The organism is Pseudomonas sp. LRF_L74 (genome assembly GCF_965644255.1).
Lineage (GTDB): Bacteria > Pseudomonadota > Gammaproteobacteria > Pseudomonadales > Pseudomonadaceae > Aquipseudomonas.
Genome location: NZ_CBFFRH010000005.1, coordinates 115,344 through 171,715, shown reverse-complemented (window position 1 = coordinate 171,715; position 56,372 = coordinate 115,344). Strand labels below are relative to the sequence as shown.

At 58.1% G+C, this 56,372-nt stretch carries 57 protein-coding genes (2 of these 57 cut by a window edge); 29 read left to right on the top strand and 28 right to left on the bottom strand.

Features of this window, described 5'->3' with window-relative positions; translation table 11 throughout:
• The 3 genes from ACSZPK_RS14390 to ACSZPK_RS14380 all read left to right on the top strand — a co-directional run.
• Positions 1–755: the 3' portion of a hypothetical protein gene (locus tag ACSZPK_RS14390; protein WP_437882155.1), read on the top strand. The gene continues 88 nt to the left of window position 1, outside the view; the window shows 755 of its 843 coding nt (coding positions 89–843); its start codon lies beyond the left edge, outside the window; the stop codon is at positions 753–755.
• Between the two features lie 31 nt (positions 756–786).
• Positions 787–1,065 (top strand): PqqD family protein, encoded by a 279-nt coding sequence (locus ACSZPK_RS14385; protein ID WP_437882154.1) that lies wholly within the window; start codon positions 787–789, stop codon positions 1,063–1,065.
• A 70-nt stretch (positions 1,066–1,135) separates the two neighbouring features.
• Positions 1,136–1,297 carry a hypothetical protein gene (locus tag ACSZPK_RS14380; protein ID WP_437882153.1) on the top strand — a complete coding sequence of 54 codons (162 nt, stop codon included), beginning with the start codon at positions 1,136–1,138 and terminating at the stop codon, positions 1,295–1,297.
• A 306-nt stretch (positions 1,298–1,603) separates the two neighbouring features.
• On the opposite strand, the gene ACSZPK_RS14375 is transcribed toward ACSZPK_RS14380, so the two are convergent.
• On the bottom strand, positions 1,604–2,032 hold the full coding sequence (locus ACSZPK_RS14375; RefSeq protein ID WP_437882152.1) for a lasso peptide biosynthesis B2 protein: 429 nt from the start codon (positions 2,030–2,032) through the stop codon (positions 1,604–1,606).
• A 300-nt stretch (positions 2,033–2,332) separates the two neighbouring features.
• On the opposite strand from ACSZPK_RS14375, the gene ACSZPK_RS14370 reads away from it, so the two are divergent.
• A complete protein-coding gene (locus tag ACSZPK_RS14370; protein ID WP_437882151.1) occupies positions 2,333–3,694 on the top strand; it encodes a UDP-glucose dehydrogenase family protein in 1,362 nt (453 codons plus the stop codon).
• Positions 3,695–3,782: 88 nt separating this feature from the next.
• Here ACSZPK_RS14370 and ACSZPK_RS14365 read toward each other — a convergent pair whose 3' ends face one another.
• The gene (locus ACSZPK_RS14365; RefSeq protein WP_437882150.1) at positions 3,783–4,544 is read right to left on the bottom strand and encodes a hypothetical protein; all 762 of its coding nucleotides are present in this window, start codon (positions 4,542–4,544) and stop codon (positions 3,783–3,785) included.
• A 499-nt stretch (positions 4,545–5,043) separates the two neighbouring features.
• Here ACSZPK_RS14365 and ACSZPK_RS14360 point away from each other — a divergent pair, with 499 nt between their 5' ends.
• The 18 genes from ACSZPK_RS14360 to ACSZPK_RS14275 all read left to right on the top strand — a co-directional run bounded on the left by ACSZPK_RS14360 (position 5,044) and on the right by ACSZPK_RS14275 (position 19,724).
• The gene (locus ACSZPK_RS14360) at positions 5,044–5,301 is read left to right on the top strand and encodes a hypothetical protein (protein WP_437882148.1); all 258 of its coding nucleotides are present in this window, start codon (positions 5,044–5,046) and stop codon (positions 5,299–5,301) included.
• Positions 5,294–5,422 (top strand): hypothetical protein, encoded by a 129-nt coding sequence (locus ACSZPK_RS14355; RefSeq protein WP_437882147.1) that lies wholly within the window; start codon positions 5,294–5,296, stop codon positions 5,420–5,422. The genes ACSZPK_RS14360 and ACSZPK_RS14355 overlap by 8 nt, the downstream gene beginning before the upstream one ends.
• 894 nt (positions 5,423–6,316) lie before the next feature.
• Positions 6,317–7,612 carry a phage/plasmid replication protein, II/X family gene (locus tag ACSZPK_RS14350; RefSeq protein ID WP_437882146.1) on the top strand — a complete coding sequence of 432 codons (1,296 nt, stop codon included), beginning with the start codon at positions 6,317–6,319 and terminating at the stop codon, positions 7,610–7,612.
• On the top strand, positions 7,612–7,932 hold the full coding sequence (locus ACSZPK_RS14345; protein WP_437882145.1) for a hypothetical protein: 321 nt from the start codon (positions 7,612–7,614) through the stop codon (positions 7,930–7,932). Before ACSZPK_RS14350 ends, ACSZPK_RS14345 begins: the two co-directional genes overlap by 1 nt.
• Before the next feature lie 75 nt (positions 7,933–8,007).
• Positions 8,008–8,346 (top strand): DNA-binding protein, encoded by a 339-nt coding sequence (locus tag ACSZPK_RS14340; RefSeq protein ID WP_437882144.1) that lies wholly within the window; start codon positions 8,008–8,010, stop codon positions 8,344–8,346.
• Between the two features lie 443 nt (positions 8,347–8,789).
• Positions 8,790–9,011, top strand: a complete 222-nt coding sequence (locus ACSZPK_RS14335; protein ID WP_437882143.1) for a hypothetical protein — start codon at positions 8,790–8,792, stop codon at positions 9,009–9,011.
• 130 nt (positions 9,012–9,141) lie between these two features.
• Entirely contained in the window at positions 9,142–10,518 is a 1,377-nt protein-coding gene (locus tag ACSZPK_RS14330; RefSeq protein WP_437882142.1) for a hypothetical protein, read from the top strand.
• A gap of 1 nt (position 10,519) precedes the next feature.
• Positions 10,520–10,882 carry a DUF2523 family protein gene (locus ACSZPK_RS14325; protein ID WP_437882141.1) on the top strand — a complete coding sequence of 121 codons (363 nt, stop codon included), beginning with the start codon at positions 10,520–10,522 and terminating at the stop codon, positions 10,880–10,882.
• Positions 10,883–10,884: 2 nt separating this feature from the next.
• Complete coding sequence (locus ACSZPK_RS14320; protein WP_437882149.1) at positions 10,885–12,132, top strand: zonular occludens toxin domain-containing protein; 1,248 nt, start codon at positions 10,885–10,887, stop codon at positions 12,130–12,132.
• A 503-nt stretch (positions 12,133–12,635) separates the two neighbouring features.
• Positions 12,636–12,893, top strand: coding sequence for a hypothetical protein (locus tag ACSZPK_RS14315; protein WP_437882148.1), 258 nt, complete (start codon positions 12,636–12,638; stop codon positions 12,891–12,893).
• Positions 12,886–13,014, top strand: coding sequence for a hypothetical protein (locus ACSZPK_RS14310; RefSeq protein ID WP_437882147.1), 129 nt, complete (start codon positions 12,886–12,888; stop codon positions 13,012–13,014). Before ACSZPK_RS14315 ends, ACSZPK_RS14310 begins: the two co-directional genes overlap by 8 nt.
• A gap of 894 nt (positions 13,015–13,908) precedes the next feature.
• Positions 13,909–15,204: a phage/plasmid replication protein, II/X family gene (locus ACSZPK_RS14305; RefSeq protein WP_437882146.1), complete on the top strand. Its 1,296-nt coding sequence runs from the start codon at positions 13,909–13,911 to the stop codon at positions 15,202–15,204.
• Entirely contained in the window at positions 15,204–15,524 is a 321-nt protein-coding gene (locus ACSZPK_RS14300; protein WP_437882145.1) for a hypothetical protein, read from the top strand. Before ACSZPK_RS14305 ends, ACSZPK_RS14300 begins: the two co-directional genes overlap by 1 nt.
• 75 nt (positions 15,525–15,599) lie before the next feature.
• Entirely contained in the window at positions 15,600–15,938 is a 339-nt protein-coding gene (locus ACSZPK_RS14295; protein WP_437882144.1) for a DNA-binding protein, read from the top strand.
• Between the two features lie 443 nt (positions 15,939–16,381).
• Positions 16,382–16,603, top strand: a complete 222-nt coding sequence (locus ACSZPK_RS14290) for a hypothetical protein (RefSeq protein WP_437882143.1) — start codon at positions 16,382–16,384, stop codon at positions 16,601–16,603.
• A 130-nt stretch (positions 16,604–16,733) separates the two neighbouring features.
• Positions 16,734–18,110, top strand: a complete 1,377-nt coding sequence (locus ACSZPK_RS14285; RefSeq protein ID WP_437882142.1) for a hypothetical protein — start codon at positions 16,734–16,736, stop codon at positions 18,108–18,110.
• A 1-nt stretch (position 18,111) separates the two neighbouring features.
• Positions 18,112–18,474 (top strand): DUF2523 family protein, encoded by a 363-nt coding sequence (locus ACSZPK_RS14280; RefSeq protein WP_437882141.1) that lies wholly within the window; start codon positions 18,112–18,114, stop codon positions 18,472–18,474.
• Positions 18,475–18,476: 2 nt separating this feature from the next.
• Positions 18,477–19,724: a zonular occludens toxin domain-containing protein gene (locus ACSZPK_RS14275; RefSeq protein ID WP_437882140.1), complete on the top strand. Its 1,248-nt coding sequence runs from the start codon at positions 18,477–18,479 to the stop codon at positions 19,722–19,724.
• Positions 19,725–20,041: 317 nt separating this feature from the next.
• On the opposite strand, the gene ACSZPK_RS14270 is transcribed toward ACSZPK_RS14275, so the two are convergent.
• From ACSZPK_RS14270 to ppsA, 13 genes are all read right to left on the bottom strand, one after another.
• Positions 20,042–20,653: a paraquat-inducible protein A gene (locus ACSZPK_RS14270; RefSeq protein WP_437882139.1), complete on the bottom strand. Its 612-nt coding sequence runs from the start codon at positions 20,651–20,653 to the stop codon at positions 20,042–20,044.
• A complete protein-coding gene (locus ACSZPK_RS14265; protein WP_437882138.1) occupies positions 20,640–21,290 on the bottom strand; it encodes a paraquat-inducible protein A in 651 nt (216 codons plus the stop codon). Before ACSZPK_RS14265 ends, ACSZPK_RS14270 begins: the two co-directional genes overlap by 14 nt.
• A complete protein-coding gene (locus ACSZPK_RS14260) occupies positions 21,287–21,919 on the bottom strand; it encodes a trimeric intracellular cation channel family protein (RefSeq protein WP_437882137.1) in 633 nt (210 codons plus the stop codon). Before ACSZPK_RS14260 ends, ACSZPK_RS14265 begins: the two co-directional genes overlap by 4 nt.
• 4 nt (positions 21,920–21,923) lie before the next feature.
• On the bottom strand, positions 21,924–23,282 hold the full coding sequence (gene gorA / locus ACSZPK_RS14255) for a glutathione-disulfide reductase (RefSeq protein ID WP_437882136.1): 1,359 nt from the start codon (positions 23,280–23,282) through the stop codon (positions 21,924–21,926).
• 78 nt (positions 23,283–23,360) lie between these two features.
• A complete protein-coding gene (galU, locus tag ACSZPK_RS14250) occupies positions 23,361–24,200 on the bottom strand; it encodes a UTP--glucose-1-phosphate uridylyltransferase GalU (RefSeq protein WP_437882135.1) in 840 nt (279 codons plus the stop codon).
• Between the two features lie 199 nt (positions 24,201–24,399).
• Positions 24,400–25,452, bottom strand: a complete 1,053-nt coding sequence (locus tag ACSZPK_RS14245) for an OmpA family protein (protein WP_437882134.1) — start codon at positions 25,450–25,452, stop codon at positions 24,400–24,402.
• Positions 25,453–25,567: 115 nt separating this feature from the next.
• Positions 25,568–26,158, bottom strand: a complete 591-nt coding sequence (gene sigX, locus ACSZPK_RS14240) for an RNA polymerase sigma factor SigX (protein WP_437882133.1) — start codon at positions 26,156–26,158, stop codon at positions 25,568–25,570.
• Between the two features lie 84 nt (positions 26,159–26,242).
• Entirely contained in the window at positions 26,243–27,067 is an 825-nt protein-coding gene (locus tag ACSZPK_RS14235; protein ID WP_437882411.1) for a mechanosensitive ion channel family protein, read from the bottom strand.
• A complete protein-coding gene (locus ACSZPK_RS14230) occupies positions 27,067–27,309 on the bottom strand; it encodes a CrfX protein (protein WP_437882132.1) in 243 nt (80 codons plus the stop codon). Before ACSZPK_RS14230 ends, ACSZPK_RS14235 begins: the two co-directional genes overlap by 1 nt.
• A gap of 55 nt (positions 27,310–27,364) precedes the next feature.
• Complete coding sequence (locus tag ACSZPK_RS14225; RefSeq protein WP_437882131.1) at positions 27,365–28,354, bottom strand: zinc transporter ZntB; 990 nt, start codon at positions 28,352–28,354, stop codon at positions 27,365–27,367.
• Between the two features lie 3 nt (positions 28,355–28,357).
• A complete protein-coding gene (gene rraA, locus ACSZPK_RS14220; protein ID WP_437882130.1) occupies positions 28,358–28,846 on the bottom strand; it encodes a ribonuclease E activity regulator RraA in 489 nt (162 codons plus the stop codon).
• A gap of 47 nt (positions 28,847–28,893) precedes the next feature.
• Positions 28,894–29,844, bottom strand: coding sequence for an alpha/beta fold hydrolase (locus ACSZPK_RS14215; protein ID WP_437882129.1), 951 nt, complete (start codon positions 29,842–29,844; stop codon positions 28,894–28,896).
• A gap of 61 nt (positions 29,845–29,905) precedes the next feature.
• Entirely contained in the window at positions 29,906–32,278 is a 2,373-nt protein-coding gene (ppsA, locus tag ACSZPK_RS14210) for a phosphoenolpyruvate synthase (RefSeq protein ID WP_437882128.1), read from the bottom strand.
• Between the two features lie 152 nt (positions 32,279–32,430).
• Between ppsA and ppsR the strand changes: the two genes are divergently transcribed.
• From ppsR to pabB, 5 genes are all read left to right on the top strand, one after another.
• The gene (gene ppsR / locus ACSZPK_RS14205) at positions 32,431–33,249 is read left to right on the top strand and encodes a posphoenolpyruvate synthetase regulatory kinase/phosphorylase PpsR (protein WP_437882127.1); all 819 of its coding nucleotides are present in this window, start codon (positions 32,431–32,433) and stop codon (positions 33,247–33,249) included.
• A gap of 203 nt (positions 33,250–33,452) precedes the next feature.
• Entirely contained in the window at positions 33,453–33,989 is a 537-nt protein-coding gene (locus ACSZPK_RS14200; RefSeq protein ID WP_437882410.1) for an ATP-dependent zinc protease family protein, read from the top strand.
• A gap of 5 nt (positions 33,990–33,994) precedes the next feature.
• A complete protein-coding gene (locus tag ACSZPK_RS14195; RefSeq protein ID WP_437882126.1) occupies positions 33,995–35,521 on the top strand; it encodes an inactive transglutaminase family protein in 1,527 nt (508 codons plus the stop codon).
• Positions 35,522–35,525: 4 nt separating this feature from the next.
• On the top strand, positions 35,526–36,512 hold the full coding sequence (locus tag ACSZPK_RS14190; protein ID WP_437882125.1) for an alpha-L-glutamate ligase-like protein: 987 nt from the start codon (positions 35,526–35,528) through the stop codon (positions 36,510–36,512).
• 69 nt (positions 36,513–36,581) lie between these two features.
• Positions 36,582–37,925, top strand: coding sequence for an aminodeoxychorismate synthase component I (pabB, locus tag ACSZPK_RS14185; protein WP_437882124.1), 1,344 nt, complete (start codon positions 36,582–36,584; stop codon positions 37,923–37,925).
• Positions 37,926–37,984: 59 nt separating this feature from the next.
• Here the strand turns inward: pabB and thrH are convergent, their stop codons facing one another.
• Complete coding sequence (gene thrH / locus ACSZPK_RS14180) at positions 37,985–38,602, bottom strand: bifunctional phosphoserine phosphatase/homoserine phosphotransferase ThrH (protein WP_437882123.1); 618 nt, start codon at positions 38,600–38,602, stop codon at positions 37,985–37,987.
• A 121-nt stretch (positions 38,603–38,723) separates the two neighbouring features.
• Here thrH and ACSZPK_RS14175 point away from each other — a divergent pair, with 121 nt between their 5' ends.
• Entirely contained in the window at positions 38,724–39,344 is a 621-nt protein-coding gene (locus ACSZPK_RS14175; protein WP_437882122.1) for a phosphoadenosine phosphosulfate reductase domain-containing protein, read from the top strand.
• A 57-nt stretch (positions 39,345–39,401) separates the two neighbouring features.
• Here ACSZPK_RS14175 and cysB read toward each other — a convergent pair whose 3' ends face one another.
• Both cysB and ACSZPK_RS14165 read right to left on the bottom strand, forming a co-directional pair.
• Entirely contained in the window at positions 39,402–40,376 is a 975-nt protein-coding gene (gene cysB, locus ACSZPK_RS14170) for an HTH-type transcriptional regulator CysB (RefSeq protein ID WP_437882121.1), read from the bottom strand.
• A 97-nt stretch (positions 40,377–40,473) separates the two neighbouring features.
• A complete protein-coding gene (locus tag ACSZPK_RS14165; protein ID WP_437882120.1) occupies positions 40,474–40,965 on the bottom strand; it encodes a universal stress protein in 492 nt (163 codons plus the stop codon).
• A gap of 133 nt (positions 40,966–41,098) precedes the next feature.
• Between ACSZPK_RS14165 and tam the strand changes: the two genes are divergently transcribed.
• The gene (gene tam, locus ACSZPK_RS14160; RefSeq protein WP_437882119.1) at positions 41,099–41,869 is read left to right on the top strand and encodes a trans-aconitate 2-methyltransferase; all 771 of its coding nucleotides are present in this window, start codon (positions 41,099–41,101) and stop codon (positions 41,867–41,869) included.
• A gap of 45 nt (positions 41,870–41,914) precedes the next feature.
• Here tam and tagQ read toward each other — a convergent pair whose 3' ends face one another.
• The 10 genes from tagQ to tssK form a co-directional block, all read right to left on the bottom strand.
• Entirely contained in the window at positions 41,915–42,838 is a 924-nt protein-coding gene (gene tagQ / locus ACSZPK_RS14155) for a type VI secretion system-associated lipoprotein TagQ (RefSeq protein WP_437882118.1), read from the bottom strand.
• Between the two features lie 105 nt (positions 42,839–42,943).
• Positions 42,944–44,638 carry a formylglycine-generating enzyme family protein gene (locus ACSZPK_RS14150; RefSeq protein ID WP_437882117.1) on the bottom strand — a complete coding sequence of 565 codons (1,695 nt, stop codon included), beginning with the start codon at positions 44,636–44,638 and terminating at the stop codon, positions 42,944–42,946.
• Complete coding sequence (locus ACSZPK_RS14145) at positions 44,631–45,794, bottom strand: ABC transporter permease (RefSeq protein ID WP_437882116.1); 1,164 nt, start codon at positions 45,792–45,794, stop codon at positions 44,631–44,633. Before ACSZPK_RS14145 ends, ACSZPK_RS14150 begins: the two co-directional genes overlap by 8 nt.
• Entirely contained in the window at positions 45,791–46,507 is a 717-nt protein-coding gene (locus ACSZPK_RS14140) for an ABC transporter ATP-binding protein (RefSeq protein WP_437882115.1), read from the bottom strand. The genes ACSZPK_RS14145 and ACSZPK_RS14140 overlap by 4 nt, the downstream gene beginning before the upstream one ends.
• The gene (locus ACSZPK_RS14135; RefSeq protein ID WP_437882114.1) at positions 46,507–49,494 is read right to left on the bottom strand and encodes a serine/threonine-protein kinase; all 2,988 of its coding nucleotides are present in this window, start codon (positions 49,492–49,494) and stop codon (positions 46,507–46,509) included. Before ACSZPK_RS14135 ends, ACSZPK_RS14140 begins: the two co-directional genes overlap by 1 nt.
• Before the next feature lie 14 nt (positions 49,495–49,508).
• Entirely contained in the window at positions 49,509–50,237 is a 729-nt protein-coding gene (locus tag ACSZPK_RS14130) for a PP2C family protein-serine/threonine phosphatase (RefSeq protein WP_437882113.1), read from the bottom strand.
• Entirely contained in the window at positions 50,234–50,902 is a 669-nt protein-coding gene (tagF, locus tag ACSZPK_RS14125) for a type VI secretion system-associated protein TagF (protein ID WP_437882112.1), read from the bottom strand. The genes ACSZPK_RS14130 and tagF overlap by 4 nt, the downstream gene beginning before the upstream one ends.
• Entirely contained in the window at positions 50,899–54,411 is a 3,513-nt protein-coding gene (gene tssM, locus ACSZPK_RS14120) for a type VI secretion system membrane subunit TssM (RefSeq protein ID WP_437882111.1), read from the bottom strand. Before tssM ends, tagF begins: the two co-directional genes overlap by 4 nt.
• Positions 54,408–55,763, bottom strand: coding sequence for a DotU family type VI secretion system protein (locus ACSZPK_RS14115; protein WP_437882110.1), 1,356 nt, complete (start codon positions 55,761–55,763; stop codon positions 54,408–54,410). The genes tssM and ACSZPK_RS14115 overlap by 4 nt, the downstream gene beginning before the upstream one ends.
• 6 nt (positions 55,764–55,769) lie before the next feature.
• Positions 55,770–56,372: the 3' portion of a type VI secretion system baseplate subunit TssK gene (gene tssK / locus ACSZPK_RS14110; protein WP_437882109.1), read on the bottom strand. It continues 732 nt past the right edge of the window; the window shows 603 of its 1,335 coding nt (coding positions 733–1,335); its start codon lies beyond the right edge, outside the window; the stop codon is at positions 55,770–55,772.

The following is a 56,372-nucleotide window of genomic DNA, read 5'->3' as shown; positions in this document are numbered from 1 at the left end:
CCCTGGACGGAGCCGTGCCGGTGGGGCCCCATTCCCAGGCTCGCCCCGGCGCCTTGCTGCGGATCGTTCCCGGGGTTGGGCGATTCCTGGCCAGCGATGGCATGCGGATCGAAGTGGCGCCGCAAGAGGGCGCTGATCCTGCCGAGGTGGAGACCTATCTGCATGGCGGTGTACGTGGTGCCCTGATTCATCAGCGTGGCGAATTGCCCCTGCATGCATCGACCGTTATCGCCCCCAATGGGCTGGCGGTCGCCATCGCCGGGGAAAGCGGCGCCGGCAAATCCACTCTTGCGACCGAGTTGGCCCTACAGGGCTGGTCGCTGCTGGCCGACGATCTGACGCGTGTCACCTGGAATGGCAAATACGCCATGGCCTGGCCCGGCCAAGCCAGCCCCAAGTTGATGTCCGACGCGTGCCACCGGCTGGGCATCAGCCTTGACGGGGTGCGGAGGGTAGGGGGGGACCCGGAAAAGTTCCAGGTGGAATTCCCGGCCTGCGCCGCGCCGGTTCCTTTGGGGATGATCGTCCTGTTGCGCCGTCACGGCGGACAACCCAGAACCATCTTGCAAGGCATTCCCGCTTTTGCCGCCGCCGCCGAACAGATATTTCGTCCCAATTACCTCAAGGCACTTGGGCAAAGCGGCAACACGTTCAAGGTGTTGACGAACGCATTGTCGAGGTGTCGCGTCCTCCTTGCTGGTCGTGGGGAAAGCGCCATGTCTCTTGCCGCCGATTGCCCGGATATTTTATCGTGAACCCTCGTGCTTATTATTCGGCAGGCCATGCATGATTACCCCTTCTACGCTTTTCCAGGCATCGCCCGACGTGATCGGTGCCGAGGTCAATGCAGGTCTGGTTCTGTTGAATGTAAAAGACTGGGTTTACCTCGATCTCAATGAAACCGGAAATTTTCTATGGGATAGGTTGCAATCGCCCCAGACGCTGATCGCGCTGACACAGGCCGTCACCGAGGCGTTCGAGGTCGATGCTGAAACCTGTGGCGTGCAAATTCAGACCTTTCTCAACGACTTGAACGCCCGAGGCTTCGTTACCCTGCAGGGTTGACAGGCTCACCGATTTTACTTGTCCTTGGCTTTATCCCCAACTAATGCGACTCGCACCACGGAGTATTAGCGTGCCTGATCAAGACAGTGTGAATGCCGAACCTACCCCAGAGATGGACACCGAACCACGCCGCGCCTGGCAGCCGCCGGAGGCCAAGGCGGTCGAAGTGGCGGTCGCCACCCGGAGCAGTGTCACTGGCTACGGTTATGATGGCGCCTATTGCAATAGTTGATTGGCTGAACGGAATGGGGCAGGGTGCCAAACGACTCGATACTTCCCACAGGTGGCGATATGCACAATAAAGTGGATTTGAATAAGCGTTCCCTCCATGACACTGAGCAGGACAAGCGCCGCGACTGGCAGCCGCCTCAGGCCAAGGTTGTCGATGTAGCGGCAGTCTCCCGGAACACCACCATCTCAGTTTACTCAGATGGGGCTACCACGTGCTCCAGTTGATGGGCTATCGATAACGCTCTTTATCTTGGCCGCCCGTTCGGATACCGCTTCCCAGATGTTCGCCACTGCACGGTGAAGGTAATCATGCCTTGGAGTCAGGGCTCAGGGAGGCAATGGGCACGAAGTGCGGAGCTTGAGCCGCGCCACAAACCACGCCGCCATCAGGGCCATCCACGGTCAGCCAGGCATGGGCATCCAGGGCACCATTTTCCAGCCGCACTCCCAGGCACAGATGCGATGGGATCGAGCGCAGGCGCAACATGAAGGAGGCGGCTAGGGCCTGGGGCAGGCACACCGGGTGCCAGGGCAGTCGTCGGGCCGCCGCCGTGACCGCGCGGCCTACCGGGGCCGCTCTGTGATCGCGGGTTGCCGGGCCACTCGGGCGTCCGCTCTTCACGCCACCCACCATGCGGGCGATGATCCGGAAGGGCAATACCCGCAACGCGACCCCTACGATGGCCAGGAAAACCGCGGCCTCGATGACCCGCAGGCGGTGTGCTGAACGTTTCATCCGAGCATTCCCGTCAAGTTATGAGCATGCAGTTTCTTGTTGTCACCGCGAACGGTGGTAGCAGGGCAGGTGATCATGGCTGATCGATCTCTCTTGCAGGAACATATCCTGCCGCACCATACACCGTGGTTCGGCGGATATGCCATGGCTATCGGGTCTTGGGATGATCTCCCGCTTGGCCTTGCTGCCAAGGCATCGGCAGAATCCCCATTAAAGAGCCAGCGGGCAGGGCTGTCATCGTTCTTCGCCTGCCAGCGCTTTTCGTTGTAATAATCGCAGAACTGCCAAGAGGATGCTGCGATGCAGATATGCGTGATAGGGGCTGGATACGTGGGCCTGGTAACGGCCACTTGCTTTGCCGAGATGGGCAATCGGGTCGTTTGTGTCGAGCAGGATGCGAAACGGGTCGCCATGCTATCCCAGGGCGAGCTCCCACTCTATGAGCCCGGCTTGGAAGGTATGCTCAAGACACAGCTGGCGAGCGCTCAACTCAGCTTCAGTACCCAGCTCAAGGCTGGTATCCGTCGCGCCGAGGTCATCTTCATCGCCGTGGGAACGCTTTGCGGCGAGGACGGTTCGGCCGATCTGACACATGTACTGGCAGTTGCCGATGCGCTGGGCGAACAGCTCGATCACAGTTGCTTGGTGGTGGGCAAATCCACCGTACCGGTCGGCACTGCAGAGCAAGTCGCGCAGCGGATCAACACCGCCTTGGCGCGTCGTCAGCGGCGTGCAAAGGTCATCGTGGCGAGCAACCCGGAGTTTCTCAAGGAGGGATCGGCCGTCGAGGATTTCATGCGCCCTGATCGGGTCATTGTGGGCTGCGACGATGAGCGCGGGCGGGAGCAATTGCGCCGGTTATATGCACCGTTCTTGCGTAATCACGATAGCTTGCTGTACATGGGCGTGCGTGCTGCGGAGTTCAGCAAGTACGCGGCCAACGCTTTTCTGGCCACCAAGATTTCGTTCATCAACGAGATGGCAGGAATCTGTGCGAGCCTTGGCGTCGATATCGAAGAGGTGCGCCTAGGCATCGGTAGCGACAGGCGTATCGGCACGCATTTCATTTACGCCGGTTGTGGCTACGGCGGCTCGTGCTTCCCCAAGGACGTGAAGGCCCTGATCCGCACAGCCGAACACGAGGGCATCGAACCCGGCATTCTGCGCGCGGTCGAGGCTCGCAACGCGTTGCAGAAAAACCTGTTGTTCCAGGCCTTGTGCGAACACTTCAACGGCTACTGGCAGGGACGAGTCATTGCACTCTGGGGACTGGCCTTCAAGCCCGGCACCGACGATATTCGCGAAGCGCCCAGCCTGGTGCTGCTGGAGGCCTTGCTCAATGCTGGAGTGCGGGTGCAAGCCTGTGATCCGGTCGCCAATGCGGGGGTCGCCGCGCTCTATGCTTCGGCGATCGAGAGCGGGCAATTGATGCTGAGCGAATCGCCCTATGCTGCCGCCCAGGGCGCCGACGCCTTGGTGTTGGTCACAGAGTGGAATCTGTTCCGTCAACCCGACTTTCCACGGATTCGGAACGCCATGCGCATGCCAGTCTTATTCGACGGACGCAACATCTACGATGCCGAGCAACTGGCCGAGTTGGGCTTTCTCTACAGGGGGATCGGTCGCCCTGCAACCGGCCGTTGTAAGGCCCGTGTAGCTTGATGGACTGATCGCGCAATACGGCTTCAGAGGAGATATCCATCGTCATGGGCCGCTAAGCAGGCTCTGTCGGCCAGGGGCGTCGCTAGCGTCATTGTTTCGCTGTTTGCGCGTCTTGTTGCTTGGCGGTGTCTTCGGCCTCTTTGGCCTTGAGCGCGGCATAGGCCCGATCTACTGCCGCCTGTTTCTCGGCACCCTCCTCGGCCGCGAGCTTATCGGCGGCAAGTTCTTCCGGCGTCTTCAGGCGCTCATTGAGCAGCTTATCGATGGCTGCAACTTTTTCTTCCAGCCTCGCCGATTCATCCGTCGGCAGTTCTTGAGAGTGAGTGGCGCAGCGGCCACTGACGGATATCGATGCCAGGACCACCTTTGCTCTTTGTGTTTCGGAGATGCTGCTGGAGGACAGCGCATCAGCGATTTCCGCGTGGAATTTTTCCAGCAGGCCGCTGATGACCCGAGCCCGATTGGATCGCACCAGGGCCTCGTCACCCAGGTCGGTCTGGATACCGTTCGTTGCGCCGGAAAGCGACGACCAAGCCTTGGCTGCGGTACCTCCCGCAGTGATCCCGAACACGCTGCCAGCGAAAACGCCGAGCACCTTCACTCCTAGCTTGGTTCTGGAGTTGATGTTGCTGCTGCCTTCGTAGAAGTTGCTGACTTGCCTGCAGAATGTGGTGGCGGCGATTACCGACTCATACATCTCGGCGGTGCTGCAGCTTGACTGGCAGCCTTTGAGGTTCTTGAGATTCGAATCTCCCCATGGCCATTGAGTGGGTCCAGCATCCCTTGCCGTGGTGCAGCCGCCCAGCAAGGTCGTTATGAGGAGGGTAGCGTTAATCGTCCTGATATTCATGCTGCATCCTGATTGAAGGTGATATCAGAATGATGTTAGTAAATCTTTGGTTTTACGCAATGCGCCAGGCGACTGGCCGATGCCAAGGGCATCAGCATTTCTATAAAAAAGCCAGCCTTTGCGGCTGGCATAAATGTCGGCGCGCGATTCTGTTCCAATGACCCGCGTGGCACTGGGGCTCTAGCTGATCACCAGTTGGAGATTCCAGTTTTAAAAAATGCGTGCATGGATCTCCGCGGTCGAATCCAAGGATTCGCATAATGAGGCCCGCGGTTATGTTGAGCCGGTGCCGTGGGACTATCCGCAGGCCACGGCATGCCCATCGGGCAAGGCGTAACATCACCACGGATTATGCGATGCCGATTGGTACCAATACTCTCGTCCTGGAAGATCTGCAGAAGACAAAAATGGTACCTAAACCATTGAGTTCCTGCAGGTGATTTGGTACCATTTTCTCGATCGAGGAACGAACCTAGCTAAACGAAAAGGTACCAGAACCATGCTTATCAAATTCCAGGCCGACGAAGGGTTGGCCTCTCGTATGCAAATCCAGTACGGCCAGCGCGTGGCATCAAAAGCGTTCGCCATGGCGGCTCAAGACGCGCTAGGTCTGGCGTCTCGCAATCTCGAACTTGAAGACATTGTGACTGCTCAGAAACTCGAAATTCGCCGCCTCAAGGCTGTCATCGAGCAGGCGCGTTCTGCTGCTGCTCAGTTGCTTGAGAAGACCGGCCAAGGGGATTTGATCGATGGATAAGCGTGACTTGATTGAAGAGTGGAAGAGTCGGCCGGCTTCGCCGTCTTGGGTGCCTGTTGTTGGTTGCGTGGTCACCACGTTTGTCTTTCTCGGTCTCGCAGCCTTCGCCTATTTTTCCTGATCTTGCGGACCAATCCCACCTCCTGACTGATCACCCCCGCGCGTAGCGCGCTGTGTAGCGAATGGCGGAACATCGAACGAAGTTCGACGGGTAGCCGGAAGGCGCAGGGCGGCAGCCCTGTTTGGTAGCAGCCGACGAATGTCGGCGTCGCGGACAAGCTTGTAAGGCCGGCAGTGCGGAATGGGGGTAGCCGAAGGCGCAGGGGTTCACCCCTGTTCGAAGCTAGCCGACGAATGTCGGCTCTGCGGAGAGGGTTGTAGGGGCTTGCCCCTACGACTTTGACTGTGGTTCTGGCTTGAGCTGGAAGCATCCTGTCTCCGGTTTCGCTTTTCCTAACCCCTTTGCTTTGGCTTCGACCAGCGCCTCTGTCAGCCTGCAATTGGCCTCGTTTTCGTATAGGCCTACTAGCTTTGCATCTCCCCCGATCATGATCGCTATCAGCGCCCAAGTTTGCATGTCGATCCCTCGGAGTTGCCTGGACGCGTAGCGGCCAGGGTCCACCATCTCTAATGGTGGACTCTTGTCTCATGGTGAGACTTTTGGTTATTTCTTGGCCGCTCTCGGGAGCTCGATTGACAGCATCCCGTTCTCCCCAAGTTCGACGTAAGTTATTGATTCGCTTAGCAAAAAATGTGCTAGCTCGCTATCCCTTATTGGTTGGCGACCCTGCTTAACAAGTAACTTGTTGATTTCTATGCATTTTTTTCTGAGCAACTCTTGTTCGTCGTTCGTCAATCGCAAAGTCGCTGGCATTGAGCCACTACCTATCATCGGGAAACCTCCAAAAGTGTACGTGCATGCATGTGACTTGTGTTGACGCACGCTTGTTCACACGTATACATTCCGCACCATTGTGATTTGCATGCATGCATGCAACGGAAGCGGAATCTGTAAATGCTCGACAAAATTCACATGTTCATACCGTTCAAGACTGACGCGATCACCCTTCATGGTGATGCTTCGGGTCATCACTACTTGTCGGTTGATCTTGAGAGTTTGGGCATTCCGCTACGTGCTACCAGCGTTCTCGCTGACGGGCAGGGCGGTTACATCGTTGAGGACTTGTCGCACGCATGGGAGTCGCTGCCGACGTCGTTTACTCCGATGGCCGTCAAGGTCTTTCACCAGTCCCTTGGCAAGCGCATGAATCCCGGTGTTGAACTGAAAGCCAGCCCTGCAAAGCTTCTCCAGGGGCATAACGTGTTTGGCCCTACCTCGATCCGTCTCGGCGCGGAGATCATGCTCAAGTGGCTTGCCGGTTCTTACCCCGAGTTGTTCGCTCAACTCGATTGGCAGTCGACTCAGGTCTACAGCATCGACTGCACCTTCTCGGCCCGCCTACCTGACGAGCGCACCTCGCTCCAGCTGATCCAGGCGCTTCGAGGCGTCAGTAACGGCCAGACCCGAAACCGTGGTGACGACTACCAGACCACCGCTTACTGGGGCAGCAAAGAAACCCGCTTGCGCAAGCTCAAGGCGTACCTGAAAGGGCCTGAGTTTCGCGGCGAGATTGACAAGGCAGTCAAAGCGGCGAGGGGAGGGAACCTCTCGGCTCGTCGGACTCTTGCCGTTCTACAAAACCCCGATCTCGTCGCCTGGGCTGACAACCTCATTCGCCTGGAAGCCACGGTTATGCACCGCTGGCTCGACCGAAAGAACATCCCGTCCAAGTTGTGGGCGCTTTGTGACTATCAAGAGCATCTAGCCACCCAGGGCATTTGCTTTATCCAGTGGTGCTGGGAGCAAGTAACGAAAGAACTGTTTGCGGCCTTTGAAGGTATCTCCATGAGAGTAATTAACGATGACAAAGTGCTGGCCGCACTTAAAGAGAAGTTCACTAAGCCGGGTGGTCGGTGGACTAAGGCCAAAACTGACAAGTCAACTGGCGTGATTCTTCCGCCTGTTTTTGTTGCTAGCCCGCCTAACGAAACTGTGGCGCTCAACCTCTTTCGTACTTATCGCAGCCTCAAGGATTACGGGTGGGAAGAAACTATGGCCTCTATGTCTCGTGCCACTTTCTACCGTCACGTTGACCAGATTTGCGAATGCGGCTTGAGCAAGGCTGCGTTGCAGAAGCTCAAGACCGACGACCACAAAAACAACGTCGTACCGATCCTGCGATTCTTGCAGGTCGATTTCAGCGCGCAGCGCCCTGATTGGTACGTCGAACCCTCGGTGGAGGCTGCCTGATGGTGCGCATGGTTTGGATCAAACCGGGCAATGGCATGAAGTTGCTGACCAGTTTTAGCCGCCTGCTGGGGGCTCAGGTCTGCAAGGTTAAGGGCTGTCGCTACCACTTCCCGAACGGCTGCTTTGATAGTTGGAAAACCTACGGGTGCATTCGCTGCCATGAATGGAGCAGGTCTTTCGATGACACGCCAGAGCGTGGTCCGGACGACTTCGACCCTTGGGATGAATACCAATCTTTGCATGACGTGGAAGAGGGCGAACGCCTCTACCAGATCGACTCCCGTTGGTTCTCCTGCCTGCCATTTCCGAGGTGGATTTGATGACGCACGGCGCTCTTGATCTTGATTTCCCAACCGGGCCAGCCGGCCCAATTTCTACCCTGTGAGGCGTAAATCATGCTGCTACTGACCGGCCTGTGCCATGGCTTCAAAGCCAACACCCGCACCGTAGGTGCTAACAGTTTCACTGACAACCTGGTGCTTGTTGAGGTCCAGGACAAAAACCAATTCGGCATCGACGAGACCAAGACCATCGGTATCAAGATGGCCAAGGCCGATCTCGAAGCTGGCTTGAATCATCTTTACGACCAGTACAAGGGTAAGCCCGTTACCGTGCCCGTACGGGTCGGGCCGTGGGCATCCAAGGCCGGTAACGCCGGTTTCGACTTCTGGCTGTCTGGTGACCGTAAGCCTGTCCAGATGCAGTTGAAAGCGCCTGTTGCTGCGGCTAGCTGAGGGTAGGGCAGTGATCATTCATGACCGCGTCTTCTGCGACCTCTGCGAGTGCTGTATGGGCCAGCTTTGGAACCAGCCCGCGGCCGCGCCTGATCTTCTGCCAGCCCCTGATTTTCGTGTCTGCGATGACTGTCATTGGGCATGCATCGACGACGACGCAGTCGTTATTGAGGCTGCATAAACATGGCTACTCAGTTCGTCAACGTGTGCACCGAATTCGGCACTGATGCCGAGACCAATATAACTTCGTGTTTGCACAGTGAGTGGATTGAGGCCTATGTAATTCCAACTGACCTCGCCAGTGAGTTGGAGTTGTTGTTATCTGGCGGGTTTGATTCTGAAACTTTCCTACAGTTCTTTGGTGCAACCATTGTCCTGTTTTGTGTGGGTTTCGGTGTCGGCATTTGTCTTTCCAACATCCGAAAAATCAAGAGTTTCTAACTATGAAAATGAAAAATTTTGTTCGCAAGTTCGGCCCCGTTGTTGCGGGCGCTTCTGCTCTCGTTGCTACTGCCGCTGCAAATGCGGGCGCTGTTGCTGATGCTGCTGCTGAACCGATTAACGAGGCCAAGACGGATGGTCAGAGTACCGGTGCCCTGGTTGTTGCTGCCGTGGCCGGTATCGCTGTTGTCGGCATTATCATTGCACTTGTTCGCAAGTTGTAATGGCGGGTCTCCTGTCTGCTCTGCTGGGCGTTCTTATGGCATGCGCCCTTGTCCAGGGCATTCGATGTTCTGAATATCTATGACGCCCATCGGGGATCAGGAGGAGGGGGCTTAGGCCCCCTTATTTTTTATGCGTCGTTTACTGTTTTGTTTATTGGGTTCGTTATTCTTTGCTCAGGTCGCTAGTGCGACGGATTACTATTGGGTCTCTTCAAATTCAAATATAAGCAGTAATTCTTATTCATCTGCTGTTGCTGCTTGTGATGCGCTATGGGTATATCGCTCTAGTGATTACCCTGCTTATACTAAATCCGGAGTTACATTATTTAATAGTGGCTCACAGGCTTATTGCAATATGTGTAGCAGCACGGGGTCTTGCACTGCGAACTATGGCAATGTCACTCGCAAAGGGAGTGCTTGTGCAGAAGGTACTACTTATAACTCCGAAACTGGAGCCTGCGACGCGGCTGAGGCTGACCCGTGTGAATCAACAAAGGATCAGCAAGTTACGCATGAATACAATGCGGGCTCTTATGATCAGTCTGTTCCATCTGCGCCTAACGATTCCATTTGTGATAATTCCTGCGGTTTTTCTAGGGATACAACAGCCGGTCTTTCTAATACCGGCGTTAAAGAGTGCAATCGTATCTTTAAGGATGGTTACGATAAAGACTCGCTCTATTGTGTTGTTTACTATCGCGGCACTGGTGAAAGCTGCACTTCTGGTGGCTCTTCTACCGATTCAACACGTAAAGAGCCGATAACTATTGATCCGACTCCGACTAGTTTTAAAGAAGAAAAGTGCGATAGTTGGGTAACTGCTTCTGATGGTAGTCAAACTCGGTCTTGTACATCTCAATCCAAGTATGAAACTCCTGGCAAGTTAAATTGCACTAATGCGGGGACCATCGTTTGTAGCCCTGGTACGCCATCGCCTAACTACAACGAAACAAATAAGGCGACGACGGAAACGCAAACAACAAATACTGACGGTTCTAAGAGCAACAGTACAACGACAACGACTGATACAACGTCTTGTAAGGGTGTGACCCCTTGTACAAGCACGTCTAAAACCGAGGGTTCCAGCGAAGGTACGAATGCCGATGGCACGACCGGCGACACGTCTAGCACCTGTACGGGTGATGGGTGTGATGATGGCGATTCAGATGAGGAGGGCGATGAGGGGGATGGAGACTCTCCGGTTGTCACGCCGATAGTAAAGCCGACTGAGCAAGGTGATTTCACTGATGCAATAGCGGAGTGGGATGAAAAGATTGAAGAGGCAAAGACTGAAATAGCTCAAGGCTCCAAGAAACTTGGAGATTCTTTTTCTGTAAGCCTTTCTCTTTCAGGCGGATCATCGCTTTCCTGTGGTGATTCTGTGACCATTCTTGGTGAATCAATAAGTTTTTGCATGTCTAAGTTTTCTAGCGAGCTTTCTATCATAGGGCTTGCTCTCTTGTTTATTGCCGCACTCATTTCCCTCTTCATTATATTTAAGGACTGATATGGACCTTGGCTTTGTTGGTGATTTTTTTAATGGCATCAATGATGCCGTTGGGGATTTCTTGGAGTTTACCAAGAATGGTATTTATCAGTTCTTTAAGGAGGTCTTTGTCGTCTTTACCAAGGTCATGATCTATTCGTATCTTAAGACTATGGTCTTTGCGCTTGATGTTGCATATACAGTGGTGCAGGACATTATGGAAGACATTGGCGTTGCTGATCAGGTTTCGCAGTTTTACGGTGCGATACCGGATGAATATCGTTCTATGCTTGGTTTTTTTAAAGTGCCCCAGGCTATTACGATGATTTTTTCTGCAATTCCTACGCGCTGGGCTCTCAAGTTTGTTCCATTTATCGGTAGGTAGTTATGGCTATTAAGATTCATCATGGCGCCAATGGTGCTTATAAAACCTCCGGGGCGGTATGGGATGATGCTGTTCCTGCGGCAAAGGCTGGACGCCTAATTATCACTAATATTCGCGGTATGTCTGCCGAACGATTCGAGCGACTCTTTAGTGATCTGCCCGACTCTTTTGATTTGATGTATATAAATCATGAGACCCAGGAGGGCATGGATAAAATCAGAACTTGGTTTCAATGGGCTCCGCGTGATGCATTCCTTATATTCGATGAGGCGCAATCTCTTTTCCCTAAGAGCTGGACTGACAAGTTCTTAGAGCGATTTGATTACCCTGGCGGGCTTGATGCTGCAAATACAGCTGATCGCCCGTTTAACTTTCTTGATGCGTGGACACGCCATAGGCATTGGAATTGGGATGTTATTCTTACAACACCCAATATCAAATATGTCCATGAGCAGATTCGTCAAACTTCCGAGGCTGCATATGAACATCGGAATTTGGCTCTTTTGGGCAATGCACTCAAGTTTATTGTTCAGAAAGATTACAAAGAAGCCATGCATAGCGCGCAAGAGAATAGGGCGCCTAATGACGGCTCTACTATTGTCGCCCTCCGCAAAATAGATAAGCGAGTGTTTAAACTCTCTGACTCAACAGCGACAGTACAACATCTTGACACAATGACGTGCAAGAGTGCTTTCGCGTCTCCGCGCTTATTACTTCTCTTCGGAATCGGTGCATGTGCTATTTATTTTGCTTTCAAAGATGGCGTCCGTATTCCGTTATCTTCTTCGTCCACTAATAAAGATTCTGTTGCGCAGGCTCCTGCCGTTCGCGATACGCCTAAGCCTGTGGCTGCTGATCATGACGGCGATGCTAAGAGGGTGCAGAGCGTTCCTGTAGAGCCATCCCTTATCGACCCGTTTGGCGAATTCAAGATCACTATTAAAGCTGGTGCGTTCACGTCGAAAGGCACTCTCTACATTTTCGAGTTGCGTCGTGACGACGATGTTTTTCAGCAGTCTGCACGCGACCTGGCCATGGCTGGTTATTCGATCCGAGGTCGTAGCCTATGCGCTGCGGATCTCATCTTCGAAGGTCAAACGAGGACTGTGGCTTGCTCTGGTGCTGCTCAAGTTGCTGGCGACCGAGCTGCGAAGCGGCTCGGTTCAGAGCGACAAAGCTCGGTCGCCAGCAACGAATCATCAGTTGTCGTAGTGCCCGACAGCGAGTATCCGGCACGGCCGTGGAGGTAGCAGCGTATGGTCGTTATGATTTTGTCGAAGCTTTCTTGGTGCGCCTGGGTTGCATGGATGACTGCGTATGTATGGGCCTATGTTTGCCGTCCTGCTTGGCGACGCCAGTTAGAACGTGAAGCCCGCGAAACGCGTGTTGCGGCTCAACTGATGATTGATCGAGGCCCTGGCGATGACTGAAGGCGAGATAGCGGTTTATGTGGTTTTTGCCGGTGCGATATCTGGCGCTCTGGTTGCCTGCCTTCGCTATGTAGGCTTCGCATAATGAGGCCCGCGGTTATGTTGAGCCGGTGCCGTGGGACTATCCGCAGGCCACGGCATGCCCATCGGGCAAGGCGTAACATCACCACGGATTATGCGATGCCGATTGGTACCAATACTCTCGTCCTGGAAGATCTGCAGAAGACAAAAATGGTACCTAAACCATTGAGTTCCTGCAGGTGATTTGGTACCATTTTCTCGATCGAGGAACGAACCTAGCTAAACGAAAAGGTACCAGAACCATGCTTATCAAATTCCAGGCCGACGAAGGGTTGGCCTCTCGTATGCAAATCCAGTACGGCCAGCGCGTGGCATCAAAAGCGTTCGCCATGGCGGCTCAAGACGCGCTAGGTCTGGCGTCTCGCAATCTCGAACTTGAAGACATTGTGACTGCTCAGAAACTCGAAATTCGCCGCCTCAAGGCTGTCATCGAGCAGGCGCGTTCTGCTGCTGCTCAGTTGCTTGAGAAGACCGGCCAAGGGGATTTGATCGATGGATAAGCGTGACTTGATTGAAGAGTGGAAGAGTCGGCCGGCTTCGCCGTCTTGGGTGCCTGTTGTTGGTTGCGTGGTCACCACGTTTGTCTTTCTCGGTCTCGCAGCCTTCGCCTATTTTTCCTGATCTTGCGGACCAATCCCACCTCCTGACTGATCACCCCCGCGCGTAGCGCGCTGTGTAGCGAATGGCGGAACATCGAACGAAGTTCGACGGGTAGCCGGAAGGCGCAGGGCGGCAGCCCTGTTTGGTAGCAGCCGACGAATGTCGGCGTCGCGGACAAGCTTGTAAGGCCGGCAGTGCGGAATGGGGGTAGCCGAAGGCGCAGGGGTTCACCCCTGTTCGAAGCTAGCCGACGAATGTCGGCTCTGCGGAGAGGGTTGTAGGGGCTTGCCCCTACGACTTTGACTGTGGTTCTGGCTTGAGCTGGAAGCATCCTGTCTCCGGTTTCGCTTTTCCTAACCCCTTTGCTTTGGCTTCGACCAGCGCCTCTGTCAGCCTGCAATTGGCCTCGTTTTCGTATAGGCCTACTAGCTTTGCATCTCCCCCGATCATGATCGCTATCAGCGCCCAAGTTTGCATGTCGATCCCTCGGAGTTGCCTGGACGCGTAGCGGCCAGGGTCCACCATCTCTAATGGTGGACTCTTGTCTCATGGTGAGACTTTTGGTTATTTCTTGGCCGCTCTCGGGAGCTCGATTGACAGCATCCCGTTCTCCCCAAGTTCGACGTAAGTTATTGATTCGCTTAGCAAAAAATGTGCTAGCTCGCTATCCCTTATTGGTTGGCGACCCTGCTTAACAAGTAACTTGTTGATTTCTATGCATTTTTTTCTGAGCAACTCTTGTTCGTCGTTCGTCAATCGCAAAGTCGCTGGCATTGAGCCACTACCTATCATCGGGAAACCTCCAAAAGTGTACGTGCATGCATGTGACTTGTGTTGACGCACGCTTGTTCACACGTATACATTCCGCACCATTGTGATTTGCATGCATGCATGCAACGGAAGCGGAATCTGTAAATGCTCGACAAAATTCACATGTTCATACCGTTCAAGACTGACGCGATCACCCTTCATGGTGATGCTTCGGGTCATCACTACTTGTCGGTTGATCTTGAGAGTTTGGGCATTCCGCTACGTGCTACCAGCGTTCTCGCTGACGGGCAGGGCGGTTACATCGTTGAGGACTTGTCGCACGCATGGGAGTCGCTGCCGACGTCGTTTACTCCGATGGCCGTCAAGGTCTTTCACCAGTCCCTTGGCAAGCGCATGAATCCCGGTGTTGAACTGAAAGCCAGCCCTGCAAAGCTTCTCCAGGGGCATAACGTGTTTGGCCCTACCTCGATCCGTCTCGGCGCGGAGATCATGCTCAAGTGGCTTGCCGGTTCTTACCCCGAGTTGTTCGCTCAACTCGATTGGCAGTCGACTCAGGTCTACAGCATCGACTGCACCTTCTCGGCCCGCCTACCTGACGAGCGCACCTCGCTCCAGCTGATCCAGGCGCTTCGAGGCGTCAGTAACGGCCAGACCCGAAACCGTGGTGACGACTACCAGACCACCGCTTACTGGGGCAGCAAAGAAACCCGCTTGCGCAAGCTCAAGGCGTACCTGAAAGGGCCTGAGTTTCGCGGCGAGATTGACAAGGCAGTCAAAGCGGCGAGGGGAGGGAACCTCTCGGCTCGTCGGACTCTTGCCGTTCTACAAAACCCCGATCTCGTCGCCTGGGCTGACAACCTCATTCGCCTGGAAGCCACGGTTATGCACCGCTGGCTCGACCGAAAGAACATCCCGTCCAAGTTGTGGGCGCTTTGTGACTATCAAGAGCATCTAGCCACCCAGGGCATTTGCTTTATCCAGTGGTGCTGGGAGCAAGTAACGAAAGAACTGTTTGCGGCCTTTGAAGGTATCTCCATGAGAGTAATTAACGATGACAAAGTGCTGGCCGCACTTAAAGAGAAGTTCACTAAGCCGGGTGGTCGGTGGACTAAGGCCAAAACTGACAAGTCAACTGGCGTGATTCTTCCGCCTGTTTTTGTTGCTAGCCCGCCTAACGAAACTGTGGCGCTCAACCTCTTTCGTACTTATCGCAGCCTCAAGGATTACGGGTGGGAAGAAACTATGGCCTCTATGTCTCGTGCCACTTTCTACCGTCACGTTGACCAGATTTGCGAATGCGGCTTGAGCAAGGCTGCGTTGCAGAAGCTCAAGACCGACGACCACAAAAACAACGTCGTACCGATCCTGCGATTCTTGCAGGTCGATTTCAGCGCGCAGCGCCCTGATTGGTACGTCGAACCCTCGGTGGAGGCTGCCTGATGGTGCGCATGGTTTGGATCAAACCGGGCAATGGCATGAAGTTGCTGACCAGTTTTAGCCGCCTGCTGGGGGCTCAGGTCTGCAAGGTTAAGGGCTGTCGCTACCACTTCCCGAACGGCTGCTTTGATAGTTGGAAAACCTACGGGTGCATTCGCTGCCATGAATGGAGCAGGTCTTTCGATGACACGCCAGAGCGTGGTCCGGACGACTTCGACCCTTGGGATGAATACCAATCTTTGCATGACGTGGAAGAGGGCGAACGCCTCTACCAGATCGACTCCCGTTGGTTCTCCTGCCTGCCATTTCCGAGGTGGATTTGATGACGCACGGCGCTCTTGATCTTGATTTCCCAACCGGGCCAGCCGGCCCAATTTCTACCCTGTGAGGCGTAAATCATGCTGCTACTGACCGGCCTGTGCCATGGCTTCAAAGCCAACACCCGCACCGTAGGTGCTAACAGTTTCACTGACAACCTGGTGCTTGTTGAGGTCCAGGACAAAAACCAATTCGGCATCGACGAGACCAAGACCATCGGTATCAAGATGGCCAAGGCCGATCTCGAAGCTGGCTTGAATCATCTTTACGACCAGTACAAGGGTAAGCCCGTTACCGTGCCCGTACGGGTCGGGCCGTGGGCATCCAAGGCCGGTAACGCCGGTTTCGACTTCTGGCTGTCTGGTGACCGTAAGCCTGTCCAGATGCAGTTGAAAGCGCCTGTTGCTGCGGCTAGCTGAGGGTAGGGCAGTGATCATTCATGACCGCGTCTTCTGCGACCTCTGCGAGTGCTGTATGGGCCAGCTTTGGAACCAGCCCGCGGCCGCGCCTGATCTTCTGCCAGCCCCTGATTTTCGTGTCTGCGATGACTGTCATTGGGCATGCATCGACGACGACGCAGTCGTTATTGAGGCTGCATAAACATGGCTACTCAGTTCGTCAACGTGTGCACCGAATTCGGCACTGATGCCGAGACCAATATAACTTCGTGTTTGCACAGTGAGTGGATTGAGGCCTATGTAATTCCAACTGACCTCGCCAGTGAGTTGGAGTTGTTGTTATCTGGCGGGTTTGATTCTGAAACTTTCCTACAGTTCTTTGGTGCAACCATTGTCCTGTTTTGTGTGGGTTTCGGTGTCGGCATTTGTCTTTCCAACATCCGAAAAATCAAGAGTTTCTAACTATGAAAATGAAAAATTTTGTTCGCAAGTTCGGCCCCGTTGTTGCGGGCGCTTCTGCTCTCGTTGCTACTGCCGCTGCAAATGCGGGCGCTGTTGCTGATGCTGCTGCTGAACCGATTAACGAGGCCAAGACGGATGGTCAGAGTACCGGTGCCCTGGTTGTTGCTGCCGTGGCCGGTATCGCTGTTGTCGGCATTATCATTGCACTTGTTCGCAAGTTGTAATGGCGGGTCTCCTGTCTGCTCTGCTGGGCGTTCTTATGGCATGCGCCCTTGTCCAGGGCATTCGATGTTCTGAATATCTATGACGCCCATCGGGGATCAGGAGGAGGGGGCTTAGGCCCCCTTATTTTTTATGCGTCGTTTACTGTTTTGTTTATTGGGTTCGTTATTCTTTGCTCAGGTCGCTAGTGCGACGGATTACTATTGGGTCTCTTCAAATTCAAATATAAGCAGTAATTCTTATTCATCTGCTGTTGCTGCTTGTGATGCGCTATGGGTATATCGCTCTAGTGATTACCCTGCTTATACTAAATCCGGAGTTACATTATTTAATAGTGGCTCACAGGCTTATTGCAATATGTGTAGCAGCACGGGGTCTTGCACTGCGAACTATGGCAATGTCACTCGCAAAGGGAGTGCTTGTGCAGAAGGTACTACTTATAACTCCGAAACTGGAGCCTGCGACGCGGCTGAGGCTGACCCGTGTGAATCAACAAAGGATCAGCAAGTTACGCATGAATACAATGCGGGCTCTTATGATCAGTCTGTTCCATCTGCGCCTAACGATTCCATTTGTGATAATTCCTGCGGTTTTTCTAGGGATACAACAGCCGGTCTTTCTAATACCGGCGTTAAAGAGTGCAATCGTATCTTTAAGGATGGTTACGATAAAGACTCGCTCTATTGTGTTGTTTACTATCGCGGCACTGGTGAAAGCTGCACTTCTGGTGGCTCTTCTACCGATTCAACACGTAAAGAGCCGATAACTATTGATCCGACTCCGACTAGTTTTAAAGAAGAAAAGTGCGATAGTTGGGTAACTGCTTCTGATGGTAGTCAAACTCGGTCTTGTACATCTCAATCCAAGTATGAAACTCCTGGCAAGTTAAATTGCACTAATGCGGGGACCATCGTTTGTAGCCCTGGTACGCCATCGCCTAACTACAACGAAACAAATAAGGCGACGACGGAAACGCAAACAACAAATACTGACGGTTCTAAGAGCAACAGTACAACGACAACGACTGATACAACGTCTTGTAAGGGTGTGACCCCTTGTACAAGCACGTCTAAAACCGAGGGTTCCAGCGAAGGTACGAATGCCGATGGCACGACCGGCGACACGTCTAGCACCTGTACGGGTGATGGGTGTGATGATGGCGATTCAGATGAGGAGGGCGATGAGGGGGATGGAGACTCTCCGGTTGTCACGCCGATAGTAAAGCCGACTGAGCAAGGTGATTTCACTGATGCAATAGCGGAGTGGGATGAAAAGATTGAAGAGGCAAAGACTGAAATAGCTCAAGGCTCCAAGAAACTTGGAGATTCTTTTTCTGTAAGCCTTTCTCTTTCAGGCGGATCATCGCTTTCCTGTGGTGATTCTGTGACCATTCTTGGTGAATCAATAAGTTTTTGCATGTCTAAGTTTTCTAGCGAGCTTTCTATCATAGGGCTTGCTCTCTTGTTTATTGCCGCACTCATTTCCCTCTTCATTATATTTAAGGACTGATATGGACCTTGGCTTTGTTGGTGATTTTTTTAATGGCATCAATGATGCCGTTGGGGATTTCTTGGAGTTTACCAAGAATGGTATTTATCAGTTCTTTAAGGAGGTCTTTGTCGTCTTTACCAAGGTCATGATCTATTCGTATCTTAAGACTATGGTCTTTGCGCTTGATGTTGCATATACAGTGGTGCAGGACATTATGGAAGACATTGGCGTTGCTGATCAGGTTTCGCAGTTTTACGGTGCGATACCGGATGAATATCGTTCTATGCTTGGTTTTTTTAAAGTGCCCCAGGCTATTACGATGATTTTTTCTGCAATTCCTACGCGCTGGGCTCTCAAGTTTGTTCCATTTATCGGTAGGTAGTTATGGCTATTAAGATTCATCATGGCGCCAATGGTGCTTATAAAACCTCCGGGGCGGTATGGGATGATGCTGTTCCTGCGGCAAAGGCTGGACGCCTAATTATCACTAATATTCGCGGTATGTCTGCCGAACGATTCGAGCGACTCTTTAGTGATCTGCCCGACTCTTTTGATTTGATGTATATAAATCATGAGACCCAGGAGGGCATGGATAAAATCAGAACTTGGTTTCAATGGGCTCCGCGTGATGCATTCCTTATATTCGATGAGGCGCAATCTCTTTTCCCTAAGAGCTGGACTGACAAGTTCTTAGAGCGATTTGATTACCCTGGCGGGCTTGATGCTGCAAATACAGCTGATCGCCCGTTTAACTTTCTTGATGCGTGGACACGCCATAGGCATTGGAATTGGGATGTTATTCTTACAACACCCAATATCAAATATGTCCATGAGCAGATTCGTCAAACTTCCGAGGCTGCATATGAACATCGGAATTTGGCTCTTTTGGGCAATGCACTCAAGTTTATTGTTCAGAAAGATTACAAAGAAGCCATGCATAGCGCGCAAGAGAATAGGGCGCCTAATGACGGCTCTACTATTGTCGCCCTCCGCAAAATAGATAAGCGAGTGTTTAAACTCTATGACTCAACAGCGACCGGACAACATCGTGACACAATGGCGGGCAAGAGTGCTTTCGCGTCTCCGCGCTTATTACTTGTCTTCGGAATCGTTGCAGGTGCTATTTATTTTGCTTTCAAAGATGGCGTCCGTATTCCGTTATCTTCTTCGTCCACTAATAAAGATTCTGTTGCGCAGGCTCCTGCCGTTCGCGATACGCCTAAGCCTGTGGCTGCTGATCATGACGGCGATGCTAAGAGGGTGCAGAGCGTTCCTGTAGAGCCATCCCTTATCGACCCGTTTGGCGAATTCAAGATCACTATTAAAGCTGGTGCGTTCACGTCGAAAGGCACTCTCTACATTTTCGAGTTGCGTCGTGACGACGATGTTTTTCAGCAGTCTGCACGCGACCTGGCCATGGCTGGTTATTCGATCCGAGGTCGTAGCCTATGCGCTGCGGATCTCATCTTCGAAGGTCAAACGAGGACTGTGGCTTGCTCTGGTGCTGCTCAAGTTGCTGGCGACCGAGCTGCGAAGCGGCTCGGTTCAGAGCGACAAAGCTCGGTCGCCAGCAACGAATCATCAGTTGTCGTAGTGCCCGACAGCGAGTATCCGGCACGGCCGTGGAGGTAGCAGCGTATGGTCGTTATGATTTTGTCGAAGCTTTCTTGGTGCGCCTGGGTTGCATGGATGACTGCGTATGTATGGGCCTATGTTTGCCGTCCTGCTTGGCGACGCCAGTTAGAACGTGAAGCCCGCGAAACGCGTGTTGCGGCTCAACTGATGATTGATCGAGGCCCTGGCGATGACTGAAGGCGAGATAGCGGTTTATGTGGTTTTTGCCGGTGCGATATCTGGCGCTCTGGTTGCCTGCCTTCGCTATGTAGGCTTCGCATAATGTATATTATGTTAAATACAGTATCCAATAGACCAACAATGCCTGAGCACTCCTATTCATCTTCTGCGTGACTATCCCATATCAGTCTGGGGTCGAAGGTCAGTGCTGCCAGCATGGTCAGGATCACGACGCTGGCGAATGCTGCGGCGCCAAGATTGGCTTGTATGCTGGCCAGGTTACCGAAGTTGACCACGGCAACGAGGATGGCAATGACGAAGATGTCGAGCATGGACCAGCGCCCGATCCATTCGATGAAACGGAACATCAATATGCGCTGCTGCGCGGACATTGGCTGGCGGCGTTGAACGGAATACAACAACGTTGCCACGCCTATCAGTTTGAAGGTCGGTACCAGGATGCTCGCCACGAACACCACCAGCGCAATCGGCAGCATGTCGGCATGAATGAGCTCGAGAACACCGCTCATGATCGTTGAGGGTGATCCATTGCCAAGGAAGTTGACTGTCATGATCGGCAGCATATTGGCAGGAATGTAGAGAATCGCAGCCGTGATCAGCAACGCCCACGTCCGCAAGATACTGTTCGGCCGCCGTGAGTGCAGCTTCGCGCCGCACCGCGAACAGTGCTGGACTTGGTTTTCATCCAGATATTCCAGCTTGTGGCATTCCTGGCAAATGACGATGCCTGCATCAATCGCGCGCATGGGCTGCCTCCACGTCGTTATCGCTCAAAGCGTCCCACACCTGATGAGGCGACATGCTCACTTCCAACCAGATTTGCGTGAGCATCAGGGCAATGAAGCAGCCTATACCAATGCCCAGGTGCACTTCTGCCATATCCGCCAGCTTGACGATCGAAACCATGATGCCAAACAGGTACACCTCCAGCATGCCCCATTCACGCAGATGGTGATAAATACGGTAGAGGCGAATGCCCAGCGGTCTCCAGAACCTGAATGGCATGCACAACAGGACTAACAGTTGGCAAAGCAGCTTGAGCAGTGGCACCAGCATGCTACAGAGGAGCACCACCACAGCAACGCCCTCCATACCGGAATGATACAGCCCCACTACCCCGCTCCACACGGTATCGACCGAGCTCTGGCCGAGCAGATTGAGGCTCATGATCGGCAGAAAGTTGGCCGGCACGAACAGAATCAGCGCTGTAATGACCAAGGCCAACGAACGGCTGCGCATATGGGTACGATGAACGACCAGTTCGTAGCCGCAGCGTGGACAACACGCTTTCTCACCAGGACCAGGCTTGGGGTGATGCAGCAATAGATCGCATTCGTGACAGGCGATCAGTTCACTCAATGGAGGCAAAGACTGCGTGCTCATCGTTCGCTCCGGTCAAGCAGATGCAACTGGGGAAGTCGCAGATGCCAACGAATCGCGGCCAGACGCACTAGCAGCACGACCGTCATCGCCGTTCCCGCATTGAGCCAATGAGCGGCGCTCGCGAATTCAGTCATGCCAATGAAAACCAGCGCCCCTAGAATACTGGCGGTGGCGTAGATTTCCTTTTGGAAAATCAGTGGAATCTCATTGCAGATCACATCGCGCATCACACCACCAGCAACTCCAGTCATTACCCCCATGATCACAGCCGCGCTATGAGGCGCCTGATGCTGCAGCGCCACTTCGGTGCCGATCACCGTGAACACGGCGAGACCAAAAGCATCAGCGATCAGCAGCCCCCGCTCATGGATCGGCTGGGTCAGGCGTACCCAGAGTACCGTCCCCACGGCAGCCAGAGAGGCTACGCCTATGTAGGTATCGTCACGAATCCAGCTGACGGGATAATTGCCCAGGATCACATCCCTCAGCGTGCCTCCTCCCAGCGCAGTAATAATGGCAATGACAAGTACACCGAACATATCCATGGACTTGCGCCCGGCCATCAACGCACCGGTGATGGCGAACACTACGACCCCGAATAAATCCGCAAGATAGAAAAGCTGGCCCATGGACTCAGTCGTTCACCGGTGTTCTCATGGTGACGAACTCTTCCGCCGAGGTGGGATGGATACCTAGGGTTTCATCGAAAATACGCTTGGTTGCACCAGCTTTGAGGGCAACAGCGAGTCCCTGGATTATCTCCCCCGCCTCTGCCCCGATCATGTGACAACCGAGTACCTTGTCAGTCCGGGCATCAACGACCAGCTTCATCAGCGTACGTTCCTGATTTTCGGTCAGGGTCAGTTTCAAGGGCCGGAATTTGCTTTCGAAGACCTTCACCTGGAAGCCTTCCGCCCTGGCCTGCTCTTCAGTCAGCCCGACCGTTGCGATGTTCGGCAAGCTGAAAACCGCAGTGGGGATCAATCGGTAGTCGACGGGCCTGGCTTCCTCTGGTCGGAACAGATAGCGGGCCACGGCCATCCCTTCTGCCAGCGCCACGGGTGTGAGCTGAACGCGCCCGATCACATCGCCGAGCGCGCGGATCGTTGGCTCAGCGGTAGCGTAGCGCTCATCCACTTCGATGAAACCACGCGTGTCGAGCGACACCTTGGTATTTTCCAAACCTAGGCCATCCAGCATCGGGCGTCGTCCGGTGGCGTAGAATACGCAGTCTGCCGGCAATACGCGCCCATCCTTGAGGGTTGCCTGCAGGGAGCCATCTTGCTGTTTGTCGATACGGGCAATTTCGGTATTGAACTGCAGGTCCAGTTTCTTGCGGGTCAGTTCATCACGCAAATGGGTGCGGATATTCTGGTCGAAGCCACGCAGAAACAGCTCCTTGCGATACAGCAGGGACACATCGGCGCCAAGTCCATGGAATATCGAGGCGAACTCTACAGCGATGTAGCCACCACCGACGACAAGGATGCGCTTGGGTAACGCCTTGAGATGAAAAGCCTCATTCGAAGTAATCCCCAGTTCTTTACCCGGAATGTCGGGGATTTCCGGCCAGCCGCCCGTAGCAATGAGGATGTTTGCTGCACTGTAGACAGTATCGCCGACGCGCACGCTGGTCGGGCTTTCGATGCGGGCATGACCATCGATCACAGTGACCCCGCTGCCTGTGAGCAGGTTGCGGTAGATACCGTTGAGACGCTGTATTTCACGATCCTTGTTGGCGATCAGTGTCGACCAGTCGAAGCTCGCCTCCTCCACACGCCAACCAAAACCGGATGACTGCTGGAAATCTTCCGGGTAATGAGCACTTTGCACCAACAGCTTCTTCGGCACGCAACCGACGTTCACGCAGGTGCCGCCCAGGTAGCGGCTTTCGGCTACGGCCACGCGGGCTCCGAAGTTGGCGGCGAAACGTGCTGCGCGAACACCACCGGAACCGGCACCAATCACGAAAAGATCGAAGTCGTTGGACATTGAGTTCCCCTTTCTTGAGCCACGAAGCATAAATGAAAAGGCCACCCGAAGGTGGCCTCATCCAGCATCGAAACGTGATCAGTACGCCTTGCCAGTCTTGTACAGATTCTCGAAGCAGTAGTTGGTCGCGTCGATGTAGCCTTCTGCACCACCGCAGTCGAAACGCTTGCCCTTGAACTTGTATGCGATGACACAGCCGTCCTGGGCTTGCTTCATCAGCGCGTCGGTGATCTGGATCTCCCCTCCTTTGCCTGGCTCGGTGCGTTCGATCAAGTCGAAGATGTCAGGCGTGAGGATGTAGCGGCCGATGATCGCCAGGTTGGATGGCGCATCTTCCGGCTTGGGTTTCTCGACCATATTGTTCACCCGGAAGATGTCGTCGCGGATCATCTCGCCAGCGATAACACCATATTTGGAGGTTTCTTCTGGCGGAACTTCCTGGATGGCTACGATGGAGCAGCGGAACTGGTTGTAAAGCTTGACCATCTGCTGAAGAACGCCGTCACCCTGCAGGTTAAGACACAAGTCATCTGCCAGAACCACAGCGAAAGGCTCGTCGCCAATCAGAGGACGGCCGCTGAGAATCGCATGGCCGAGACCTTTCATTTCCACCTGACGGGTGTAGGAAAAGCTGCAGGTATTGATCAGGTGACGAATACCGACCAGGTACTTTTCCTTATCGGTGCCCTGGATCTGGTGCTCCAGTTCATAACTGATGTCGAAGTGATCCTCGAGGGCACGCTTGCCGCGACCTGTGACCATGGCGATCTGATTCAGGCCGGCTTCAACGGCCTCTTCGACACCGTATTGAATAAGTGGTTTGTTGACGACCGGCAGCATTTCCTTGGGCATGGCCTTGGTAGCCGGAAGGAAGCGAGTGCCATAGCCGGCAGCCGGGAACAAACATTTCTTGATCATAAAAATCCTTGGCATTGCAGCGGTAGGATGAAGTTGGCGCAGTCTAATCAGGCATCGTAATCCTTACAATGGGCGCCACGCGTCGTACGACCTATTCATAGATAAAGCGGGCACCAGCAAGTTCAACCTTGGCTTCATCAATGCCCAGAAACAGAAAGGCCCGGCAATTGCCGGGCCTTTCCGCTACGCAAGAAGCTAATTACTTGGCTTGAGCCTCGACCTGAGCTTCTACACGACGGTTAACAGCACGACCAGCTTCGGTAGCGTTGTCAGCAACCGGGCGGGATTCGCCGTAACCTACGGAGTTGACACGCTCCGAACCTACACCGTACTGGTTGACCAGTACTTCACGAACAGCGCTTGCGCGACGCTCGGACAGCTTCTGGTTGTAAGCATCGGTACCGACGGAGTCAGTGTGACCTTCGACGGTGGTAGTGGTTTGCGGGTACTGGTTCATGAAGTCAGCCAGGTTTTTGATGTCACCGTAGCTTTCTTCTTTGACCTTGGACTTGTCGAAGTCGAACTTCACGTCCAGCTCGACACGCACAACTTCAGCGACGGCTGGGCAGCCATCAGCATCAACGGTGGTGTTGGCAGGAGTGTTCGGGCACTTGTCGACATTGTCGCAGACGCCGTCGTTGTCGCTGTCGGAGCAGACATCGGCAACCGGCTCAGGAGCAGGCTCGATAGGAGCAGCCTTGTTCGACGAACCGCCGAAGTTCAGACCCACACCCACGCCAGCAGACCATTCGGAGTCGCCACGGTCGATGTTGTAGATACCGTCGAGGCCGGCTTTGGCGTAGAAGTTCTCGCTGAAGTAGTACTTCAGGCCGGTGCCGATGTTGGCGAAGGTGCTGTGGTCACGACCAGTGCGAGCCGGTACGTTGCCGATGCTCTGGTGAGCGAAGCCAGCGGAGACGTAAGGACGCAGACCGACACCTGGAGTGCCGAAGTTGTAGATTGCATCAAGGCTGGTCAGGCTGCCCTTGATGTTCTTGTTGCCGGTGTCATTCTCGGAGCGAATGTCGTGGTATTCGCCATAAGACAGCGCGACTTCGACATCGTCGGTCAGGTAGTAGCCTACCGAGGCACCGAACAGGTTGCCATTGGACAGGTCGTGTGCGCTGTCGGTGAAGTAACGCTTACCAAAGCCTTCGACTTCAACAGCGCCTTGGCCTTGTGCTACAGCATTGAGGGCAGTTGCAGCGACCAGAGAGCCGATGACAATGCCCAAGGTGTTTTTCAGTTTCATCCGTAAAAATCCCCATCTTATGATGACTTTGGTTGCCCCTACGGTCATGCGGAACAACTTGGCGGTAATACTACCAGAAGTAGTGACCGTCATGCCTCAGATAATTGACCCTAAATTAAGTTTCAGTTTTTTCTGAAAAATTTTCCCGCAGCCGATCCAGGGCTCGTTTGTAGCGCATCTTCGTGGCGCTCAGGCCCATATGCATGATGTCGGCTATCTCCTGGAACTCAAGTTCGGCGACAAAGCGCAGGACGAGAATCTCCCGGTCGATAGGGTTGACATGGATAAGCCAGCGATCAAGTCCGCCACGTTCTTCGACCTTGGGCGCCTTTTCCTCCGAAGCCTCTTCGAGCGGATCCAGATTCAAGGCATCGAGAAGGCGCCGCTTGCGCCGCTCTTTACGGTACTGAGTGATGCACTCATTGTAAGTAATGCTATACAACCAAGTCTTGAATTTGGACTTGCCTTCGAAGTTCTTCAGGCCATAAAGAACTTTGAGCATGACTTCCTGACACACGTCATCGGCATCACGTTCATTTCCCAGATATCGTGCGCATACATTGAACAGAGTACGCTGATATCGGCGCATGAGTTCTTCATAGGCCCGGGTGACGTGAAACAATTCGACATGGGCACGCTGCACCAGCTCCTCGTCGGAGAGCTCGCGCGGATTATATCGCGTGGGTAGCGGTTGGCCTTTGTTCAAAACGGATCGTGCCGGCAGTCAGAGTCACGGTTAGCAGCCTCGCCCTCGTGGGCGGCGGCCGCATACTTTAACAGGAATGACGACTCAGCGGCTGCTGACGTGATGCTCGAGCAGAACCCGGTTGGCCAGGGATAGCAGCTCACCTTCGTCCGTCAACAGAACGGTCTTCACCGTGCCTATGGCCTCGATCTGCCCCTCGACTTCGCCAACGCGGACCTGCTGGCCTACTTCATACAGCTCCCGTACGTAAATGCCTGCCAGTATCTGACTGACGATCTCACGACTTCCCAGGCCCACCGCCAGCGCAACAGCCAGCCCTACCGAAATCAGGACGATGGCGATCACATGGTTGAGCAGATCGGTCTTCACCTCCAATTGCCCGATGGCCACCGAAATGCTGATTATGATCATCAGGCCCTGGGCAATACGCCCAACGCCGTTGGCGTACTCCAGGCCAACGCCTTCCGCCGCTCCTCTGACCAGGCCGCTGACCAACTGGGCAAGCAGGACGCCTGCCAGCAAAATCAGGGCGGCACCGAACACCTTCGGCAAATACAAAGCAAGCACATCCAGGGTTGCCGAAACGCGTGCGAGGCCAAGGTTCTCCGCGGCCGAAACCAGGAAGATCAGCAGTACGAACCAGTAGACAATCTTGCCGATCAGAGCCGAAACCGAGGAATGGACACCTGCACGCGCAAGGATCTTGGGCATTCCAGTGCCCGCCATCAAACGGTCGAGACCGATCTTGGCCAGCAGTTTGGACAACAGGGTATCGAGCAGCTTGGCCACGACGAAGCCCAGCAGCACCAGGATCACAGCGAAGAACAGGTTCGGTATGAAAACCGCCACTTTGGTCCAAAGTGCCGTCATGGCAGCGACCAGGCTTTGAGTCCAGGGATCGAGCTCCATCATTGATCAACCTTATCTGCTGGGTTGCGAGAGATGCGTGAAACAGGCTTCAGATGCGGCGAACCGTTGTTGAGGGCAATCATCAGAGCGCTGAAGCAATTGCCCATCAACTCGAACAGGTCGCCCATGCCAACTCGCCTGTTGGCAGTCTTGAGGACCCGGTCGAGTACCGCGTCATCGTCATGGGCCGACTCCCGTGACCTGAGCATGTCGCGCAAGGATTCTTCGAATGGATCGTGCATGCGAACCTCACAAAGCTGTGAAAGGCTAGACGCACGACCTGCCCAAAGGGTCACATCAGAGCCATTTCAAGCGCCTGAACAGCCACCATTGAAAGAACGCGACGGCTGCGATGAGGCCGCAGGCAATCATGAATCCATCACTGTTTTCCGAGCCAGGTATGCCACCGACGTTGATGCCGAGCAAGCCGGTTATGAAACTCATCGGCAGGAAAAAGCCGGTAATGATGCCCAGAAGGTACATGGTGCGGTTCATGCGCTCGCTCATGCGCCTGTTCTCTGACTCCAGAACCAGGCTCACGCGTTCGCGGATCAACTCCATCTCTTCCAGATAACGAGTCAAGCTGTTGTTCAGCTCGTTCCAGTACTCAGTATCGTCCTTCACGAACCAGGAGAAGCCATTTCTCGCCAGTTGCGCATAGATGTCGCGCTGTGGAGCCAGGAAGCGCTTGAGGCTCGCCGCTCGCCGCCGGATGTGCAACATTTGCCCATGATCGGGTAGATAGCGCTCGTTGGCATCCAACTGCTCTTCCTGTTCATCGACCTCGTCGGACAAGTTCTCGATCAGCGCATCGACTCGAACGGTCAGGTAATCCGCCAGATAGAGAATCAGCTCGGACGACGACTTCGGCCCACTTCCCCTGGCGAGCTGGGCGATCAACTCCTCGGTCGCCCGTAGCGGCCTCAGACGCAAGGAGATGGTTCGCTTCTCCTGGGCGAAAATCCGTACCGAGACCATATCCTCGGGCTCTGCATCCGGGTTCAGGTTGACGCCGCGCAGGAATAGCAGCAACTCATCGCCGGGTAGAGGCAGCAGCCGGGGGCGAGTATTTTCCGCCAGAAGCAGGTCGCAGCTGAACTCGCTGAGACCGCTCTTCTCGCGCAACCATTGCTGGCTCTGCGGATGGCCTCGATCCCAGTGCAGCCAGAGACTCTCCTCATCGGCCAATGCCAAGGTGTCCAGCTCTTCTCGAGCGATGGATCGGGCGCCACCCTTGCCATTGAGAACGAAGGCATGCAACAAATCCCGATTCAAATCCTGCTGCACGACTTACTCAGGCATCTCAAGCTTTTGCGGGGAAACGATGACGCCATTGTTGTCGGCGTACAGGTACTCCCCCGGCCGGAACGTAACGCCACCAAAAGTGACGGCGATATTCAGGTCTCCAATACCACGTTTTTCGGTCTTCATCGGATGGCTGGCGAGCGCCTGAACACCAAGATCGGTCTGTGCCAGCACATCCACGTCACGCACGCAGCCATAAACCACGATGCCTTCCCAGCCATTCTTCGCCGCCTTCTCGGCCAGCATGTCGCCAAGCAAGGCGCGGCGCAGGGAAGCGCCACCATCGACCACCAATACCTTGCCGCTGCCTGGCTGGTCGACCTGCTCCTTGACCAGGGAGTTGTCCTCGAAGCATTTGATGGTGACGATTTCACCACCAAAGGAGTCGCGACCACCGAAGTTGCTGAACATCGGCTCGACCACCTGGACCAATTCCGGGTAGGCGTCACACAGATCGGGCGTGATGTATTGCATGTGAGGCTCCTTGTCATGGTTAGGACGAACGACCGCGACATCTTAGCTCATGCAGGCACTACCGGCAGCCTCTGGTTCCATAGCCAATGGTCGACCCATGGCCATATTTCACGTTGCGCCTCCTGGCCGACGAGCATGTCCAGATGCCCATAGTCGATGCCGAATCCCTCATTGCGCCCCAGGCAAAGGAAGTGCTTGGAGGTCGAGCCGAACCGTTCGAACAATTCACGACAGCCCGCAACGGGATCGCGCCGGTCACCCGCACCACCCACTGCCAGTAAATGAACCGAAGCATCCGACAAGCCCTGTAGCCAATCCTCATGGCGGTTGAGCAGGCGATGCCAACGCATGAACTCCAACGCCACGCCAATGGGCTCGTCCTCTGGCCCCTGCTTGAAACGCCGACCTGACACATAGCTGAAGCGCTTTAGCAACAACCGGGCGAGCCAGGTCAGTGGCGGTACTTTCAACGACCAGTGCGCGTGGGCGACTTGGCTGCCGAATAAAGCCAGCGAAGCGATCTCTCCACTACGCAGATGGCCATTGCCCAGCGCAACCGCAAGCGTGGTGCCACCGAGGGAGTGACCGATCCAGTGGGGAGCACGGCCGCTTTGCTCCCGGACGAACGCATTGATCGCCGGCAGGTCGAAGCGCGCGTAATCACTCACGCTGTTCACCGAATAATTCAGATTGCGCGGCGATAAGCCATGGCCGCGCATTTCTGCGATCCAGACATCATGCCCTTGGCGTACCAGATAAGGCCCGAACCCTGCCCCGCCTGGTGAATACCAGAACCGCCGGTTGGAGAAGCCGCCATGCAGAAGGATAACGGGCGCGCTCCGCTCCTCTTGTGCGGCCAGCCCCAGCCGGGTAAGCGCCAGTTCGACTGAAAAGTCCGGACTGTTGCCCGGTTTCAAACGATAGATGTCTTCACTCAAATCACCGCGCAACTCGGCACTGACCAGTGCGACGGGAAACAACTCGCTGCTGCTTTGCATCTTTATTCCGGCCACAAAAAAGGGCGGGATATCTCCCGCCCTTCATCGGAGGTGTCGTGGATCAGTTCGGCTGGCTTTCAGCCAGGAAGAACCAGGTATCCAGTACTGAGTCAGGGTTCAGCGATACGCTCTCGATGCCCTGCTCCATCAGCCACTTGGCCAGATCGGGGTGATCCGACGGCCCCTGCCCACAAATACCAATGTACTTGCCAGCCTTGTTACAGGCCTGGATAGCATTGGCCAGCAGCTTCTTGACCGCGGGGTTACGCTCATCGAACAGGTGGGCAATGATGCCGGAGTCCCGGTCCAGGCCAAGCGCCAACTGGGTCATATCGTTCGAACCGATGGAGAAGCCGTCGAAGAACTCGAGGAACTCGTCAGCCAGCAGGGCGTTGGATGGCAGCTCGCACATCATGATCACGCGCAGGCCATTCTCGCCGCGTTTCAGGCCGTAGTTGGAGAGCAGCTCGATCACTTGGCTCGCCTCGCCCAGGGTGCGTACGAATGGCACCATGATCTCGACGTTGGTAAGCCCCATCTCGTTGCGCACCTTCTTCAGTGCGCGACACTCGAGTTCGAAGCAGTCACGGAACGACTCGCTGATGTAGCGAGAAGCGCCACGGAAGCCAAGCATCGGGTTTTCTTCTTCCGGCTCGTACAACTTGCCGCCAATCAGGTTGGCGTACTCGTTGGACTTGAAGTCGGAGAGGCGGACGATGACTTTTTTCGGCCAGAACGCAGCCGCCAGGGTGCTGATCCCCTCGACCAGCTTCTCGACGTAGAAACCGACTGGATCGTCGTAGCCCGCTATGCGTTTCTCGACGCTATCCTTGATGTCCAGCGGCAGGTTGGCGAAGTTCAGCAGCGCCTTCGGGTGAACCCCGATCATGCGGTTGATGATGAACTCCAGGCGCGCCAGGCCAACGCCCTCGTTCGGCAGTTGGGCGAAGTCGAAGGCCCGGTCTGGATTGCCGACGTTCATCATGATCTTGAACTGCAGATCAGGCATGGCATCGACCGAGTTCTTGCGAATGTCGAAGCCCAGCTCGCCTTCGAAGATAAAGCCGGTATCGCCCTCGGCGCAGGACACGGTGACGCCCTGCCCGTCCGTCAATACGTGGGTAGCGTTGCCGCAGCCAACCACGGCCGGAATGCCCAGCTCGCGCGCAATGATCGCAGCGTGGCAGGTGCGGCCACCACGGTTGGTGACGATAGCGCTGGCGCGCTTCATCACCGGCTCCCAATCCGGATCGGTCATGTCGGAAACCAGGACGTCACCTGGCTGTACCTTGTCCATTTCGGATACATCGTTGATCACGCGGACCTTGCCGGCGCCGATGCGCTGGCCAATGGCACGGCCCTCGACCAGCACGGTGCCTTTTTCCTTGAGCAGGTAGCGCTCCATGACGGTGGCATTGGCGCGGCTCTTGACGGTTTCAGGGCGAGCCTGGACAACGTACAGCTTGCCGTCGTCACCGTCCTTGGCCCACTCGATGTCCATCGGGCGGCCATAGTGCTTCTCGATGATCAGCGCCTGCTTGGCCAGCTCGCTGACCTCGGCGTCGGTGATGCAGAAGCGCGCGCGCTCGGCACGATCGACATCCACGGTCTTGACCGACTTGCCGGCTTTCGCCTCGTCGCCGTAGATCATCTTGATCGCCTTGCTGCCAAGGTTGCGGCGCAGGATTGCCGGACGACCGGCTTCCAGGGTGTGCTTGTGGACGTAGAACTCGTCGGGGTTCACCGCCCCCTGCACCACGGTCTCGCCCAGGCCGTAGGCGCCAGTGATGAATACCACGTCACGGAAGCCGGACTCGGTATCGAGGGTGAACATCACCCCGGCGGTGCCGGTTTCCGAACGAACCATGCGTTGCACGCCAGCCGACAGGGCGACCAGCTTGTGGTCGAAGCCCTGGTGCACGCGGTAGGCGATGGCGCGGTCGTTGAACAGGGAGGCGAAGACTTCCTTGGCCGCGCGGATGACGTTATCGACCCCGCGAATGTTGAGGAAGGTCTCCTGCTGGCCGGCGAACGAGGCGTCCGGCAGGTCTTCGGCGGTAGCCGAAGAGCGCACGGCAACGGCCATGTTGTCGTTGTTACCCGCCATTTCGGCGAAAGCCTTGCGGATTTCCTGATCCAGACGCTCAGGGAACTCGGCGTCCATGACCCACTGACGGATCTGGGCACCGGTTTTCGCCAGGGCGTTGACGTCATCGACATCCAGCGCATCCAACGCAGCGTGAATGCGATCATTCAGGCCGCTCTGCTCGAGGAAATCACGGTAGGCCTGTGCAGTGGTCGCGAAACCGCCAGGGACCGATACGCCGGCACCTGCGAGGTTGCTGATCATCTCGCCCAGGGATGCGTTTTTGCCCCCTACGTGCTCCACATCGTGGACGCCGAGCTTATCGAGGGAAACGACGTAATCTACCAAGGTGAACTCTCCGCTGTTGTTGGCCAGGCCCACGCATGCAGCGTTATGGCCTTGCCTCGAGGAAATAAGTCACAATGCCGTCCAGCACGGGTCCGGCAAAGGGGCCTAATGATAAGCCAAGATCGGCTCCTGACTTAAGGCTTTTGGCACAAATGAAACGAACCGCTTTTTTCATCTCCGATGGCACCGGCATCACCGCCGAAACGCTGGGGCAGAGTCTGCTCGCGCAATTCGAGACCATCAGCTTCACCAAGCTCACGCGTCCTTATATCGACAGCGTGGACAAAGCGCGCGCAATGGTACAACAAATCAATGCCGCCGCCGAGAAGGACGGCGCCCGCCCGATCATCTTCGACACCCTGGTCAACCAGGAGATTCGAGACATCCTCGGCCAGTCCGAAGGCTTCATGATTGACATCTTCTCGACCTTTTTAGCTCCGTTGGAGCAGGAACTTTCTTCGCATTCCTCTTATTCCGTGGGGAAATCCCACTCAATTTCGCATAACACCAACTACATGGAGCGCATCGAGGCGGTCAATTTCGCCCTGGATAACGACGACGGCGCCCGTACGCACTACTACGACAAGGCGGATTTGATTCTGGTCGGCGTATCGCGGTGCGGCAAAACGCCCACCTGCCTGTACATGGCCATGCAGTTCGGCATTCGAGCCGCCAACTACCCCCTGACCGAAGAGGACATGGAGCGCCTGCAACTCCCTAACGCACTGAAGACGCACAAACACAAGCTGTTCGGCCTGACCATCGACCCCGACCGGCTGGCAGCGATTCGCAACGAACGCAAGCCCAATAGCCGCTACGCCAGCTTCGCCCAATGCGAATTCGAAGTGCGGGAGGTCGAGAGCCTGTTCCGGCGGGAGAACATTGCCTTCATCAATTCGACGCATTTTTCCGTGGAAGAAATTTCCGCCAGGATCCTGGTGGAAAAAGGCGTCGAGCGTAAGTTCAAGTGATTGCCAGCGGCCCGCGCAAACGGGCTGGCCGCCGCTCGCTGAAACGTCCACTGGCAACGCTCCTTTCAGCCTTGCTGGTGGGGCTAACCCTCTGTCGCGTCGATAAAAACTCCCATGCTAGAATGCCCGCCCGCACACGCACCGCAGCGGACGCCGCGCTGCCGACTCCTGGCTATACGCCGACAGCCACGCCCACAGGATTTATGAGACTCAACGCACTTTTTTCTCTGATTTTCTGCATCCTGTGGCCCGGTGCCGCACTTTCCGGGGAAAAGACCGTCTATGGGCTCAACGAATACGTGGACCTGACCGGTTTGAACCTGCAAGTCGCTGCCAAGCTAGACACCGGAGCCAAGACGGCATCGCTGAGCGCACGAGACATCAAGCGCTTCAAGCGCGATGGTGAAACCTGGGTCCGCTTCTTCCTCGCGATCGACGATGCGCATCGGCATCCGATCGAGCGCCCCCTGGCCCGCATCAGCAAGATAAAACGCCGCGCGGGTGACTACGACCCCGACGAAGGCAAGAGCTACACTGCGCGTCCGGTGATCGAGCTGGATGTGTGCATGGGCAAGGCCCAGCGCACCATCGAGGTCAACCTGACAGACCGCAGTGCTTTCCAGTTTCCTCTTTTGATCGGCTCAGAGGCGCTCAAGCGCCTGGATGCCCTGGTCGATCCAAGCCTCAAATATGCAGCCGGCAAGCCTGGCTGTTCCCTTGACATCACCGCTGCCGAGTAACTGACATGCGCTCCCTGACCCTGCATTTGAAAGTCCTGATCACCATTCTGGTGACCGTGGGCGTTCTGGTTACGGCCTACCAGATTTTCATTCTCGGCATCCCGGTGACCGAGGACGAAAACGACGACCTGTGGAACATCGATGCCAAGGTCGAGTTCCAGGCCACTTCTCGCGACCCGGTCAAGGTGCAGATGTTCGTGCCTCCGCTGAACCAGGACTATGTCAGCCTCAACGAGAGCTTCATCTCCAACAACTATGGGGTCAGCGTCAACCGCGTGGATGGCAACCGCAAGGTGACCTGGTCCGCACGTCGCGCCAGCGGCAACCAGACCCTCTACTACCGCCTGGTGCTGACCAAGCGCTTCAGTGGCGAGCAACCCAAGGCCAAGGGGCCGATCTACCGCGACAGCATCGCCGTGGAAGGGGCCGAAAAGATCGCCGCCGAAGCCCTGCTTGCCCCCATTCGCCAGCACTCCGCCGACGTCGAGACCTTCATCAGCGAGACCATCAAGCGGGTCAACAACGTCAACGATGACAACGTCAAACTGCTGATGGCCGGTGATGCCTCGCCAGTCAACAAGGCCCGTATCGTCGAACTGCTGCTGTCCATCGCCCACGTACCGGTCGAGCGCGTTCACACCCTGCAACTGGTTACCGATCAGCCGCAGAACCCCGAACTCTGGCTGCGCAGCTTCAACGGCAGCAAGTGGCTGTACTTCAACCCGGAGACCGGCGAACAGGGCCTGCCGGCCGACCGCCTGATGTGGTGGACTGGCGATGAACCGCTGGTAAGCCTGGATGGCGCCAAGAAGGCCCAGGTGACCTTCACCCTGAACAACAGCGAGATGAACGCCATTCGCCTGGCCAAGCTGACCGACGAGAACACCGACGTCGATTTCCTCGAATACTCGCTCTATGGCCTGCCGCTGCAGACCCAGCAGACCTACCAGATCATGATCATGATCCCGATCGGCGTGCTGGTGATCCTGATCCTGCGCAACCTCGGCGGCCTGCAGACCCTGGGTACCTTCACCCCGGTACTGATCGCCCTCGCCTTCCGCGAAACCCAGCTGGGTTTCGGCATCGTCCTGTTCACCATCATCACGGCCCTGGGGCTGTCGCTGCGTTCCTACCTCGAACACTTGAAGTTGCAGATGTTGCCGCGACTCTCGGTGGTGTTGACCTTCGTCGTGGTGCTGATCGCGGTGATCAGCCTGTTCAGCCATAAACTGGGCCTGGAACGCGGCCTGTCGGTTGCACTGTTCCCCATGGTGATCCTGACCATGACCATCGAACGCCTGTCCATCACCTGGGAAGAGCGTGGCGGCGGCCACGCGTTCAAGGTGGCCATCGGCACGCTGTTCGCCGCCACCCTGGCGCACCTGCTGATGACCATTCCGGAACTGATCTACTTCATCTTCACCTTCCCGGCCGTGTTGCTGATCATGGTGGGCTTCATGCTGGCGATGGGGCGCTACCGCGGCTACCGCCTGACCGAGCTGTTCCGCTTCAAAGCCTTTCTGAAGGACTGAGCCCATGTTCGGCCTGATCAAGACCTGGAAAGCCCTTGAAGCCAAAGGCATCATGGGCATCAACCGGCGCAACGCGGACTACGTGCTGAAGTACAACAAACGGCACCTGTACCCGATCGTCGACGACAAGATCATCACCAAGGAGCGCGCCATCGCCGCCGGCATCCATGTGCCGGAAATGTACGGAATAATCTCCACCGAGAAGGAGATCGAGAAGCTCGACGCCATCATCGGCGAGCGCAGCGACTTCGTTATCAAACCCGCCCAGGGCGCTGGCGGCGATGGCATCCTGGTCATCGCCGACCGCTTCGAAGGCCGCTACAAGACCGTTTCCGGCAAGATCATCAGCCACGAAGAAATCGAGCACCAGATATCCAGCATTCTCACGGGCCTGTACTCCCTGGGCGGGCATCGCGACCGCGCCCTGATCGAGTATCGGGTAACCCCCGACCCGATCTTCAAGAGCATCAGCTACGAAGGTGTGCCGGACATCCGCATCATCGTGCTGATGGGCTACCCGGTGATGGCCATGCTGCGCCTGCCGACCCGTCAGTCCAATGGCAAGGCCAACCTGCACCAGGGCGCCATCGGCGTCGGTGTCGACCTGGCCACCGGCCTGACCCTGCGCGGCACCTGGCTGAACAACAAGATCAGCAAGCACCCTGACACCACCAACGCGGTGGATGGCGTGCAACTGCCGAACTGGGACGGTTTCATGAAGCTGGCGGCGGGCTGCTACGAGCTCTGCGGCCTAGGCTATATCGGCGTGGACATGGTCCTCGACCAGGAAAAAGGCCCGCTGATCCTGGAGCTCAATGCCCGACCCGGCCTGAATATCCAGATCGCCAACGACTGCGGCCTGACTCATCGCGCTCATGCCGTGGAAGATCGCCTGGCCGAACTTGCCGCCAAAGGCATCAGCGAGGACGTCGAGCAGCGGGTGCAGTTTGCCCAGAACCTCTTCGGCCACATAGCGCCGAAAGAAGTCTGAAACGATCCCGGCAATAGCCGGGGTCGAACCGTTCTACAATCGCCGCCTCTTTTCATTTCGGATCAGTACATGAGCGTCTGCCATATACATCCGCTGCCTTATCGAGACGACCCTTCATGTTTCTTCGAACGGGTACGCGATAAGCCTGGCGCGGTTCTGCTCGACTCGGGCCACCCACAAGCCAGCCGCGGTCGCTTCGACCTGATCAGCGCCTGGCCACGCCAGCTGTTCAGCGCACTCCCCGACGAGCCAGGCCGTGCATTCTTCGCACGCCTGCGCCAGGCGCTCACCACGCTCGGCAGGGCCGAACCGCCGGAAGGCATTGAGCTGCCATTCGCCGGTGGCTTTATCGGCTACCTGAGCTATGACTTCGGCCGGCGCCTCGAGGCATTGCCCGACCGCGCGCACGATGATCTGAACATGCCGGATGCGTGCCTGGGCCTGTATGACTGGGCGCTGATATCCGATCACCAGCAGCGCACCAGCCAGCTGCTGTTTCATCCCGGCATTGCCGCAGCCGATAAAGAGCGAGTCCTGGCGCTGTTCGCCAGTCCTGCGTCAAATGCACCGGTCGATTTCAAATTGAACGGCCCCTTCCGCACCAGCATCACGCGCAACCAGTACCGGCAAGCCATCAACCGCGTTCAGGCCTACATACAGGCCGGCGACTGCTATCAGGTCAACTACACCCAGCGTTTCCAGGCAACCTACAGCGGTGATCCCTGGGCCGCATACCTGGCCCTGCGCACGGCATGCCCCACGCCATTCGCCGGTTATCTGACCCTGCCGGGAAACAACGCCATCCTCAGCCTCTCCCCCGAGCGCTTCCTCAAGGCCAGTGATGGCCGGGTCGAGACCCGTCCGATCAAAGGCACCCGCCCCCGTGGCGTCGACGCAGAGGATGATGCCCAGCAGGCCCGGCTGTTGCTCGGCAGCCCCAAGGATCGCGCCGAAAACCTGATGATCGTAGACCTGCTGCGCAACGACCTGGGCCGGTCGTGCCGCATCGGTTCGGTGCGGGTTCCCGAGCTGTTCGCCCTGGAAAGCTATCCGAACGTTCATCATCTGGTCAGTGCCGTCACCGGTGAGCTGGCAGCAGGCAAGGACGTGCTGGATCTGCTGGCGGGCAGCTTTCCCGGCGGCTCGATCACCGGCGCACCCAAGATCCGTGCCATGCAGATCATCGACGAACTGGAGCCGTCACGCCGCGCACTCTACTGCGGCTCACTGCTGTATCTGGACGTGCGTGGCGAAATGGACAGTTCGATTACCATCCGCAGCCTGCAGGCAGCCAATGGCACCATCAGTTGCTGGGCCGGGGGCGGCATAGTCGCCGATTCGGACTGGCAGGCGGAGTACGAGGAGTCGCTGACCAAGGTGCGTGTACTGCTGAACACCCTGGAACAACTCTAAACGAGCCTCGCTGAAAGCGCCGAAGGCCGATGTATTCGCCCCCAGCGCCGCTATCGGCGTCAGAGGCTCAGCGTGCGATTCGATGCCTTGATGAACTCACGCCTGAGGTCGTCATAGCTGTGGACGGCCGGGAACTGCGGGAATTCGCGGATCACGTTTTCTGGAGCATGGAACAGGATGCCGGCATGGGCTTCGCTGAGCATGCTGGTGTCGTTGTAGGAGTCGCCTGCCGCGATCACTCGGTAGTAGAGGCTCTTGAACGCCAGGACCGACTGGCGCTTGGGGTCTTTCTGGCGTAGTTGGTAATCGATCACCCGATCGGTTTCATCGGTGATCAGGCGGTGGCAGAGCAACGTCGGAAAGCCGAGCTGGCGCATCAGCGGTTGGGAGAACTCATAGAAAGTGTCCGAGAGGATCACCACCTGGAAGCGCTCACGCAGCCAGTCGACGAACTCGACCGCGCCATCCAGCGGCTTGAGCGTGGCGATCACTTCCTGGATGTCGGACAGCTTGAGGCCATGCTCGTCCAGTATGCGCAGGCGCTGCTTCATCAGAACGTCGTAGTCGGGAATGTCACGAGTGGTCGCCTTGAGCGATTCGATACCGGTTTTTTCGGCAAAGGCAATCCAGATTTCAGGAACGAGGACACCTTCGAGGTCGAGGCAGGCAATTTCCACGGCGCGCTCCAGAGCAATTGATTGAGGGCCGGCACTCTAGCAGCCGGGCAAGGCAAAGGCCACCATGCGGCTTCGTGCTAACATCGGCGCCCTGAATCCAACCAACCACCGGGAGCCTGCGATGACGCTGGATCTTGAACGCATCAATGCCGAACTGGGCAATGACGCCGAAAAACTCGTTGCATGGGCGCTTGGCCTGGGCAAAACCGCCATCTGCACCACCAATTTCCGTCCGTTCGAAGCGGTGATCCTGCATATGGTCACTCGCGTCCAACCCGACATCCGCGTGATCTGGATGGATAATGGCTACAACACCGAAGCCACTTATCGCTTCGCCGACGAAGTCAGCAAGCAGTTGGACCTGAACCTGAGCATCTACCTGCCGAAGCGCTCCAGCGCCCACCGCAATGCAGTGGATGGACCGGTTCCAGGCCTGGACGATCCGCGCCACGAGGCATTCACCGCCGAAGTGAAGCTCGAACCCTTCGCCCGCGCCTTGCGCGAAACCGCCCCCGAAGTCTGGTTCACCGCCTTGCGCGCCAGCGATACCGCAGTACGTGCACAGATGCAGCCGGTGAGCATCAATCCGGACGGGCTGATCAAGGTCGCGCCCTTGCTGCACTGGAGCTCCAAGGACCTTTACCAGTACCTCACCACGCACAACCTGCCGAACAACTTCGATTACTTCGACCCGACCAAGGGCGAAGAGAACCGAGAGTGCGGGTTGCATCTGAGCCACTGACTATCGCGAGCATGAAAAACGGGACGCAAGGTCCCGTTTTTCATTCAGGCGAACGACTCAGTGAATCGGTAGTTCGACTCCGTCGAACAGTTCATCCAGTTCACTCTTGTTATGGCACTGCACGGCCTTGGCCATCACTTCGCGAGTCAGGTGTGGCGCGAACTTCTCGATGAAATCGCACATGAAGCCACGCAGGAAGGTACCACGGCGGAATCCGATCTTGGTCACGCTGGACTCGAACAGCTCGCTGGCGTCGAGGACGACCAGATCATCATCCAGTTTCTCGTCCACCGCCATGCGCGCCACGATCCCCACGCCAAGCCCCAGGCGAACGTAGGTCTTGATCACGTCGGCATCGGCCGCGGTGAACACGACCTTGGGCGACAGGCCACGATGGTTGAAGGCTTCATCGAGCTTCGAACGCCCGGTGAAACCGAACACGTAAGTGACAATGGGATGCTCTGCCAATGCTTCGAGGGTCAGCTTGGACAGCTTGGTCAACGGATGGCCGTGAGGCACGATCACGCAGCGATTCCAGCGGTAGCAGGGCATCATCACCAGGTCATTGAACAACTCCAGGCCTTCGGTGGCGATGGCGAAGTCGACCGTGCCGTCCGCAGCCATTTCGGCAATCTGGGTCGGCGATCCCTGGTGCATGTGCAGGGCAACGTCGGGATACTGCTTGATGAAGCCACTGATGATCGTCGGCAGCGCGTAACGAGCCTGGGTATGCGTAGTGGCGATGGACAGCGTGCCTTTCTTCTCGTTGGAGAATTCCTGGGCAATCTGCTTGATGCTTTCTACCTTGCGCAGGATCTCGCCAGCGGTGCTGATGATCCGCTCGCCGGCAGGCGTCACGCGTGTCAGATGCTTGCCACTGCGTGCGAATACCTCTACACCCAGCTCATCTTCCAGCAGGCGGATCTGTTTGCTGATCCCGGGTTGAGAGGTATAGAGACTCTGGGCGGTCGCGGAAACGTTGAGGTCATGATGCGCGACTTCCCAGATATAGCGCAGTTGTTGAAGCTTCATAGATGTCCCTCGGAGTAGCAGTAGTCCTGCCGGAATGGGCTGCAAGCGGCTCTATATAACCATATCCTTGGTAATTCAAACAGCCTTAGATTGTTTTTTATTTACCCCTGTGCTGCAACATAGGCACCAGGTAGACGGGTATCTCCGAGAGTTGCAGCACCCGCGAAGCCGTCCGTCCCAATGGCGTATCCTGGGTATCGCCATGGCTGTGACTGCCAAGGATGACCAGGTCCACTGCCAGGCTGTGCGATTGTTCGAGGATCACCTGGGCCGGGTCGCCGCGTACGACCCGGATATGACTGATCATGCTGGCGTCATGGTGAGTGTCGCTCAGCTCATCACGAAACCCCTCCATCACCCTCTGCTCAATGCTGGCCATCACGGTTTCAAGACCATTCTCGCGGAACTCGCGCAGGGTTCTTTCGTCCAGATAGGTCTGCAGCACTGACTCCGCGAACAACCCCATCGGCTCCACTGCATGGACGACATAAAGTTCAGCCTTGCAGGCTCGGCTCATGCTCAAGGCATGCTGGAGCACGTAAGGTGCATACAGCCCCAGATCAGTGGCGTAAAGGATCGAACGGACCATACTGCCTCCGGTATGTCGATAAGTCGCCAAGTCAAGAGCTTAGCAGCCTGCCGGGCACTCTGCGCCTCGTCCCGCGCAGGTACGAGGCATCTTTTCTGGGACAGCACTCACATCTGACACTATGGAGGTAATGATGGGTTGGTCAGCCAGGCAGTACGGCAAATTCGAGGCACAACGCAATCGTCCGATCCATGATCTGCTTGCACAGCTCGGCAGCCGCCCGGTGGCCCAAGCAGCCGATCTGGGATGCGGCCCGGGCAACTCAACGCAGATTCTGCTGCAGTATTTCGCGGATGCCCAGGTCACCGCACTGGACAGCTCGCCAGACATGCTGGAAGCCGCTCGCCAGCGTTTGCCCGACGTCAGCTTCGAGCTTGCCGACATCGGCAACTGGGCGCCCTTGCAACGCTTCGATCTGATTCTGGCGAATGCCTCGCTGCAATGGCTACCGGACCACGCACGACTGCTCCCCGCCCTGTTCTCCCAGCTGGCGCCAGGCGGCTCGCTGGCGGTACAGATGCCCGATAATCTCGAGGAGCCCGCTCACCGCCTGATGCGTGAGGTGGCAAGCCATGGGACCTGGCGTGATCGCCTGCGTGATGCCGCTCGCCCGCTGGACAGCCGGCACAGTGTCGACTGGTACTACGATGTGTTGCAGCGTGCGGGAGCCCAGGTCGATATCTGGCGCACGGTCTACCAGCATCCGCTCCAGGGGGCGGCCGGAATCGTCGAATGGTTCAAGGGCAGTGCCCTGCGCCCCTTCCTCGCGCGGCTCGCCCCGGATGAGCAGGAAAGCTTCCTGGCCCGCTACGAAGAGGCCTTGCAGTCGCAATACCCGACGTTCGAAGACGGTACGGTCCTGTTGCCATTCCCTCGTCTGTTTTTCATCGCGACCAGAACCTAAAACGACAAAAGGGGCCGAAGCCCCTTTTGTAACTGAAGCGCCGGATCAGGCGCTGGTGGCGCAGTTGGCCGGTGCCCAGTCGCCCAGGTCCGGGTTGTTGCAGACCTCGCTGATCATGGTCTTGCCTTTGCTGGCGACCTTGCGGCTTTCCTCGCGCTTGACCTTGGCCTTTTGCAAGGATTGTTCAGTGGTGACAGCTTCCGTCGGTACGTCCTTGAGCTTGGCCGTGCTGGTCTTGCTACCTGTGGTCTTGGTGGTAGCCGCTGGCTGGCTGGCTTCGACCACCTTGGTCACGTCGGCACGCTCGACACCGATGCTCTTCAGGTCGGTTTCATAGGCCTGGGTGTAGGTGTCGATATTCTGGCCAGTACGACCATCGACCGCCGCAAGCAACGAGTTGGTCTCATTCAGGCCGCTGACGATCTCGGCAAGGCGCTTGCGTCCCTCCGCGTCGTCGACTTTCTTCGCCTTGCGGTCTTCACGCAGTTGCGTGAAGGCGCGCTCATAGCAGCCCTGGGCCGCCGAGGCATAGCTGATATTGCGGTCGATCTCGGCGTTGTTGGTGTTGAAGTCGGCGGCGTACGAGGCCAGGCGCGCCTTGTCGTCGGAAATCTGCTGCTGGCGCGCGGTGTAGTAACCCGCGGCACCGCCGACCAGCGCACCACCCGCGGCGCCGATTGCGGCGTTGCGACCGCGGTGCTCATCATCGGCAAGACCACCGGCCAGGGCGCCCATCAGGCCCCCGGCAATGGCGCCGGTGGCGATCGAGCGAGTCATCGCATCGTCGGAGCTACGCAACTGGCTGACCGGCGAGTAGCACTGTGGGTAGTACTCGGCCTTGGTCGTGGACGCCACCTTGGAAGTCGGCGACGTGGCACAGCCGCTCAGCAGCACGCAGGCACAGGTGGCGGTAGAAATCAGCAGGGTCCGCGTTTGCGCGAAAAGAGTGGTCTTGCTTGAGGTTTGCATCGTCATTGGTCTCGTTCTTGAGTATGTCTATCCCATTCAGGCTCCGCCGTACGCTGAAAACCTGAGCTGTCAGCGCACGAGCTCCTTCCTCCCGCGCACCAGTCCCTATGGTGCAAGCAGTTCCTTGAGAATCGTCGCCGGGTCAGCCTTGCGTTGCTTGCGATACTCGCCGACATGGCGAACGAACAGCGTAGCGCGTGCCACAAGACTTTTCCCCAGCACCGGCTTGCGACTCAATTCTTCCTTGGTTCTCTGGAACTGCGCCTGGATCACGGTATCGCTGTAGCGCGTGCCGTTATCCAGGTTATCGATGTAAATCGCCAGGGCGCCGTCCAGGGCACTTGTTCCATTGGCGATACCCGATTCGAACAACTTCGCCGCCGCCTCGTCCTTGCCGGCACGAGCCTTGTCCCGGCTTTTTTTCAGGTTGGTCAGGCGAATGTTGTAGTTGTTGATGGTCTCGGCCACCAGCGCCGCCGACTGTATCAGGTTGCCGGCGGCATCTTCACGCTGCTTGGCGATCAAGGCGACATTGCGCTTGAGTTCCTCGTTCACGCTCGACAGGCGGCTTTTCAGTTGTGGATCATCACTGCTGGCAATCAGGCTGTCGAGCAACTTGGTCGCATCTTCGTCATCCTGTACCTCATCGGTAAGACTGCTGATACGTCCTTCCTGCTGCCACTGGGCAAACAGTTCCTTGTAACGCGAACGGGGCGCAGACAACGCCCCCAGCGCCACCCGGAAGCCCGTGGTTTCGTTCTTCTGCTCGGTCCCATCGGCGCCGAACAGCGGGTACTCGCGACGCATCCCGGTGAACAGGGTCATCTCGCCTTCGAGGTAGTTGCCACCCTTGACCACGAAGCCACCGTAGGTGCCCTGGCGCCGCCCCGAGCTGACCAGTTGGAAAGACTCCTGGACCATCTCCGCGGCGTTGCCGATGACGTCGAACAGGCCGATGGGATTGGGCTTTTTCAGCCCGATTGGCAACAAGCGCGCGGTTTGCCCGGTGCCCCCGGCGACCTGATTGAATACCGCCCAATCGGCCAGAGGACCATCGCCCTCGCTGCCTTCGACCTTGCGTGGAAACAGGCGCCCTTCCAACTCCTGGCGACTGACCGCCTGGCCGCCACGGGCGGCATACTCCCATTCGACTTCGGTAGGCAGGCGAACAAAACCCACGCCCCCATCTCCCTGGCCACCATCACGCCCGCTGACGGGCAGCAGGTCACGATGGTTCTTCAGCAGCCAGGCGCTGTACACCGCGGCGAAACGCTCGGCATCGAAGTGCGAGAGCTTCACCGCCGGCAGGCGCGCGGCCATGCCCGATGCGGCTTCGCAGGCTGGCGTCTCACCCTCGCCCGCCAGTGAGGACGCTTGTGCCATGACCATGTCGTACTGGCGCTGGGTGACCTCATACTTGCCAATGAAATACAGCATCGGCTTGAGTGGCGTGGCGCCTCCGGACTTCGGCAGGCCAGGCTTGATTGCCGATTGCCACGCCTTGTTGAGGTCGCCGACGGTGAACTGGCCATTGATGTAGTCGCGGCGATAACCGGAGATGAACGACTGCTGGTAGCCCGGCTCACCTTCGCTGAAGGGATAGCCGAGGTTGATGGCTCGGTCGTCCAGTGCGCCCTTGGCCAGGACATAGACATAACGAAAAGTCATCTCGCCGTCACAGGGCAGCGGCAGGCTCACGTCCCCTTCGAGCGGCTTGGGGTTGTACAACGGGTTCGGCTCTGCCGATGCACCGGTGGCGATCATGGACAGGGCGAGGGCAACGCTGAACAGCTTATACATGACGTAGTCCTTGCGAGGCTTCCAGGCGCGCGGCTCGCCAGCCACCGACCGCAGCGGCCAAGATGCAGCAACTCAATGTCGCCAGCGTTGCCGAGAGAAAATGGGTAAACAGCAGCCGGCAAGCATATTCGCCCGCGTCGGCCTGGAACAACAGATTCAAACCAAGCGCCGCCGCGCCATAGAGCAGGAAGGATAGCGCCAGGGCAAGGGCACCGGTATAGAACGCTTGCAGTACCACGAACGCCATCAGCCCCGAAGATGGCAGGCCCAACAAGCGCAAGACCGACAGTTCGTGTTGCTTGCGGGCCACGGCCGCCAGCGTACTGGCCACGACGGCGGCAAATGCCCCGAGCAACGACAGGCTGGCGATGACCCAGAACACCAAGGTCAGGTTGCGGCTAAGCGTGGCGACCTGGGCAATGGCTTCGGCCTGGGTGGCGACAGGCTGCTGTCGCGCCTGGAAGTACAGGCGCAGCGTTTCCACATCGGCCAGGTCGCGCGCATAGAGACGGAACGCCGGATAGATACGTGCCCCGGATGCCGTGGTAGCGCCATCACGAAAGTCCTCGACCTTTTCCAGCAGTTCCAGGCGAGCGAACAAGGCATCCCTCGGAAAGGCAGAGAATGGCAGTACGGCGACGACCTTCAGGTTGCGTTGCTGGTAATCGGGCTTGCCATCGAGCGTACGGCCGAACGTCGCAACCAGCATATCGCCATCGGCCGCGCCGAGTTTCTCCGCGCTGCTGCGACTCAGAACCACCTCGTCGAGGGCAGCAGGTAAAACCTGTCCTGCCAGCAATGGATCGCCCGCGGCCGTCGGCAGCATTTCCACGTTCAGGCGCCTGCCTTCACGATAAAGGTCGGTCGTCGCCGCTATCTGGCGCGTACGGGGGATGGCGAACGCCACATCCGGGCGAGCGGCCAGCGCCTCGATGGCCGCGCGGTCATAACGCAAGCCACCCAGGGGGATGATTTCACGCACGAAGGGATCATGTTCCAGGCGTTCCGTCAGCGTGGTAACCAGACCGAACTTGAGGCCGAACAGGACGAGCAACGGCGCGACCACCGCCGTCAACGCCAGAACCGCACAGAGCGACAGGCGCGCATCCGCGCGGTAGTCCCGCCAAGCCAACCTCGCGGCAAGGCGCCAATTCATGGCAACGCTTCCAGACGAGCGATCACATCGCCTCGCTCATCACGTGCCAGCGACAGATGCAGAGGCAGCAAGTCGTGGCGCCGAGCCAGCTCGGCATCGTGGGTCGCGACGACCAGGCACAGGTCGCGGGCCGTTGCCTGCTCGACCAGCAGATCCATCACGCGCTGCGCGTTCAATGGGTCCAGCGATGCCGTGGGTTCATCCGCGAGGATCAGCGCAGGCCGATGAACCAGCGCCCGGGCGATGCTTACCCGCTGGCGCTGGCCGACCGACAAATGCCCCGGCGACTCCTCCAGAAGATCGGCGATGTCCAGTTGCCTGGCCAGCGCCTGCACGCCTCCCCTATCCGCCTGCCCGATCAGGTCGAGTGGCAGACGGATATTCGCCCGCACATCGAGAAAGCCCAGCAAGCCCCCCGTCTGCAGCACATAGCCGCATGCCCGCGCCCGGATACGTCCCAACGCATCATGCCGGGCGGTTTGCCACAACACCCCAATGTCATGGCGCTGACCATCGAACTGGTATTCCAGTAATCCACCCGCATCGGGTGAAAGCGCCAGCGCCAGGATATCCAGCAAGGTGCTCTTGCCACTGCCGCTGGCGCCGATCAGGGCGATGCGCTGGCCGGGCCGCAATTCCAGTTGCGGCACTTCCAGGCGGTAGCGTTGCGAGCCACTACCACGAGTCTTGCGGATATCGACGAGGCGCAGCATCAAGGCAAGGTCGACAGCGGCACACGATATAGCGCATCACCCGGGCCCGCGTCGCCGAAGCGAACCCAGTTCGCCGTATCGTTGTGGAAGGTCTCGTAGAGCTGGATCTTCGATTCGAGCTCGTCGATGAAGTCTTCCTGCTCCGCGACACTGAGCGACAGCCACAGGTCCTGGGTCATGTTCAGGGCCTTGCTGCGATACGGCAGGCCTTCGAGGTATTCGCCGAGTAAGCCGCTTTGCGCAAGGTTGCTGCCCTTGACCAAGGCCGCCGGGTCACGGCTCATGTAGGCGCTGGCGCTGGCGATCTCCTGGAAGAAATCCTTGGGTGAGCGTTGCGTGCGCCGCCCCGCCTCGACGATGGCGCGCAGCGATTGCTGCAAGTCGTTGAGCTGCAGCTTGGTCAGCAAGGCGCAGACCTGGAAGGCTGGCAGTGCCGGATCGGCGATATCGCGGTCGGACGTCCAGGCCGTGACCAGCTGCGGCGCGCGCGTGGCGTTCTTCTGGCCTAGAAAGTCCATGTGCATGGCGTAACCGACCGCGGCCGACTTGGCCGCAATGGAATTTCCACTCGCCGGGGCCGTCAGTTCGGCATTGCTGCGCACCTGATGCACGAGATCGGCGAAGCTGCTGGCGATCTCGTTGACGCGGCTGCCGAACTGGCCGACATCGCCGCCCGCCACCGGGACATAGAGATCACCGATGCGCGGGTTGGCATCCGCGGTGAGGATGCGGTACTGCTGCTCGGCGAAGCCGTGGTTCTTGCGTCCTGAGTCGGTTTTCAGGTGCAGGGCGTAGATCTTGATCTGCTTGCGCAGCGCCGCTTCGCGGACCTCGGCCTCGTTCATGTGGGTCCGGCCCAGCGGATCGCTCTTGCGCAAGGCTCCCGCATCGCTGATCAGCAGGATCAGGCGGCCGCCGTAGCCGTTCCAATCTATGCCGTCGACCGCCTGCATGACACCGGCGAAGGCATCCTCATTGAAGTCGTGGCTCGACACGGTGGTCGCACGGATTTGCCGGGCGAGGTCGAGGAAACGTTGCGGATCGCGGCCCTGGTCGAGGCTGACCAGGGTCTTGGCGGTGTACTCCAGGCCTGGCGTTTTCTCGGTGTTGCTACGAAAACCGACCATGCCGAAGCTGACGCTATCCAGTTCGCCACGAGCAGATATCTGTTGCTGCAATTGAGCGACGACGTCACGTACACGATCGATGTAGGGCTGCATCGAGACCGAGGTATCGACCACCAGCACGATACCGGTGCGAAATGAGTCCGGAGCCGCCGCCGGCTGCTTGCCATCGCCGCTGCGTTGCGGCGTCGAGCCTGGGTCGATAGACGCCACGTTGAGCAATTGCAGCGGCTGGCCGTTGCTATCGAAGCTTTCCTGGAAATTGAAGATCGGCAGCAAATAGAACTGATCCTGAGGCACGGCACGGTCGCCTGGCTCGACCGCCACCACATCCTGGGCACCACCCTTCAGCGCGGCATTCAGGACACTGCGAGCCCGGCCCGGGTCGCTGAGCAACTGCTCCAGCTCGCCCGGCTCACGCAGGAACAGGGCCGGCGAACGACCGGAACGTTCGGTGAACTTGAGCACCAGGCTCTGCTTCCAGTCGGCCACCTGGGACTCCGGCAGCCAGCCATCGCGGCGCCCATCCGTGGACGCGCCCACTTCGACCCAGGGCTCGGAACCGACGCGCTGGCGAGCGTATACATAGAGTACGGAAAACGCCGGAATGAGCTTGCCGTTGCCCGTATCTCCCGGCGCGCTCATCAGGTGGGCATCGGGCTTGGTCAGTACGCGTTGGAACAGCGTCTTCTTGCCTGCCATCAACAAGGGGCGCTCGCCATTTGATGGGTTGGCGGACTGGGGCGCATCGTCGACTTTCACCGGGGTATCGCTCAGGTGAACACTATCGCTGGCCGGGCTTTTACCTTGGCCGCTGTACCACCAGTAGCCTCCACCGCCGACCACCAGCAGGCCGCTGGCAATGGCGGCGCCGATGATCAGGGGCGCGCTGGAGCGTTTACGAGCAGGCTCCGCGGGCCGAGGTGCTTGCGCCGGCGCTACGGGCGACTCGCTCGGAATCGTGACCGAAACGGCGGTCATCGCTTCGCTGTCCGACTGCCCCGCTGGACTCGCCGCTCTGGGCAGCGGCTGGAACAGGGTCGCATCGTCATCCACCGTGGCGGGAGTGGCCACAGGCAACTGGTCGAGTGCGGCGATCAGTGCCGCGGCGTCGGCGAAACGATCATTCGGGTCCTTGGCCAGCAGGCCTTGCAGAATACGCTGATAGCGGCCATGGATGATCGGCAACTCAGGCAGGGGCTGGGTCAGGTGCGCCAGCGCGGTGGACAGCGAGTCAGAGCCGACATAGGGCAACTTGCCGGTAAGGATTTCGTACAACACCACGCCGATGGCATACAGGTCGGCACGGCCGTCGATATCCAGACCGCGCGCCTGTTCCGGGCTCATATAGCTGGGCGTACCGACAGCAAAGCCAGCCTGGGTGAACTGGGTCCGATCATCCAGCGCCTTGGCGATGCCGAAGTCGCTGAGGATTGCCGCGCCATCGGCCCGGAACAGGATATTCGCTGGTTTCACATCGCGGTGCACCATGCCCAGCGAGTGGGCATAACCGAGCGCGGAGGCGATCTGGCGAATCCATGCGAGCCCCTGCTCGGGACTCACGCCAGCGCGGATACGCTCCTTCAGGGTACCGTTGGGCAGGTACTCCATGGCCATGTAGTAGAGATTGCCGACATTGCCGATGTCATGGATGGTCACCGTATGCGGATGGGACAGGCGCGCCAGGGTGCGCCCCTCGCGCAGGAAGCGCTCGCAAAAGGTCGGGTCGGCCGCCAGTGCGGCCGCCATCACCTTCAGGGCGACGCGGCGGTCGAGCGAGCGCTGCCGAGCCAGGTAGACGACAGCCATCGCGCCATCGCCCAGTTCGCCTTCTATTTCATACCCGGGTATTTCGATATCCATGCTGGAGTTCTTTTCTAGGAAGCCTTGATGACAACTGCCGTAATGTTATCGGGCGCACCCCGGGTCAGGCCCAGGTGCACGAGACTGCGGACCACCTGGTAGGGGTCTTCGTGCGCCAGCACTGCTTGCAACTCATGGTCGTCGACGGTCTTGTTCAGGCCGTCACTGCACAACAGGAAACGGTCGCCGGGTTCGACGTCGAAACGCACGACATCGAGTTCCAGTTCGTCCTGCACCCCCACCGCACGGGTGACGATGTTCGATTTCGGATGGCTACGCGCCTGTTCTTCGTCCAGCAAACCGCTATCCACCAGTTCCTGGACATAACTGTGATCGCGGCTGAGCGGCTCCAGCCGCTCGCCACGCAAACGGTAGAGGCGACTGTCGCCGGCCCACAGGCAAATAGCCTCATTGCCTCGCGTCGCCAGCAAGACCAGCGTGCTGCCCATCATCGCTACACCGCGCTGGGCGCTTTCCTGGCGCACCGAGCCGTTCACATGGGCCAGCGCATCGCGCAATGTGGACTCGTAGGTCGCCAACAGGGCCGATGGCGGCAGGCCACGCAGGGTATCGACGATCAGGTTGCTGACGTAGTCGCCGCAGGCGTGTCCGCCCATTCCGTCGGCCACGACCCAAAGGCCATTGTCGGCGGCATCCAGGCAGGCGTCTTCATTGATCTGCCGTACCATGCCTACGTGGCTATGGGCTGCCGAGGTGTACTGTTTGATCGTCGACGGGCTCATGGCCTCTCCGCAAGCGAGCTGGGCTGTTCACCGATAAAAACGCTGAACGCATTGACGGGAGGCATACCCTGGAAGCGTACCAGCCCTGGCTCGACGTTCGCTGAGCCCTGCCCCCACCACAGGCTGCACCCCTCACAGGCCAGGCGGGCCAGGGCCTGGGCGCGCTCGGTCGAGCTGGCCGAAGCCATGCGGATACCTCCGCTTGCGGTCATCACGGGCGGCACCTTTGCAATCACCCGTGGACTGCCCAAGGTACTGACCTGTACCTCGAACGCCTCGAAATCGGCGCCCTCCTCCAACGTCGAAAGCAGCAGCGCCTCGACCCGCTCGAACCAGTCATCGCTACCTGTGGCGAGCACCGCGATATCGGTTTCGGCGGGCAGCGTCTGGACGATGGTCAACGGGTAGTAGCGGCCGACCCGATCGATGCTCGGCATCATCACCCCAACGGCCACTTCGGCCCCCAGCACGCCGGGGGCCAGGGCGAAACGCCAGAGCGGGCTGACCAGGTAGGCATCCAGCCAACGCTCGCCCAAGGCGTCCTGGCTGGCTGCAATACTCGCCGCCAGCCAACCATCCCAAGCCGCGATGAACTCAGGCGCCAGACCGCGATGGATGAAATCGCCGCGACTGGCCAACTTGCCGTAGAACCCTGGCGTACTCACAGGCGCTCCGGCAGGCTGAAACCGCTGACCACTTGGCTGCGGAATGGATTGAAGGCACTGCTCGCGCGCAGCTCGCTGGCAATGCTCGCGTTGTCGACGCGCATGCGCAGGGTGAAACGATCCGGCGCATTGCCTGGGGCCAGATCGGACTGGTCCAACAGCCTGAACCAGGCCCACGGCCCCTCCAGGGTCAGGCCGGAACGCCCCGTGGCTGACGGTGGCGAGATGCTCAGGCGCACCACGCCGCCACTATTGGCGCTTGGCCACTGCATCGACACCGGACGACTCGGGCCATGGTCATAGCTGAACTGCTGGCCATCGAGGTCGAGCTGGAATTGTTCGATGGCGGTGTCCATCGCCACGGCCTTGAGCTCGAAGCGCACCATCGGCTGGGTGTTGCCCGAACGGAAGTAGGCATCGCGGATGGCCGCCGCGCGCTGGAAGGTCTGCAGTACCCCGGAGCCGATACCCAGCTTTTCCGCCGCGCCGGGCTGCCAGCGCCAGTTGCTCGCCGAGGTGTCGACGTAAGGCTGAAGGTACTTGCGGAAGTAATTGTCCATCACCCCGCCATGACCGAAGAACTGCCCGAAATCGTCCAGCGTGGCATCGCGCACGCTACCGCGGTCGATGGGATAGCGTCCGGCCAGGGATTGCCGATAGACCGACACCACCTCGCTCATCCACGCCGCGTTCAGCTGATTGCGGATACCGCCCATCATTGTCCCGGTGGTCGCACCGACTACCGACTTCATCAAGCCCTGGACCAGCGGAGGTTGGCGCTGGGCACTGAGCTTGACCCGGTCAGCCGCCGCCGAAGCCTGGTTCTTGGCCTCGCCGAGCAGGGCATCGCCACTGGCCCCGCTCATGGCGTTGACTTGCACGTAGAGCGCGTCCAGGTCCTGCAGCAGCGAGTCGATGGCCGCCGGCTGCCCATCGGATGTCTCGACCAGGCTGTTGAGCTCGGCGAAGTGCGCACTGATCGGATCATCGCCGCTGGCGGCTGGCTGGACTACGGCCTCTTCCTGGCCGACCAGCGAGCCGAGCCTTTCCTTGAGTTTGTCGACGGTGTCGCTGCCCTGCTTTATCTTGCCGGCGGCCAGGCGCTCCTCTTTCTGCAGGTCGGTCTCCTTGGCGACGGCGACCAGCAGTTTCTTCAAGGGTGAGCTCGGACCGGACAACACGCGCAGCACGTCGGACGCCTGGGCCGTGCTGGTGATCGGCACGAAGTCGATATCGGCCAGCAAGGCGTCCCACTGACGCATGTAGTCCTGGATATACAAGCGGCGAATCTCCAGGGCCAGCCCGGCGGCATTCTGCTCGTCCGCCATGTCGCGACCGAGTATCCACTGCTCCTCCGCCAGCGCGCCGGCCTGGCTTACGCTGTTGGCCAGGAACACCTCGCGATAGCCGCGCTGGGTAAAGAAACCGCTGAGCGGGTCATTGAGCGGCTTGCCGCTCTTGCGCGTGAACACCAGCGCCGCATCCCTACCTGCGGCTTCGCTGAGGCGGAAATCGGGAATGCCGGCCGGCAGCTTCTGGCGCTTGACCCGGTCATAGGCGCGTTGAGCCACGGAGAGGCGCTGCAATTGACGGCGCACATCCTCCACCAGGCGTTCATCCAGGCGTACGAGCGGCGGCTGGCGATCGTAGAGCGCCATCAGGTGCTCGTTCAGCGCCTCCCGACGCTCCGGGGCGATATCACGCGGCAAGGTGCGATCCCAATCCAGAGCGATCCAGGCCTTGATGAAGTCCGCATCGTAGTGCTCCGCCTCGCCAAGCATCAGATAAGCCTTGAGACCTTCATAGAGGAAGTCGGAGTTGCCGCCACTGCGCAGTTGTTCCTCGATACGAGCCAGGACACGTGGCGCCATCACCGCGACCAGCAACTTGCGGTACACGCTTTGCGCCTCGGAGCCGAGCATGTCGCCCTGGTACAGGCCATAGCCCTCGGCCATCCCAGGGGCATCGCCGGAGACATTGCGAATCGCATTGAGCAGCGGCAGCACGGCCAACACGTCACGTTGAGCCGGGCTCAGGCCTTGCAGCTCACCACGCAGAGGCTTGACCCGGCCGTCGACCGCGGCGATGTACTCCTGATTGGCACGGAAGCTCAGTAGCCATAGGACCGATACCGCCACCACCAACACCACCGTGGCGGCGATGACGCCCCTGGCCAACCAGCGTTTCTGCCGCTCGATTTTCGGATTGGCGCCGACCAGCCCACGCTCGCCGAACACCACTTCGCGGAACAGGCGCTCGATGAAATAGCTGCGCCCAGTACCGGTCTGCCGCGCCAGGTTCTGCCGGTCCAGGTTCATGCTCTGCGCCATGGCGCCGATCAAGCGGTCGATCGGGCTGCCTTCCTGGGTTCCGCTGGTGAGGTAAACGCCACGCAACAGGACCCGCTCCTCGTACGGATTGGGCTTGAACACGCCATTGAGGAAGCTCGAGAGCGAATCCTTGAGCGCGGCGAACTGCTGCGGGAATCCATAGATCAGGTCGCGGCGAGAAGGATCACGCTCTTGCTGCAAGCGCTCGACCAGACGGTCGTTGAGACGCTGTTCCAGAGCATTGAACTCTGCCTCGAACGCCTGCAACGGCCCTTCGCTGCTCTTGCCATCGTCGAGGGCGAAGGTCATGCCCCAGACCTGGGCACGCTCCTCCTTGCTCAGGCCATCGAAGAACTCCATGAAACCCGGTACCAGGTCGAGCTTGGTCAGCATGACGTAGACCGGGAAGCGCACGCCCAACTGCGCGTACAGCTCCTGGACACGGGCCCGGATGGCGGCGGCATGGGCCTGGCGCTCGCTCTCGCTAGCGAGCAGCAGGTCCGACAGGCTGATGGCGATGAACGCGCCATCGATGGGACGCCGCGAACGCTGTTTTTTCAGTAGGTCGAGAAAGCCCAGCCAGGCGGCCTTGTCGACTGCGGCGTGACTGTCCTGGGTGGTATAGCGACCCGCCGTATCGAGCAGTACGGCTTCGTCGGCGAACCACCAATCGCAATTACGGGTGCCACCCACGCCGCGAACGGCGCCGGCGCCCATTTGCTCGGCCAACGGGAAACGCAGCCCGGAATTGACCAGGGCGGTGGTCTTGCCGGCGCCGGGCGGGCCGATGATCACATACCAGGGCAGCTCATAAAGGTTGCGTCGTTCGCTTCCACCCAGCTTGGCGCGTTTGAGCAGCGCCAGCGCTTCGTCCATGCGCTGTTTGAGCGTGGCCAGTTCCTCGCTGGTAGCGACCGTGGCGGCATCCGGGGCGACCTGAACCAGGCCTTGCATGACTTTTGCCGCGTTGCGCCGGGCCTGGATGATGCGCGCCACGCGCCAGCCTATCCACAGCAGGAAGATCAGGGCGATCAGCACCCAGCGCGCCGTTTCCGACGCCAGCGGTTCGAATTTGCCGATGGCGATCAGCGGACCGATGAACCAGATGACCAGGGCCAGGGCGATCAGGCCGATGACCGGCATTACCCAGCGGGCCATGAAACCGAAAAACGCCTTCACTCCACGCCCTCCGCAAATACTGTGATCTCGACCCGTCGGTTACGCGAACGGCCGTCGGCCGTATCGTTCGATGCCTTCGGTTCAGTGTCGCTACGGCCTTCGGCACGGAAGCGATTCGGCTGGCCGCTTTTCGCGATCAGCACATCCATGACCTGCTGCGCACGGTCCTGGGACAACTTCCAGTTGGAGGGATAACGCAGGGTGGCAATCGGGCGATTGTCGCTGTGCCCGGTCACCAGAACCTGGCCATTGACCTGGCGAATAGCGTCGGCGATGCGCAGCAGCAACGGCTGGAAGTCATCGGCAATCGACGCGCTGCCGGAAGCGAACAACTGGTCGCCGCGAATGGTGACCACGGAACGATCGGCCTTGTCCTCGACCGCGACTTTCTTGGCGCGGATGTCCTCGACCAGGAAACCGGCCAGGCGTGGGCGCTCGACGATCCTTGGCTGCTGCGCCGGGCGGTCGATGGTCTGCACCGGCACATCGCCCAGCGCATGCAGGTTACGGAACACCGGCTCGGCCTCGGCGGCCAGTTTCATGCGCAACCCGAATAGCAGTATCAGCAACAAGGCGAAACCGATGGCCAGCACCACCCAGGGCGGCAAGAACTGGCGCAGGCGATCCCGCGCTACGACCAGGCCGCGCCAATGCGGCGACAGCTCACGCTCGATTTCACCACGGCTACTGCGGATGGTCGCCGCGACACGCTCGCGCAACGCGTCGAGCTGGTGGCGGCCATCCTTCATCACCCGATAGCGCCCTTCCATGCCCAGGCTGATGCACAGGTACAGCAGTTCCATCAGGTTCAGGCGCTGACGCGGGTTCTGCATGCAGTGATCGAGCAGTTGGAACACCTTTTCGCCACCCCACGCCTCGTTGTGCAGGGTGATCAGCAGGCTCTGCTTGCTCCATTCGCTGCCACTGCCCCACGGCGTGCTCAGGACCGCCTCATCGACAGCCGTGCACAGCACATAACGCGCGAGCATCACCTCATCCTGGGGCACGCCGGCGGCCCGGGTCTTTTCCTCGAACTGGCGCAGATAGGCGAGCAACTGGGCGCGCAGGCTGGCGGGCATCGGGTGGGCGATGGTGTTGCGCAGCCGGGTGAGCAATGCGATGACCGGACCGGCGGCGGCCTCGATGGGATTCAGGCCCTGGGCCCGATGATTCAAGGGCGGGCTGGCGACCTGGGGCTGCGCGGGAGGCGGCGTTCCACCCGCTTGGCCACGCGGCGCGGCGGACTCGGCCGGGCGGCCACCGGGACGCGGCATGATCATGGTGCGGTCGTTGTTCGCGCCCCCCTGCCCATTGCTGCCAGGCGGACTGCCAAAAGGATCGTCGATGGTCATCGGGGATCAGCCTCGAATAGCCCAGAAGGCCAGGTTCAGGCCAGGGAACTGGCCAGCGATGTGGAAGGCGAAACCGCCGGAGTGGATCAACTGCTTCCAGTGATCGCTGCCACGGTCGAGTTCGAAGTAGTTGGAACCGGCGTGGTACGGCAATTGCCGTGGAGCCACGGGCAGCGGCAGCAGGCCGATGCCAGGCAGTTGCAGATTCACCAGATCACGGATGTGCTCGACCGAGCCGATCTTGGCCTGTTGTGGGAAGTGGCTGCGCAGGCTTTCGCCGGGAACGTCCGCTCGGACCACCAGGATGAAGCTGGAATTGTCGAGCAGCGACTTGTCCGCCAGCATGGCCACATGCACGCCGTAGGCTTTCTCGATGATGGGGATCGAGATGGCGCGGCTGTCGATCACCATCGACAAGGCCTGGCGTAGAGCCAGCATCACCGGGGCGAAGGTCGCGGCCAGGTCGTCGTGCACATAAGCCGGGTATTCCCCCGGACGTCGCTCGCTGGATGTGAAGGTCGAGAACTCACCGGCGAGTGCCACCAGCTCCCGATAGAACGACTCGGGGTGCAAGGGCGCGATCCGGCTCAGATGAGCCACCAATGGCTG

Excerpts from the sequence above, each read along its gene's own strand:
- ACSZPK_RS14385 (WP_437882154.1), top strand. The coding sequence starts at position 787 with ATGATTACCCCTTCTACGCTTTTCCAGGCATCGCCCGACGTGATCGGT.
- ACSZPK_RS14375 (WP_437882152.1), bottom strand. The coding sequence starts at position 2,032 with ATGAAACGTTCAGCACACCGCCTGCGGGTCATCGAGGCCGCGGTTTTC.
- ACSZPK_RS14370 (WP_437882151.1), top strand. The coding sequence starts at position 2,333 with ATGCAGATATGCGTGATAGGGGCTGGATACGTGGGCCTGGTAACGGCC.
- ACSZPK_RS14365 (WP_437882150.1), bottom strand. The coding sequence starts at position 4,544 with ATGAATATCAGGACGATTAACGCTACCCTCCTCATAACGACCTTGCTG.
- ACSZPK_RS14360 (WP_437882148.1), top strand. The coding sequence starts at position 5,044 with ATGCTTATCAAATTCCAGGCCGACGAAGGGTTGGCCTCTCGTATGCAA.
- ACSZPK_RS14355 (WP_437882147.1), top strand. The coding sequence starts at position 5,294 with ATGGATAAGCGTGACTTGATTGAAGAGTGGAAGAGTCGGCCGGCTTCG.
- ACSZPK_RS14350 (WP_437882146.1), top strand. The coding sequence starts at position 6,317 with ATGCTCGACAAAATTCACATGTTCATACCGTTCAAGACTGACGCGATC.
- ACSZPK_RS14345 (WP_437882145.1), top strand. The coding sequence starts at position 7,612 with ATGGTGCGCATGGTTTGGATCAAACCGGGCAATGGCATGAAGTTGCTG.
- ACSZPK_RS14340 (WP_437882144.1), top strand. The coding sequence starts at position 8,008 with ATGCTGCTACTGACCGGCCTGTGCCATGGCTTCAAAGCCAACACCCGC.
- ACSZPK_RS14335 (WP_437882143.1), top strand. The coding sequence starts at position 8,790 with ATGAAAATGAAAAATTTTGTTCGCAAGTTCGGCCCCGTTGTTGCGGGC.
- ACSZPK_RS14330 (WP_437882142.1), top strand. The coding sequence starts at position 9,142 with ATGCGTCGTTTACTGTTTTGTTTATTGGGTTCGTTATTCTTTGCTCAG.
- ACSZPK_RS14325 (WP_437882141.1), top strand. The coding sequence starts at position 10,520 with ATGGACCTTGGCTTTGTTGGTGATTTTTTTAATGGCATCAATGATGCC.
- ACSZPK_RS14320 (WP_437882149.1), top strand. The coding sequence starts at position 10,885 with ATGGCTATTAAGATTCATCATGGCGCCAATGGTGCTTATAAAACCTCC.
- ACSZPK_RS14315 (WP_437882148.1), top strand. The coding sequence starts at position 12,636 with ATGCTTATCAAATTCCAGGCCGACGAAGGGTTGGCCTCTCGTATGCAA.
- ACSZPK_RS14310 (WP_437882147.1), top strand. The coding sequence starts at position 12,886 with ATGGATAAGCGTGACTTGATTGAAGAGTGGAAGAGTCGGCCGGCTTCG.
- ACSZPK_RS14305 (WP_437882146.1), top strand. The coding sequence starts at position 13,909 with ATGCTCGACAAAATTCACATGTTCATACCGTTCAAGACTGACGCGATC.
- ACSZPK_RS14300 (WP_437882145.1), top strand. The coding sequence starts at position 15,204 with ATGGTGCGCATGGTTTGGATCAAACCGGGCAATGGCATGAAGTTGCTG.
- ACSZPK_RS14295 (WP_437882144.1), top strand. The coding sequence starts at position 15,600 with ATGCTGCTACTGACCGGCCTGTGCCATGGCTTCAAAGCCAACACCCGC.
- ACSZPK_RS14290 (WP_437882143.1), top strand. The coding sequence starts at position 16,382 with ATGAAAATGAAAAATTTTGTTCGCAAGTTCGGCCCCGTTGTTGCGGGC.
- ACSZPK_RS14285 (WP_437882142.1), top strand. The coding sequence starts at position 16,734 with ATGCGTCGTTTACTGTTTTGTTTATTGGGTTCGTTATTCTTTGCTCAG.
- ACSZPK_RS14280 (WP_437882141.1), top strand. The coding sequence starts at position 18,112 with ATGGACCTTGGCTTTGTTGGTGATTTTTTTAATGGCATCAATGATGCC.
- ACSZPK_RS14275 (WP_437882140.1), top strand. The coding sequence starts at position 18,477 with ATGGCTATTAAGATTCATCATGGCGCCAATGGTGCTTATAAAACCTCC.
- ACSZPK_RS14270 (WP_437882139.1), bottom strand. The coding sequence starts at position 20,653 with ATGCGCGCGATTGATGCAGGCATCGTCATTTGCCAGGAATGCCACAAG.
- ACSZPK_RS14265 (WP_437882138.1), bottom strand. The coding sequence starts at position 21,290 with ATGAGCACGCAGTCTTTGCCTCCATTGAGTGAACTGATCGCCTGTCAC.
- ACSZPK_RS14260 (WP_437882137.1), bottom strand. The coding sequence starts at position 21,919 with ATGGGCCAGCTTTTCTATCTTGCGGATTTATTCGGGGTCGTAGTGTTC.
- gorA (WP_437882136.1), bottom strand. The coding sequence starts at position 23,282 with ATGTCCAACGACTTCGATCTTTTCGTGATTGGTGCCGGTTCCGGTGGT.
- galU (WP_437882135.1), bottom strand. The coding sequence starts at position 24,200 with ATGATCAAGAAATGTTTGTTCCCGGCTGCCGGCTATGGCACTCGCTTC.
- ACSZPK_RS14245 (WP_437882134.1), bottom strand. The coding sequence starts at position 25,452 with ATGAAACTGAAAAACACCTTGGGCATTGTCATCGGCTCTCTGGTCGCT.
- ACSZPK_RS14235 (WP_437882411.1), bottom strand. The coding sequence starts at position 27,067 with ATGGAGCTCGATCCCTGGACTCAAAGCCTGGTCGCTGCCATGACGGCA.
- ACSZPK_RS14230 (WP_437882132.1), bottom strand. The coding sequence starts at position 27,309 with ATGCACGATCCATTCGAAGAATCCTTGCGCGACATGCTCAGGTCACGG.
- rraA (WP_437882130.1), bottom strand. The coding sequence starts at position 28,846 with ATGCAATACATCACGCCCGATCTGTGTGACGCCTACCCGGAATTGGTC.
- ACSZPK_RS14215 (WP_437882129.1), bottom strand. The coding sequence starts at position 29,844 with ATGCAAAGCAGCAGCGAGTTGTTTCCCGTCGCACTGGTCAGTGCCGAG.
- ppsR (WP_437882127.1), top strand. The coding sequence starts at position 32,431 with ATGAAACGAACCGCTTTTTTCATCTCCGATGGCACCGGCATCACCGCC.
- ACSZPK_RS14200 (WP_437882410.1), top strand. The coding sequence starts at position 33,453 with ATGAGACTCAACGCACTTTTTTCTCTGATTTTCTGCATCCTGTGGCCC.
- ACSZPK_RS14195 (WP_437882126.1), top strand. The coding sequence starts at position 33,995 with ATGCGCTCCCTGACCCTGCATTTGAAAGTCCTGATCACCATTCTGGTG.
- ACSZPK_RS14190 (WP_437882125.1), top strand. The coding sequence starts at position 35,526 with ATGTTCGGCCTGATCAAGACCTGGAAAGCCCTTGAAGCCAAAGGCATC.
- pabB (WP_437882124.1), top strand. The coding sequence starts at position 36,582 with ATGAGCGTCTGCCATATACATCCGCTGCCTTATCGAGACGACCCTTCA.
- ACSZPK_RS14175 (WP_437882122.1), top strand. The coding sequence starts at position 38,724 with ATGACGCTGGATCTTGAACGCATCAATGCCGAACTGGGCAATGACGCC.
- cysB (WP_437882121.1), bottom strand. The coding sequence starts at position 40,376 with ATGAAGCTTCAACAACTGCGCTATATCTGGGAAGTCGCGCATCATGAC.
- ACSZPK_RS14165 (WP_437882120.1), bottom strand. The coding sequence starts at position 40,965 with ATGGTCCGTTCGATCCTTTACGCCACTGATCTGGGGCTGTATGCACCT.
- tam (WP_437882119.1), top strand. The coding sequence starts at position 41,099 with ATGGGTTGGTCAGCCAGGCAGTACGGCAAATTCGAGGCACAACGCAAT.
- tagQ (WP_437882118.1), bottom strand. The coding sequence starts at position 42,838 with ATGCAAACCTCAAGCAAGACCACTCTTTTCGCGCAAACGCGGACCCTG.
- ACSZPK_RS14150 (WP_437882117.1), bottom strand. The coding sequence starts at position 44,638 with ATGTATAAGCTGTTCAGCGTTGCCCTCGCCCTGTCCATGATCGCCACC.
- ACSZPK_RS14145 (WP_437882116.1), bottom strand. The coding sequence starts at position 45,794 with ATGAATTGGCGCCTTGCCGCGAGGTTGGCTTGGCGGGACTACCGCGCG.
- ACSZPK_RS14140 (WP_437882115.1), bottom strand. The coding sequence starts at position 46,507 with ATGCTGCGCCTCGTCGATATCCGCAAGACTCGTGGTAGTGGCTCGCAA.
- ACSZPK_RS14135 (WP_437882114.1), bottom strand. The coding sequence starts at position 49,494 with ATGGATATCGAAATACCCGGGTATGAAATAGAAGGCGAACTGGGCGAT.
- ACSZPK_RS14130 (WP_437882113.1), bottom strand. The coding sequence starts at position 50,237 with ATGAGCCCGTCGACGATCAAACAGTACACCTCGGCAGCCCATAGCCAC.
- ACSZPK_RS14115 (WP_437882110.1), bottom strand. The coding sequence starts at position 55,763 with ATGACCATCGACGATCCTTTTGGCAGTCCGCCTGGCAGCAATGGGCAG.